39 protein-coding genes and 1 pseudogene are annotated in these 44235 nt (G+C 74.1%); 13 read left to right on the forward strand and 27 right to left on the reverse strand.

Going from position 1 to position 44235, the window contains the following annotated elements; genetic code table 11:
- Positions 1 to 420 precede the first annotated feature (420 nt).
- Positions 421 to 1425, reverse strand: coding sequence for a stage II sporulation protein M (locus ACIPLC_RS34945; protein ID WP_400477078.1), 1005 nt, complete (start codon positions 1423 to 1425; stop codon positions 421 to 423).
- A 294-nt stretch (positions 1426 to 1719) separates the two neighbouring features.
- On the opposite strand from ACIPLC_RS34945, the gene ACIPLC_RS34950 reads away from it, so the two are divergent.
- On the forward strand, positions 1720 to 2721 hold the full coding sequence (locus ACIPLC_RS34950; protein WP_400477079.1) for an RDD family protein: 1002 nt from the start codon (positions 1720 to 1722) through the stop codon (positions 2719 to 2721).
- Positions 2722 to 2755: 34 nt separating this feature from the next.
- Here ACIPLC_RS34950 and ACIPLC_RS34955 read toward each other — a convergent pair whose 3' ends face one another.
- On the reverse strand, positions 2756 to 3391 hold the full coding sequence (locus ACIPLC_RS34955; protein ID WP_400477080.1) for a hypothetical protein: 636 nt from the start codon (positions 3389 to 3391) through the stop codon (positions 2756 to 2758).
- Between ACIPLC_RS34955 and ACIPLC_RS34960 the strand changes: the two are divergent.
- Positions 3390 to 3734: pseudogene (locus tag ACIPLC_RS34960) on the forward strand (sigma factor); the annotation flags it as partial. The gene ACIPLC_RS34955 and the pseudogene ACIPLC_RS34960 sit on opposite strands and share 2 nt — an antisense overlap.
- Before the next feature lie 262 nt (positions 3735 to 3996).
- On the opposite strand, the gene ahcY reads toward ACIPLC_RS34960, so the two are convergent.
- From ahcY to ACIPLC_RS34990, 6 genes are all read right to left on the reverse strand, one after another.
- Entirely contained in the window at positions 3997 to 5445 is a 1449-nt protein-coding gene (gene ahcY, locus ACIPLC_RS34965) for an adenosylhomocysteinase (RefSeq protein WP_400477081.1), read from the reverse strand.
- A gap of 384 nt (positions 5446 to 5829) precedes the next feature.
- On the reverse strand, positions 5830 to 6807 hold the full coding sequence (locus ACIPLC_RS34970; RefSeq protein ID WP_400477082.1) for a cation diffusion facilitator family transporter: 978 nt from the start codon (positions 6805 to 6807) through the stop codon (positions 5830 to 5832).
- A 76-nt stretch (positions 6808 to 6883) separates the two neighbouring features.
- A complete protein-coding gene (locus tag ACIPLC_RS34975) occupies positions 6884 to 8182 on the reverse strand; it encodes an SIS domain-containing protein (RefSeq protein WP_400477083.1) in 1299 nt (432 codons plus the stop codon).
- Between the two features lie 66 nt (positions 8183 to 8248).
- The gene (locus ACIPLC_RS34980; protein ID WP_280686052.1) at positions 8249 to 8431 is read right to left on the reverse strand and encodes a Trm112 family protein; all 183 of its coding nucleotides are present in this window, start codon (positions 8429 to 8431) and stop codon (positions 8249 to 8251) included.
- Between the two features lie 83 nt (positions 8432 to 8514).
- Complete coding sequence (locus tag ACIPLC_RS34985; protein ID WP_400477084.1) at positions 8515 to 9900, reverse strand: phosphomannomutase/phosphoglucomutase; 1386 nt, start codon at positions 9898 to 9900, stop codon at positions 8515 to 8517.
- A 190-nt stretch (positions 9901 to 10090) separates the two neighbouring features.
- Positions 10091 to 10534: a DUF3499 domain-containing protein gene (locus ACIPLC_RS34990; protein WP_400477085.1), complete on the reverse strand. Its 444-nt coding sequence runs from the start codon at positions 10532 to 10534 to the stop codon at positions 10091 to 10093.
- Between the two features lie 85 nt (positions 10535 to 10619).
- Between ACIPLC_RS34990 and ACIPLC_RS34995 the strand changes: the two genes are divergently transcribed.
- On the forward strand, positions 10620 to 11072 hold the full coding sequence (locus ACIPLC_RS34995; RefSeq protein ID WP_400477086.1) for a metallopeptidase family protein: 453 nt from the start codon (positions 10620 to 10622) through the stop codon (positions 11070 to 11072).
- A gap of 51 nt (positions 11073 to 11123) precedes the next feature.
- On the opposite strand, the gene ACIPLC_RS35000 is transcribed toward ACIPLC_RS34995, so the two are convergent.
- The 3 genes from ACIPLC_RS35000 to ACIPLC_RS35010 all read right to left on the reverse strand — a co-directional run bounded on the left by ACIPLC_RS35000 (position 11124) and on the right by ACIPLC_RS35010 (position 17199).
- A complete protein-coding gene (locus ACIPLC_RS35000) occupies positions 11124 to 12833 on the reverse strand; it encodes a DUF5719 family protein (protein WP_400477087.1) in 1710 nt (569 codons plus the stop codon).
- Between the two features lie 6 nt (positions 12834 to 12839).
- Entirely contained in the window at positions 12840 to 16709 is a 3870-nt protein-coding gene (locus tag ACIPLC_RS35005; RefSeq protein ID WP_400477088.1) for a glycosyltransferase family 2 protein, read from the reverse strand.
- Positions 16710 to 16926: 217 nt separating this feature from the next.
- Positions 16927 to 17199, reverse strand: coding sequence for a WhiB family transcriptional regulator (locus tag ACIPLC_RS35010; RefSeq protein WP_030062195.1), 273 nt, complete (start codon positions 17197 to 17199; stop codon positions 16927 to 16929).
- Positions 17200 to 17823: 624 nt separating this feature from the next.
- Between ACIPLC_RS35010 and ACIPLC_RS35015 the strand changes: the two genes are divergently transcribed.
- The 3 genes from ACIPLC_RS35015 (at position 17824) to ACIPLC_RS35025 (ending at position 20796) form a co-directional block, all read left to right on the forward strand.
- Complete coding sequence (locus tag ACIPLC_RS35015; RefSeq protein ID WP_400477089.1) at positions 17824 to 18435, forward strand: cysteine dioxygenase; 612 nt, start codon at positions 17824 to 17826, stop codon at positions 18433 to 18435.
- An 80-nt stretch (positions 18436 to 18515) separates the two neighbouring features.
- The gene (cofD, locus tag ACIPLC_RS35020) at positions 18516 to 19475 is read left to right on the forward strand and encodes a 2-phospho-L-lactate transferase (protein ID WP_400477090.1); all 960 of its coding nucleotides are present in this window, start codon (positions 18516 to 18518) and stop codon (positions 19473 to 19475) included.
- Between the two features lie 28 nt (positions 19476 to 19503).
- Entirely contained in the window at positions 19504 to 20796 is a 1293-nt protein-coding gene (locus tag ACIPLC_RS35025) for a coenzyme F420-0:L-glutamate ligase (protein ID WP_400477091.1), read from the forward strand.
- A 3-nt stretch (positions 20797 to 20799) separates the two neighbouring features.
- Here the strand turns inward: ACIPLC_RS35025 and ACIPLC_RS35030 are convergent, their stop codons facing one another.
- Genes ACIPLC_RS35030 through ACIPLC_RS35040 form a run of 3 tightly spaced genes read right to left on the reverse strand, consistent with a single transcriptional unit; the run spans position 20800 to position 22488 of the window.
- Entirely contained in the window at positions 20800 to 21246 is a 447-nt protein-coding gene (locus tag ACIPLC_RS35030; RefSeq protein WP_400477092.1) for a PIN domain-containing protein, read from the reverse strand.
- The gene (locus ACIPLC_RS35035; RefSeq protein WP_400477093.1) at positions 21243 to 21497 is read right to left on the reverse strand and encodes a type II toxin-antitoxin system Phd/YefM family antitoxin; all 255 of its coding nucleotides are present in this window, start codon (positions 21495 to 21497) and stop codon (positions 21243 to 21245) included. The genes ACIPLC_RS35030 and ACIPLC_RS35035 overlap by 4 nt, the downstream gene beginning before the upstream one ends.
- 25 nt (positions 21498 to 21522) lie before the next feature.
- Positions 21523 to 22488 carry a DNA-3-methyladenine glycosylase family protein gene (locus ACIPLC_RS35040; protein ID WP_400477094.1) on the reverse strand — a complete coding sequence of 322 codons (966 nt, stop codon included), beginning with the start codon at positions 22486 to 22488 and terminating at the stop codon, positions 21523 to 21525.
- 6 nt (positions 22489 to 22494) lie between these two features.
- Here ACIPLC_RS35040 and ACIPLC_RS35045 point away from each other — a divergent pair, with 6 nt between their 5' ends.
- Positions 22495 to 22986 carry an SgcJ/EcaC family oxidoreductase gene (locus tag ACIPLC_RS35045; protein ID WP_400477095.1) on the forward strand — a complete coding sequence of 164 codons (492 nt, stop codon included), beginning with the start codon at positions 22495 to 22497 and terminating at the stop codon, positions 22984 to 22986.
- Positions 22987 to 23026: 40 nt separating this feature from the next.
- Here the strand turns inward: ACIPLC_RS35045 and ACIPLC_RS35050 are convergent, their stop codons facing one another.
- Positions 23027 to 24139, reverse strand: coding sequence for an N-acetylmuramoyl-L-alanine amidase (locus ACIPLC_RS35050; RefSeq protein WP_400477096.1), 1113 nt, complete (start codon positions 24137 to 24139; stop codon positions 23027 to 23029).
- Between the two features lie 104 nt (positions 24140 to 24243).
- Between ACIPLC_RS35050 and ACIPLC_RS35055 the strand changes: the two genes are divergently transcribed.
- From ACIPLC_RS35055 to ACIPLC_RS35065, 3 genes are all read left to right on the forward strand, one after another.
- On the forward strand, positions 24244 to 25035 hold the full coding sequence (locus ACIPLC_RS35055; protein WP_400477097.1) for a TIGR03089 family protein: 792 nt from the start codon (positions 24244 to 24246) through the stop codon (positions 25033 to 25035).
- Between the two features lie 36 nt (positions 25036 to 25071).
- Positions 25072 to 26382 carry an LCP family protein gene (locus ACIPLC_RS35060; RefSeq protein WP_400477098.1) on the forward strand — a complete coding sequence of 437 codons (1311 nt, stop codon included), beginning with the start codon at positions 25072 to 25074 and terminating at the stop codon, positions 26380 to 26382.
- Between the two features lie 194 nt (positions 26383 to 26576).
- On the forward strand, positions 26577 to 28259 hold the full coding sequence (locus ACIPLC_RS35065; protein ID WP_400477099.1) for an LCP family protein: 1683 nt from the start codon (positions 26577 to 26579) through the stop codon (positions 28257 to 28259).
- A 49-nt stretch (positions 28260 to 28308) separates the two neighbouring features.
- On the opposite strand, the gene ACIPLC_RS35070 is transcribed toward ACIPLC_RS35065, so the two are convergent.
- The 6 genes from ACIPLC_RS35070 to ssuE all read right to left on the reverse strand — a co-directional run bounded on the left by ACIPLC_RS35070 (position 28309) and on the right by ssuE (position 36698).
- On the reverse strand, positions 28309 to 28926 hold the full coding sequence (locus ACIPLC_RS35070) for a DapH/DapD/GlmU-related protein (protein ID WP_400477100.1): 618 nt from the start codon (positions 28924 to 28926) through the stop codon (positions 28309 to 28311).
- A gap of 95 nt (positions 28927 to 29021) precedes the next feature.
- Positions 29022 to 30062 carry a glycosyltransferase family 2 protein gene (locus tag ACIPLC_RS35075; RefSeq protein ID WP_400477101.1) on the reverse strand — a complete coding sequence of 347 codons (1041 nt, stop codon included), beginning with the start codon at positions 30060 to 30062 and terminating at the stop codon, positions 29022 to 29024.
- A gap of 245 nt (positions 30063 to 30307) precedes the next feature.
- Positions 30308 to 32308 carry a hypothetical protein gene (locus tag ACIPLC_RS35080; RefSeq protein ID WP_400477102.1) on the reverse strand — a complete coding sequence of 667 codons (2001 nt, stop codon included), beginning with the start codon at positions 32306 to 32308 and terminating at the stop codon, positions 30308 to 30310.
- 128 nt (positions 32309 to 32436) lie between these two features.
- A complete protein-coding gene (locus tag ACIPLC_RS35085) occupies positions 32437 to 35004 on the reverse strand; it encodes an ABC transporter permease (protein ID WP_400477103.1) in 2568 nt (855 codons plus the stop codon).
- Positions 35005 to 35023: 19 nt separating this feature from the next.
- Positions 35024 to 35812, reverse strand: coding sequence for an ABC transporter ATP-binding protein (locus tag ACIPLC_RS35090; protein ID WP_387818356.1), 789 nt, complete (start codon positions 35810 to 35812; stop codon positions 35024 to 35026).
- Positions 35813 to 36143: 331 nt separating this feature from the next.
- Complete coding sequence (gene ssuE / locus ACIPLC_RS35095; RefSeq protein ID WP_400477104.1) at positions 36144 to 36698, reverse strand: NADPH-dependent FMN reductase; 555 nt, start codon at positions 36696 to 36698, stop codon at positions 36144 to 36146.
- Positions 36699 to 37226: 528 nt separating this feature from the next.
- On the opposite strand from ssuE, the gene ACIPLC_RS35100 reads away from it, so the two are divergent.
- Entirely contained in the window at positions 37227 to 38579 is a 1353-nt protein-coding gene (locus ACIPLC_RS35100; protein WP_400477105.1) for an LCP family protein, read from the forward strand.
- 58 nt (positions 38580 to 38637) lie between these two features.
- Positions 38638 to 39093 carry a hypothetical protein gene (locus ACIPLC_RS35105; protein WP_400477106.1) on the forward strand — a complete coding sequence of 152 codons (456 nt, stop codon included), beginning with the start codon at positions 38638 to 38640 and terminating at the stop codon, positions 39091 to 39093.
- A 16-nt stretch (positions 39094 to 39109) separates the two neighbouring features.
- Here ACIPLC_RS35105 and ACIPLC_RS35110 read toward each other — a convergent pair whose 3' ends face one another.
- The 3 genes from ACIPLC_RS35110 to ACIPLC_RS35120 form a co-directional block, all read right to left on the reverse strand.
- The gene (locus ACIPLC_RS35110; RefSeq protein WP_400477107.1) at positions 39110 to 39409 is read right to left on the reverse strand and encodes a YciI family protein; all 300 of its coding nucleotides are present in this window, start codon (positions 39407 to 39409) and stop codon (positions 39110 to 39112) included.
- 17 nt (positions 39410 to 39426) lie between these two features.
- On the reverse strand, positions 39427 to 39984 hold the full coding sequence (locus tag ACIPLC_RS35115) for a hypothetical protein (protein ID WP_400477108.1): 558 nt from the start codon (positions 39982 to 39984) through the stop codon (positions 39427 to 39429).
- Positions 39985 to 40209: 225 nt separating this feature from the next.
- Complete coding sequence (locus ACIPLC_RS35120; protein WP_400477109.1) at positions 40210 to 40704, reverse strand: peptidylprolyl isomerase; 495 nt, start codon at positions 40702 to 40704, stop codon at positions 40210 to 40212.
- 153 nt (positions 40705 to 40857) lie between these two features.
- On the opposite strand from ACIPLC_RS35120, the gene ACIPLC_RS35125 reads away from it, so the two are divergent.
- A complete protein-coding gene (locus ACIPLC_RS35125; RefSeq protein WP_400477113.1) occupies positions 40858 to 41235 on the forward strand; it encodes a MerR family transcriptional regulator in 378 nt (125 codons plus the stop codon).
- 9 nt (positions 41236 to 41244) lie between these two features.
- Here the strand turns inward: ACIPLC_RS35125 and ACIPLC_RS35130 are convergent, their stop codons facing one another.
- From ACIPLC_RS35130 to ACIPLC_RS35140, 3 genes are all read right to left on the reverse strand, one after another.
- A complete protein-coding gene (locus ACIPLC_RS35130; RefSeq protein ID WP_400477110.1) occupies positions 41245 to 41694 on the reverse strand; it encodes a MarR family winged helix-turn-helix transcriptional regulator in 450 nt (149 codons plus the stop codon).
- Positions 41695 to 41757: 63 nt separating this feature from the next.
- Positions 41758 to 43350 (reverse strand): alpha/beta hydrolase, encoded by a 1593-nt coding sequence (locus ACIPLC_RS35135; protein WP_400477111.1) that lies wholly within the window; start codon positions 43348 to 43350, stop codon positions 41758 to 41760.
- 140 nt (positions 43351 to 43490) lie between these two features.
- Positions 43491 to 44144: a class I SAM-dependent DNA methyltransferase gene (locus ACIPLC_RS35140; RefSeq protein WP_400477112.1), complete on the reverse strand. Its 654-nt coding sequence runs from the start codon at positions 44142 to 44144 to the stop codon at positions 43491 to 43493.
- Positions 44145 to 44235: the final 91 nt, after the last annotated feature.

A 44235-nucleotide genomic window follows, 5' to 3' on the forward strand; every position in this document is an offset into this window, starting at 1 on the left:
GGCGTTGACTTTTGGCACGCTGTTGAGTTCTCAAGGAACGGACACTTCCTTCAGGCCGCCTTCCAGCGGGCCCTCCGGGCGCTTCGTTCTTTCGTTTTTCCAGCTTATCAGATCCTCGCGGCCGTTCTTACCGGCTTCGTTTCTCCGAATTCCCGCTGGCGGGATTTCCTTCGAACTTCGCTCCGAAGCTTATCAAAGCTTTCAGTGTGCTCAGTCCGCAGGATTTTGCTTCGTCAGAGGATGCGCATTCATAAAACGCGCTCACCTCGATTAGGCGGTGTCGTAGACACTAACGCCCGGGGCCGACCGTTGTCCAGTCAGTCCCAACCGTTCAAACCTACTAGCCCACCCTCACCACGTCAATGGTTTGGTCGGGATGCGAGAAGAGTACCAGGTCAGAGGCATGTGGATCACCTCGGCTCAGGCCGCGACGGGTTGCAGATCCGCCCGGTCGGCCGCGTCCAGATCGCCGACTTCGCCCGCCTCCGCGGCCTTCCGGCCCAACACCAGTGCGTAGAGGAGGAATGCCGCCTCGGCCAGCGCGCCGATCGAGATGCGCGCCCAGGTGGGCAGGCCGGACGGGGTGACGAACGCTTCGAGCACACCGGAAACGGCCAGCACCGTCGCGAGGCCGATGGACATGCCGATGATGGAGCGGCCCTGTTCGGCCAGGGCCGTTCCGCGGGTGCGCGGGCCGGGGTCGATGACCGTCCAGCCGAGGCGCAGTCCGAGGCCGCCGGCCACGAACACCGCGGTCAGCTCCAGCAGGCCGTGCGGGATGAGCAGGCCGAGGAAGACGTCGAGTCGCCCGGCGGAGGCCATCAGTCCGACGCCGACGCCGAGGTTGACCACGTTGGTCCACATCACCCAGAGCACCGGGAGTCCCAGCGCGATCCCGAACAGCAGGCACTGCACGGCGACCCAGGCGTTGTTCGTCCAGACCTGCGCGGCGAACGAACTCGCCGGGCGGTCCGAGTAGTACGACTCGTACTGCCCGCCGGGGCGGGTCATCTCCCGCAGGTTCTCCGGGGCGACCAGGCTGTTGCGGACCTCGGGGTGGGTGGCCATCCACCAGGCGAGCACCGCGGTGGCGAGCAGCGAGACGACCGCGACCGGCACCCACCAGCGGCGCGCGCGGTACAGCGCGGCCGGGAAGCTCACCGTGTAGTACCGGGCGACGTCGTGCCAGCCGCTGCTGCGCGATCCGGTCACCGCGCTGCGGGCCCGCGAGACCAGGCCGGTCAACCGGCTGAGCAGGGCCGGGTCCGGCGCGGCGGCCTGGACCTTGGCCAGGTGGCCGGTGGCGCGCTGGTACAGGGTGACCAGTTCGTCGGCCTCCTCCCCGCTGAGCCGGCGCCGTCGGGCGAGGGCGTCCAGCCGTGCCCACTCCCCCTGGTGGGTGGCGACGAAGACGTCCAGGTCCATTCGGCGGCTCCATGGTCGGCGGTGGGCGCGAGGGGCCCGGTCGCGGGCGGGCGGACGGGCGGGTACGTACGGACACGCGCGGCCCCAGCATGCCAGGAGCGGTGGGCACCCCGGCCGCCGGGATCTCACTTCCCGTGCGACCACCGGGCGCCGTATGTTTGCGGCTGCGGATCAGACTGCGGAGAGCAGGTCGCGGGGGCCGGCCCGGGCGACGTCCCTCCCCTGGCCGTGCCGCCGTCGGCGGCCTCCATGAGTGAGCTGTACGGGCTCCACGAACGTGAACGGACAGGTGTCTTGAGCGACCTGGTGACGGGTGAGGCGGTCGTCCTCGACCTGCAGACGGCGAAGCTTCCGAGCCGGGCGCTGGCGATCACGCTGGACCTGCTCGTGGAGTTCGCCGCCCTGTTCCTGGTCTCGCTCACCCTGAGCGTCGCCCTGATCGGCCTGGACGGTGCGGCGCTGGCGGCCACCCTGATCGGACTGCTGGTGTTCTTCCTGGTGGCCGTGCCGGTGATGGTCGAGACCTTCAGCCGCGGACGCTCGCTCGGCAAGGCCGCGCTCGGCCTGCGGGTGGTGCGCACCGACGGCGGCCCGGTGCGGTTCCGGCACTCGCTGGTGCGCGGGCTGGTCGGTTTCATGGAACTGGTCGCCATGACCGGCGTGCCGGCGGTGATCACCTCGGCCGTGAACGTGGACGGCAAGCGGCTGGGCGACATCTTCGCCGGGACGGTCGTCGTCCGCGAGCGCACCCCGGGCGGCGGAACGGCGTCCCCGCTGCCGCCCGTGCACCCGCAGCTACTCCAGGCGATGGGCCGGGAGCTGGTCGCGATGGACTTGTCCGCGGTGCCGGAGCCGCTCTGGCTGGCGATCCGCCAACTGCTGGGCCGGATAGGCCAGTTGGATCCAACGGTGGCGCTCCAGATGTCCACCCGGCTGGCCGGCGACCTGGCCGCCCGGACCGGCCACCCGGCGGCGCAGGGGCTGCACCCGGCGGCGTACCTGGGCGCGGTGCTCACCGAGCGCCAGCGCCGGGAGTGGACGCGGGCCCGGGCCCAGGCCCAGTGGCAGCGGACCGCGGCCCCCGCACCCGCCGTGCGGCCGGCACCCGTGCCCCAGCCGCCCACCGCGGACGGCGGGCCGCCGCGCGTTCTCGCCGCCCCGACGACGACCCCGGCCCCGGCCGTCCCCTCCTTCGAGAAGCCCGCCCCGCCCGCCGCCGGCCAGCCGTCCCCGGCACCTTCCCCGGCACCGGCACCGGCACCGGCACCCGGCACCGGCTTCGCGCCGCCCGCTTAGGGCCTGTCAGCCCGCCGGCCCGCGCAGGCCAGGCCTACTCCCCGAACTCCGCCGGCCAGGCGTTCGGCGGCGACGCCAGCTCCTCCAGTTCGATCCCATCCGCCGCCAGCACCACGTCCCCCGCCAGGTGCACGACCTGCTGCTCGCCGGTCTCCAGGTCCGCGACCTGGTACCGCTCGACCAGCAGCGGCCCGGAGTCGGTCCGGTGCGGGTCGACCCCCTCCAGCAGCCATCCCTGGTCGAAGGTGCGCGGCGCCAGCACCGGTTCGGTGAACGCGACCAGCCGCACCCGGGCACTCGCCCCCTCCCGCAACCGCAGCAGCCGGGCGGTGGCGACCAGGAAGGCCGGCGAGCGGCCGGTGAACCCGTGCGCCCGGTCGTGCCCCTCCACGGTGTGCTCGCCGCCCGGGTCCGCCGCGTCCGTCCGGACCCAGGCGACGCCGTCCACCGCACCGCCGCGCACCTGCCAGCCGCCGGCCTTCAGCTCCATCCGCAGCGGGCGGGCCCGCGAGTCCAGGGTGAGGTCGACGCCGCCGATCACCCGCCCGTCCGGCGCGTAGGTCTTGGAGACGTACCGCCAGCCGGCCGCCCCGGGGGCGCAGCTGAAGCGCTCCTCGCCGAGCAGCACGTGGTCGTGGGTGTCATGGAGCGAGTACCGGCCGTTGGGCATGCCCGAAAGCCTACGTGCGCGCTCCGCGTGCAACGTTCGGGGCGGGTGCCCGCATCAGGGGGGTGGACGGCGCGCACGAGCGCCGTCGGTTAAGAGGGAGAAGGGGGCACAGCTGGCGAAGCAGGCACGCGACGAGGAGTTCACGGAGTACGTGACCTCCAGGGGCGGCTGGCTGCGCAAGGTCGCCCGTCTGCTGTGCGGGGACTGGCACCGCGCGGACGACCTGGTCCAGGAGACCATCACCAAGCTGTACGTGAACGGGTCGCGGGCAGGCCGCATGGAGAACCTGGACGGCTACGCCCGCAGGGTGCTGGTCAACACCTTCCTGGCCGAGCAGCGCACCTCCTGGTGGCGGCGGACCAGCCGACCGGGCACCGACCTCGACCCCGGGCGGCATCGACCCGCTGACCGCCGAGGTCCACTTCGGCTGGCTGCCCGGCTGGGTGGGCGGCGAGCGGCACATCGTCCCCTGAACCGCCGAAGGTCCGCCGAAGGTCCGCCGAAGGTCCGCCGAAGGTCCGCCGAACGCGCCGGTGGCCGGCACCCCTGCGCAGGGGTGCCGGCCACCGGCGTACGTCTCACCGCGTCAGCCGCGGTTCACCGCATCAGTAGCGGTACTGCTCCGCCTTGTACGGGCCCTCGACCGGGACGCCGATGTAGTCGGCCTGCTCCTGGGTCAGGGTGGTCAGCTTCACGCCGAGCGCGTCGAGGTGCAGCCGGGCGACCTTCTCGTCCAGGTGCTTGGGCAGCACGTAGACGCCGATCGGGTACTGCTCGGTCTTCGTGAACAGCTCGATCTGGGCGATCGTCTGGTTCGCGAAGGAGTTGGACATCACGAACGACGGGTGGCCGGTCGCGTTGCCCAGGTTCAGCAGGCGGCCCTCGGAGAGGACGATGATGGTGCGGCCGTCGGCCTTGCGCCACTCGTGGACCTGCGGCTTGACCTCGGTCTTCACCACGCCGGGCAGCTGCGCCAGGCCGGCCATGTCGATCTCGTTGTCGAAGTGGCCGATGTTGCCGACGATGGCCTGGTGCTTCATCCGGGCCATGTGGGAGGCCATGATGATGTCCTTGTTGCCCGTGGTGGTGATGAAGATGTCGGCCGTCTCGACGACGTCCTCCAGGGGGGCGACCTGGTAGCCGTCCATCGCCGCCTGGAGCGCGCAGATCGGGTCGATCTCGGTGACGATGACGCGGGCGCCCTGGCCGCGCAGCGACTCGGCGCAGCCCTTGCCGACGTCGCCGTAGCCGCAGACGACGGCGACCTTGCCGCCGATCAGGACGTCGGTGGCGCGGTTGATGCCGTCGATGAGCGAGTGGCGGCAGCCGTACTTGTTGTCGAACTTCGACTTGGTGACCGAGTCGTTGACGTTGATCGCCGGGAACAGCAGCTGGCCGTCACGGTGCATCTCGTACAGGCGGTGGACGCCGGTGGTGGTCTCCTCGGTCACGCCCTTGATGGTGGCGGCGACCTCGGTCCACTTGTTCGGGGTGTCCTTGAGGGTGCGGTTGAGCAGCTCCAGGATGATCCGGAACTCGTCGTTGTCCGCGGTGGACGGGTCCGGCGCGGCACCGGCCTTCTCGAACTCGACGCCCTTGTGGATCAGCAGGGTGGCGTCGCCGCCGTCGTCCAGGATCATGTTCGGGGTCTTGCCGCCGGGCCAGGTCAGGGCCTGCTCGGTGCACCACCAGTACTCGTCCAGGGTCTCGCCCTTCCAGGCGAAGACCGGCACGCCCTGCGGGTTCTCCGGGGTGCCCTCCGGGCCGACCGCGATGGCGGCGGCCGCGTGGTCCTGGGTGGAGAAGATGTTGCAGGAGCACCAGCGGACCTCGGCGCCCAGGGCGGTCAGGGTCTCGATGAGGACGGCGGTCTGCACGGTCATGTGCAGCGAGCCGGTGATGCGGGCGCCGGCCAGCGGCTTCGACTCGGCGAACTCGGCGCGGATCGACATCAGGCCGGGCATCTCGTGCTCGGCCAGCTGGATCTCCTTGCGGCCGAACGGCGCCAGGGAAAGGTCGGCGACCTTGAAGTCACCGGTGGTGTCGGTCGACATGCGTCTGCTCCTCGCTGATGGGGTGGGCGTGGCCAAGGTCCTGTGTGTGCGGTCGCAGCGCGGCGGGGCCGTACGGGTGCACGGCTACGCCGGGGTGGCCGGATCCGTGGTGGTGGACCGGTTCCCTGCTGCGCAGCACAAACCGTCGGAGGACCTCTCTCCCTCGACCGGGGCACGCCCTACGGGGGCGGACCGCCGATCGACCGCCATCAGCAGCGACGTTCTGGCTCTGGTGACGAATCTACACCGGCGGCCCCACCGGCCGTCCGCCGATGAGTGTTTTCGGCCTCGGACCCGATGGGTCCTCAAGCGGATCCCAGCCGGTCCCGGTCGGCCCTCGGCCGGCTCCTGTCGGCCCCGGGCCGGGTCGGTGCGCGGCGCCGGTCAGTGCGCGGCGCCGGGCCCGGGCCCGCCGGGGGTGGCCGCCGGGTCCTCGCCCGCGGCGGCCTTCTCGGCGCTGTAGACGTCGGGCTCCAGGTAGATCGCCCGCGCGATCGGGACGGCGGCCCGGACCCGCTCCTCCGCCGCGTCGATCGCCTGCGCGACGCGGGCGGCGCTGTCCTCCGCGTTGACGGCGATCTTGGCGGCGACCAGCAGTTCCTCCGGCCCCAGGTGCAGGGTGCGCATGTGGATCACGCCGGTGACCGCCTCGCCGTCCACCAGCGCCGCGCGGATGCGGCCCACCGACTCCCGGTCGGCGGACTCGCCGAGCAGCAGCGACTTGGTCTCCAGGGCGAGCACCACGGCGATCAGCACCAGCAGGACGCCGATGCCCAGGGTGCCGACGCCGTCCCAGACGCCGTCGCCGGTGATCACGGTGAGCGAGACGCCGAGCAGCGCGAGCACCAGGCCGATCAGCGCACCGGCGTCCTCCAGCAGCACCACCGGCAGCTCCGGGGCCTTGGCGGTGCGGATGAACTGCACCCAGCCCTGGCCGCCCTTGGCCTTCGCCGACTCGCGCATCGCGGTGAGGAAGGACCAGCCCTCCATCACGACGGCGAAGACCAGCACGCCGACCGCCCAGCCCCAGGAGTCCAGCTTCTCCGGGTGGCTGACCTTGTGCCAGCCCTCGTAGATCGCGAACAGGCCGCCGACGCTGAAGAGGACGATCGCCACCAGGAAGCCGTAGATGTAGCGCTCGCGGCCGTACCCGAACGGGTGCTCCTCGTCCGCCTCCCGGCGCGCCCGCTTGCCGCCGATCAGCAGCAGCACCTGGTTGCCCGAGTCGGCGACCGAGTGCACGCCCTCGGCCAGCATCGACGAGGAGCCGGTGAAGCCGAAGGCGGTGAACTTGCCCACCGCGATCGCCAGGTTCGCGGACAGTGCCGCGACCAGTGCCTTGGTACCGCCTTCTGTGCTCATGCTCCGGGTCCCTCCGCCGCAATGGCTGGTCGCGCTGCTCCGTCGAGCGCTCACCGTACCGGCCACCGGCGCCGGCTCAGGACTGCACGGCGGCGAGCCCGAGGTAGACGGCGGCGAAGTCGGTCAGCGCGACCAGGTCGGCGAGCGCGTGCAGCGGGTCCGGCCGGGTGGTCGCGTACTCGGTCAGCCGGACGTCGTGGGCGCCGGCCAGCCGGTGCGCGCGGGTGACGCCGAAGCTGCGCGGGCCCGCGTCGTCCTCCGGTACCTCGGCCGGCCCGTCCGCCTCGGCGGGCACGCCGCCGGGCTGGACCCCGGACTGGGCCCCGGACTGGGCCCCGGACTGGCCACCGGGCGGCCCCGGGACGTGCCGCAGCAGCAGGACCTGGAGGTGCAGCGGATCCGGCTCGTCGACCCGGTCGCGGAAGAAGTCGTCCGGGTCCGCGCCCGCGCCCAACTGGCCGGTGAACATGCCGCGGTGGGCGGTGAGCACCTGCGGCAGCGGCCCGGCCAGCGCCGGGCGGCCGGCCCGTTCGGCGAGCTGGGCGGCGAAGCGGGTGGCGGCGGCCCCGGCGATCGGGCCCTCGGCCCACAGCAGCGGGACCGTCCCGGCCAGCCGGGCGGCCAGGCCCTTCGCCGGGTTGGTGTACGCGGCGGCGTCGGGGCGGCAACGGACGGCGGTCGCGTCCAGCAGGTCGGCGACGGCCGGCAGGGCGTCGTACGGCAGCTGGGTGATGCCGATCTTCTGGGCGAGCGCGAGCAGCGGGGTGAGGTGGGACCACAGCGCGGCCGGGTCCTCGGCGGGGAGGTCCGGCTCGGCGGCCGGGCCGGCGGGCGCCTCGTCCTCGGGCAGCGCGGAGGTCACGTACGGCAGCGGCAGCGCGCGCACCTGCAGCGCGGCCTCGGCCAGCGGGCTGCCCGCCGGGGCGGTGACCGCGATCGCGCAGCCGCGCGCGTAGGCCTGCTCGGCGAGGCTGACCAGGCCCGGTTCGCCGCCGTCGGCGGAGCTGACCACCAGGAGGTCCAGCGGGCCTGCCCAGCCGGGCAGTTGCCAGCCGAGCCCGGCGGTGAAGGCGGGCGGCGCGCCGGCCCGGTCGGCACGCGGGGCGACCGCCTCGGTCGGCGGCAGCATGGTGATCAGGCCGGCGTTGCCGGCCAGCGCGGCCAGGATCTCGCCCGCCGCCAGGGCGCTGCCGTGGCCGGCGACCAGGACGGCGCGCGGGCGGCCGTCCGGGCGCAGCCGGTCCAGGCCGGCCGCGTCGGCCAGCCGCAGCGCGGTGCGGACCCGCGCACCGGCGCCGGCCAGGGCCAGCAGCGCGCGGTCGCGGTCGGCGCGCTGCAGGGCGGCCGGGTCGTCGAGCAGGGTGTCGTCGAGCATGCGGCGGGCCTCCGGCTGCTGTCCTGTGCGCGCTGGGCTGGCGGGGTGGGGGCGTCGCCCCAAGGATCAGGCCGGGCGACGGGCCTCGTCCACCAGCAGGACCGGAATGCCGTCCCGGACGGGGTACGCGAGCCCGCAGTCCGCGCCGGTGCAGACCAGCTCGGGCTGCTCCTCGGTGCCGCCCTCGGTGAGCGCGGCCCGGCACTGCGGGCAGACCAGGATCTCCAGCAGGAAGGATTCGAGCTTCATGGGGCTCTCCAAAAGTCGGGGGGTGGCACGGCGGTGCCCCGGCCGATAGGCAACCCTACCGGCCGGGGCACAGGAGGCCTTTGTCAGGCGCGGACGATGGCGAGCACGCCGTCGCGCAGCTCGGCCATCCTCGCCGGGTCCTTGGCCTCGGCGTTCAGGCGCAGCAGCGGCTCGGTGTTGGAGGCGCGCAGGTTGAACCACCAGTCCGGGCCGGCCACGGTGAGGCCGTCCAGCTCGTCGACGGTGGTGCCTTCCAGGCCGGCGTAGGCGGCGCGGACGGCGGCGGTGCTGGCGGCCTGGTCGGCGACGGTGCTGTTGATCTCGCCGGAGGCGGCGTAGCGGTCGTACTCGGCGGTGAGCGCGGACAGGGTGCCGGGCTGCCCGCCGAGCGCGGCCAGCACGTGCAGCGCGGCCAGCATGCCGGTGTCGGCGCGCCAGAAGTCGCGGAAGTAGTAGTGCGCGGAGTGCTCGCCGCCGAAGACGGCGTCGGTGACGGCCATCTCCTGCTTGATGAAGGAGTGGCCGACCCGGGTGCGCACCGGGTTGGCGCCGAGCTCGCGGACCACCTCGGGGACGGTCCAGGAGGTGATCAGGTTGTGGATGACGGTCGGCTCGGCCTCGCCGGCGGCCTGGGCGCGGGCGATCTCGCGGGCGGCGACCAGGGCGGTGATGGCGGACGGGGAGACCGGCTCGCCGCGCTCGTCGACGACGAAGCAGCGGTCGGCGTCGCCGTCGAAGGCCAGGCCGAGGTCGGCGCCGACCTCGCGGACCTTGGCCTGGAGGTCGACGATGTTCTTCGGGTCGAGCGGGTTGGCCTCGTGGTTGGGGAAGGTGCCGTCCAGCTCGAAGTACATCGGGACGAGCTCGATCGGCAGGCCGTCGAAGACGGTCGGCACGGTGTGGCCGCCCATGCCGTTGCCGGCGTCCACGACGACCTTGAGCGGGCGGATCGCGGTGAGGTCGACCAGGCCCAGCAGGTGGTCGGCGTAGCCGCGCAGGGTGTCCTGCCCGGACAGCGCGCCGGGCGTGACGTCCTTGGCCGGGACGGTGACGGTGTCGTCCTCGGCCGTCCAGGACTCGACCAGCTCGCGGATCTCGGCGAGGCCGGTGTCCTGGCCGACCGGAGCGGCGCCGGCCCGGCACAGCTTGATGCCGTTGTACTGGGCCGGGTTGTGGCTGGCGGTGAACATCGCGCCGGGCAGGTCGAGCTTGCCGCTGGCGTAGTAGAGCTGGTCGGTCGAGCAGAGGCCGATCTGGACCACGTCGGCGCCGTAGGCGGCGGCGCCCTCGGCGAAGGCCCGGCTGAGCGACGGGGAGGAGGGGCGCATGTCGTGGCCGACGACGATCGCGGACGCGCCGGTGACCTGCACGAACGCGGCGCCGAAGGCCCGGGACAGGTGCTCGTCCCACTGGTCCGGGACGACTCCTCGGACGTCGTACGCCTTCACGAGCTGCTTGAGGTCGCGCACTGCGGCTCCACCCTGGTCTCTGTACTGATCGGTGTACGTGTGATCGGCGGCTGGCCGCCCACGGTCACGATACGTCGGGGTCACCGCCCGTTCGGTCGACGGTCCGCGGTGACGGTAGACGGGCAGCGTACCCAAGTCGAACGAACGCCCGGTCCGGGCCCGGGCGGGGTGCGGCGTCGGTGGAGCGGCGTCAGTTGTCCGGCGAGCGGAGGACGCGCAGGTGACCGCGGCGGCCGCCCTCGGTGGACTCGCCCTCGGGCCCGCGGCCCTGACGGGGGGCCTGCGGCCGGGCGGCCTCGCGGACGGCGTTGGCGAGGGCCTCCAGGTCGTCGCTGCTGCGGCGCAGCGGCCCGGCCTCGGCGGCCAGCCGGACGACCTCCCAGCCGCGCGGGGCGGTGAGGCGCTCGGCGTGCTCGGCGCACAGGTCGTAGCAGTGCGGCTCGGCGTAGGTGGCGAGCGGGCCCAGGACGGCGGTGGAGTCCGCGTAGACGTACGTCAGCGTCGCGACGGCCGGCCGGCCGCACGCGGTCCGCGAACAACGACGTACAGAGCTCACGAGGGTGGACGGTACCGCACTCCTCGCCGGGGAGCGAAGACCGCCGGTCCGACGGGTGTGCCGTGTCGCGGTCCGCACGCCGGTCCGCACCTCCGCCACCCCGGGCGTTTCCCCGTCGGAGTAGTCCACTTCCGACCGTCCAAGGACTACCCTCGGCAGTGATATGGACAGCTCTGCACCTCAGTCATCGACGGGACCTTCGCGCCGTCCCCGGCACCGCGACCGGCACGGCAGGGGGCTGCGCGGCCCGCTGGCGCCGCCCCAGGTGCCGATCTCGCTCACCCGCTCCGAACTGTTCGACGACTACGTGCGCGAGTCGGTGGAGCGTCTTGAGCGGCGCTGGCCGCAGTTGATCGAGGTGGAGTTCGCCGTCCAGGAGGTGCCGCTGCACGAGCCCGACGCGGCCGACGGCGAGGACGGCGTGCCGCTGGGGCGGGTGTCGCCGGGCAAGCAGGGGCGCAAGAGCCAGATCGTGGTGTACCGGCGGCCGGTGGAGATCCGGGCGAAGACCCGGGAGGACCGCGCGGCGCTGGTGCACGAGATCCTGATCGAGCAGGTGGCGGAGCTGCTGGGGCTGTCCCCGGACGCCATCGACCCGCGCTACGACGAGGACTGAGCACGCGAACGGGGCGGTACCCGGGCCTCCGGGTACCGCCCCGTCGGCCGGTCAGCGCAGGACGACGCCCGGATCCTGCCCGGCCCGCGGGACCCTGACGGTGCTGTGGTCGTCGCGCAGCGCCTGGACGGTGAACATCGGCACGTCCTTGGCGGGCAGCGAGAGCATCCGGGCGGCCATCACCGGGCCGCCGGAGACGGTCTCGACGGTGAGCGCGAAGCTGCCGTTCAGCCCGCCGGGCTCGGGCGCCGGGAGGGCGACCGTGCCGCCGGCCGGCAGCTGGACGTCCTTGCTCACCGGGGTGCCGCCGCCGCTGCCGGCCGAGGCGGTGACCCGGACGGTGGCGGCGTCGCCGGCGGAGGTCAGGAACAGCGTGGACGCGCCGGCCCGGTTGTCGGCGACCGTGGCGCGGGCGCCGACCGGGCCGCTGCCAGTGAGCCAGGCCGCGTCGCTCTTGCCGCCGCCCCCGGCCCGGTCGACCCGCAGGCCGGCCACGACCGGGGTGGGGTGCTTGTCGTCGGTGGGCGACAGCCGCAGCCCGGCGACCTCGTCGCGGGTGACCTTGCCGAGGTCGACGGCGGCCACCATGCCCGCCTTGATGTGGATGGACTCGTTGCCGGCCGGGGTGAACCAGCCGTTCTTGCCGGAGAGCTGGATCTTCAGGTCGGCGTCGTCCTCCGGCGGCGCCCAGACCACCAGGTGGGCGGCCGCGGTGTCGGCGGGCAGGCCGGGCAGCACCTGGGTGGCCGCCGGTTCGGCCGAGGCCGGGATCCAGTCGGCGCCCTTGCTGCCGTCGGCGGCGTGCAGCGCGGCACCGACCCGCCCGCTGCGGGCGACCACGTGCACGGCGAGGTCGTTGACCGCGCCCTTGCTGACGGTCGGCAGCAGCACGGACTGGGAGCTGCCGGGGGCGACGGTGATGCCGTTGGCGGCGTCGTTCTCGATCAGGCCCTTGTCGCCGTACAGCTTGATGTCGACCACGGCGGCGGAGGACTCGGTGTTCACCAGGCTGACGTAGTCGACCCGGTCTCCGGCCGTGCTGGCCCCGGCGAACCAGAAGCTCGTCCCGGCGGGGGTGCAGGTGAGGCCGGACAGGCCGAGGCCGCGCTGCTCGGTGACCACGGTGGTCTGGGTGACGGTGAAGCCGGGGGCGAGGGCGCCGGTGGCGATGGCCCCGGTGCCGGGCGCGGCGTCGCCGTTGGCGGCCGGGCCGGTGGCCGGGGTGCCGGGCTTGGCCAGGGTCAGCCGGGCGTCGGCGGGCGGGCCGGCCTTGTCCGGGGCGGCCGGGGCCGTCGAGCCGGACGGCGCGGCGGGGGTGCTCGGCGCCGGGGCGGAGGGGGCGGCGGTCGGCGGGGTCGCGGGCGCGGCGGCGTCGGAGAGCCAGCCGACCCCGCCGGTGGCGCCGCCCGTCCCGGGCGGGGTGTAGGCGGTGAGCGTGGTCGAGCCGGTCAGGCCCTGGAGCGGCTGCGGGCAGACCGCCGCCGTCCGCTCGACCTGCGCGGTGGTCGGGGCGACGCCGCCGTCCGCCTTGGCGGGGGCGGCCGGCGGGCGCGCCTCGGCGATCCCGAACACCGCCGCGAGCACCACGGCCGCGGCCAGCAGGGACTGCGTGGTCCTGGTGCCCCCGGACCGCCCCCCCGAGCGGACGGACGCCTCCGCCGACGCCTCCGCCGGGGCGTGCCCGGGCTGCCCGGTCTCGGCGGCCGCCACGGGCTGGACGGCCTCGGGCGCGGACTTCTTCCTGAATGCGGGCTTCTTCATCGCGGGTCAGCTCCCCGATCCGTGCTGGTGCGGGTACCGGCCCGTGCCGTTGGGGTCGTTCGGGTCGTCGGGGTCGTAGTAGGGCTCGGCCTGCGACTGCCCCGGCACCCACGGCTGCTGGTGCTCCGTCTGCTGGTAGGGCTGCTGCTCGTAGCCGTACTGCTGCTCCTGCGGGTACGGCTGCTGCTCGTAGCCCTGCTGCGGGTACGCCTGCTGCTGGTAGCCCTCGTAGCCCTGGCCGTCGTACCCCTGGCCGTCGTACCCCTGGCCGCCGTACGGCGCGGCCGCCGGCTGCTGGGCCGCGTACTGGTCGTAGCTGTACGGGTCGGCCTGCTGGTACGTCTGGTACGGGTCGGCGTACGGCTCGGCCTCCTGGACGGCGGCGGCCGCCTGGACCGCCTCGGCCACCGGCTCGCCGGCCTGCTGCGGCGGGATCGCGCCCGGCCGGCCCTCGTACACCCCGCCCTCCTCGCCGCCCTCGCCGCGCTCGGCCATCCGGCGGGCCCGGCGGCTGCCGGGGGCGGGCGCCTGCGCCTGGGCCGCGGCGGCCAGCGCGGCGGCGGCCACCACCTCCTCGGGCAGGTCGTCGTCGTTGTGGTTGCGGCGACCGGGCAGGGCCAGCACCAGAATGGTCAGGCCGAGCAGCACCTGGGCCCAGATCCAGCCGGTGTGTCCGAAGCCGTCCTCCCGGGTGACGGTCAGTTTGCCGCCGCCGGCCGGGAGCTTGAAGCCCTGCGCCCAGCCGTCGACCGTGACGGACTCCAGCGTGGTGCCGCCCACGGTGGCCTTCCACTGTGGGGCGGCGGACTCGGCGAGCCGCAGCACCCGGCCGTCCGGGCCGGCCGGGACGGTGGCGGTGAGGTCGCGGGCCCCGGACGGGACGACCACCGGGGCGGCGCCCGGGGCGGTGATCACCGCGCGGACGGCGGGGGCGCCGGTGACCTGCCAGAGCGCGGAGTCGCCGTCCTGGTTGGCCTTGACCAGGCCGGGGGTGGTGTCCAGGACGTCCTTGTAGGTGCCGATCACCGGCTGTTGGACCAGCACGTAGGCGATGCCGTAGCCGGAGAGCGCACCGGCCTGGTCGGCGCCGGAACCGGCCAGCAGGCTGCCGACCATCTTGTTCAGGCCGTCCTGGGTGCCGGTCGCCGGGTCGACGGTGGACTCGGCCTGGCCGAGCGTCAGGCCCGCGCCGCGGACCACGGTGTAGCGGACCGCGCCGCCACCCGGGTCGCCGGTGACGACCAGGGTGCGGGACCGGTCGGTGGTGCCGGCCTCCTCGGCGATGAACGCGGGCACCTGGCCGGCCTGGGCCCGGTGCAGCGGCTTGCCGGCGCCGGTGAGCGCCCACCACAGGCCGGTGCCCAGCGGGGCCAGCACCGCGGCGGCCACCACCAGCGCGGCCACCGGCTGGCGCCAGCCGAAGGCGATCCCGGCCACCCGGGCGTTGGCGCCGTCGGCGCCGATCGCGGCGGCCGCCAGCAGGGCGATCCCGGCAATCAGCGAGGCCGGGCCCGCCCAGGCGGGCACCGCCGGGCCGCCGGAGGCCGGGGTGACGGAGGTGCCCGCCACCGCGACCGCGAAGACCAGGCCCGCACCGGCCGCGCCCCAGGCGGCCAGCACCGCGCGGCGGCGGTCGGCGCGCAGCAGCGCGGCGAGCGCGGCGAGCACCACGCCGGCCGACAGCCAGACCGGCGGCACCCCGGCGCCGCCCGGGTTGACCAGCAGCAGGCCGGCCGCGCTCGCACCGGCGCCGTGCAGGCCCGGCAGGCCGGCCTCCAGCAGCAGCCACTGCGGGTGCGCCAGCACCGCCAGCGACCACGGCGCCAGCACCAGGACGGGCAGCGCGAGGATCACCAGGACGCGCAGGCCGAGCAGGCGCAGCGCGGCACCGCCCGAGCCGAAGGCGCCGCCGCGGACCACCGCGACGACCAGCGTCGCCAGGCACAGCGGCAGGGCGAGGGCCCAGGTCAACGGCACGAAGGAGGTGGCCAGGGTGAGCAGCAGGACGGTCATCCAGACCGGCCGCCACCCCGGGCGGGCGCCCTTGGCGGCGCTCTCGTCGCGGATGCCGAGACCGGCCGCGATCGCGGCGGCCCGGGCCAGCGGCGGCAGCAGCACGGCGAGGACGGCGGTGCCGATCCGGCCCTGGGCGAGCGCCCCGGTCGCGGCGGGCAGCAGCGCGTAGGCGGCGCTGGCCCAGGCGCGGACCAGCTTGGAGTCCAGCAGCGGCCGGGACACCAGGTAGGCGCTGACCGCGGCCAGCGGCACGGTGAGCACGATCAGCAGGGTGAGCGCGAGGTCGGCGTGGTCGAACAGCACCCAGGACAGCACCGCGAGCACGCCGAGGTACGGCGGCGCGGCGGCGGTGGAGCCGGTGCCGACCGGGTGCCAGGCGTCCGCGTACATCGACCAGAGGCCGCCGGCGCCGTCGGAGGCCGGCAGCAGGGCGCCGCCGAACAGCTCGCCGCTGCCGAACAGGCCGCGGCAGGCGATCAGGGCGAACACCAGCAGGGCCGCGAACAGCACCGGCGCCGGGCGCCGGGCCAGCTTCTTGATCAGCGTGAACTGCTCGACGACCAGGTCCTCGTCGTCCTCGCCGCCCGGCCCGGCCTCGACCGAGCCGTGCCGGCCGCCGGTGTCGTCGCCTCCCCCTATGCCGAGGGAGCCGATCACGCCCTCGGCGGCGAGCCGGGCGGTGGCGCCGGGCGCCGGGAAGAGCGTGCGGTCGTCCAGGGCGTCGGCGGCCCGGGTGCGGGCGCGCTGCTTGCGCGCGGCCAGCAGCCGGGGGAAGCGGACGAGTTCGTGGCCGAGGCCGGTGAGTTCGTCGAAGGCCTGGCGCGGGTCCTTGCCGAGCAGGTTGGTGACGGCCCGCAGCAGGGTGCCGAGCACCAGCCGCAGCAGGACGTAGGGGAAGAGCGCGCCCTTGCAGTTGGCGAGCAGGGTGTAGACGGCGCCGGCCTTGTCCACCCGGTGCGGGTGGACGGGGCCGCAGTCGATGGCGCGGCGCTCGCGGCTGGCCGCCTCGGCGTGCCGCAGCACGGCGTCGGGGGCGACCACCACGCGGTGGCCGGCGGCGTTGACCCGCCAGCAGAAGTCGGTGTCGTCGCGCATCAGCGGCAGCGCCTTGTCGAAGCCGCCGAGCTCCTCGAAGACGTCGCGGCGCACCAGCATGCCGGCGCTGGAGACGGCGAGCACCGGGCGGACCTGGTCGTGTTGGCCCTGGTCCTGCTCGCGGCGGTCGAGGCCGGTCCAGCGGCGGCCGGAGCGGGCGATGGTGACGCCGACCTCCAGCAGCTGGCGGCGGTCGTACCAACTGCGCAGCTTGGGGCCGACCACGGCGGCGCTGGGGGTGGAGTCGGCGACCTGGAGCAGTCGGCGCAGCGCGTCGGTCTGCGGCTCGCAGTCGTCGTGCAGCAGCCAGAGCCATTCGACGGGCCGGGTCTCGCGCGGGCCGCCGCGGCCGAGGTCGTCCTCCTGGGCGAGCGGGTCGCCGAAGTCGTCCCAGCCGCCGGTGACCGGGTCGTAGCCGGAGGGGTCGAGCCGGTACGGCAGGTCCTCCGGGCGCAGCGGCGGGCTGCCGAAGACGGCCTCGGCGACGGCGGTGCCGAAGCCGGCCCGGCGGCCGAGGACCAGCGGGCCGCTCTCGGGCAGCCAGTCGGCGAGGGTGTCCGCGAGCAGTTGCGGGGAGTTGTCGGTGGAGCCGGTGTCGACCGCGAGCACCCGCTGGACCTGGCGGTCCTGGCCGAGCAGGCCGGCGAGGGCCTGCGGCAGCCAGCGGGCCCCGTCGTGCGAGACGATCACCGCGGTGACCAGGTGGCGCGGATAGGCGGGAGGCCTGGCAGCGGTGAAGCCGCTCTGGTGGCTGTAGACGGTCATCGAGTGCGCGGGCCCCAGTTCTCGGTGGACACAGCCGGTGAACGGCAACCGGATGGCGCACCACACTAACGGCTCCGGATGGCGGCTTCGTCCGCGGTGCCGGTGCGGGACCGGTGAAGAACGGGCCGGGAACACGAAAGCGCCCCACCACCGCGGTGAGGCGCCCGTACTGCCGTGTGGCTGTCGAAGGGTCAGCGGGGGTCGACGGCCGCCCCGGTCAGACCGCGCTCTTCTTGAGCCTGCGGCGCTCGCGCTCGGAGAGACCGCCCCAGATGCCGAACCGCTCGTCATTGGCGAGGGCGTACTCCAGGCATTCCGAACGGACCTCGCAGGCGAGGCAGACCTTCTTGGCCTCGCGAGTGGAGCCGCCCTTCTCGGGGAAGAAGGACTCCGGGTCGGTCTGGGCGCACAACGCGCGCTCCTGCCAACCGAGTTCCTCTTCGTCCTCCGCGATGCCGTCACCGATCAACAGCTCAAAGAGCTCGCTCATGTGGCGCGCCTCCTCTGCCCCTACTTTGGCGTCCCCGTGGTTGCCGTTGCCTCGTGCGGCCGACGACACGAGTGAAATTACAGTTGCGTCACTCTGGCTCAGTCAAGCCGAGCTCTGGTATTGGGGCCGGGATTCACTCCCTGGCACCAAGCCGTTACGAATAGTGTACATATTCGGACACATTGGACCTTCGATCCGAAAGCCCCGTACGGCGTCGAACCAGCCACAACCATTCGGCGCGTGACGCTCGGTCACCATCACAGGCCGGTCATCGCCCTGCCTTCCCGGCGATCTTCCCATCGAAACATAGAGCGTGATTTATCACCCCATCCGGGCAACTTCCTGGCGTAACCCCCGCGAATGCCGCATCCCTGTGTTTGACACCGGCCCCACGGATGCGGTCTCCTTTCCCCTATGTCAGAGTTCGCCAGCCCCCGGAGCGGTTCCACGCTCCGCCGTGCCGTGAACTCTTGTTGTCGCCTCTGTTCCTGCTGTATCTAGGCGCCCGCGTCCCACCGCGCGCCGCCCCCAGGAAGCACAGAGGCCGCCCGCGATTCCCGCCCCAGGACATCCCGGATCCGGCTGATCCCTGACGAACCAGCCGCCACTCCGAGGACGACTCCCGTGCGCATGACCCGCATCCGCAAGCGGAACCGCGACCGCAACAAACTCGCCCGCCGAAGCACCGCCCCCGCCGCCGTCCGGGGCTGGAGCGACGGCCTCAGTGACGTCTCCATCGCCGGCGACCCGCTCGCCTTCCCGCACCTGGCCCGCACCGACCTGCCCCGCCACCCCACCACCGTCGCCGGCCACGCCCGGCTGATCCGCGAGATCGCCGCCGACCGCGCCCGCTGGGAGCCCCTGGTCCGCTACGACGCGCTCACCCGCTGGTACGCCCGGCTGGAGACCGGCCCCGGCTACGAGGTCTGGCTGCTCAGCTGGCTGCCCGGCCAGAGCAGCGGATTCCACGACCACGGCGAGTCCTCCGGCGTGATGACCGTCGTCCAGGGCGAGCTGATCGAACGCTCCCTCACCCACGCCGGCGAAGGAGCGCGCACCCTGCGCCCCGGCGGGCAGCGGGTCTTCTCCTCCGGCTACCTGCACGAGGTGGTCAACGGCACGCTCGAACCCGCCGTTTCCATCCACCTCTACACCCCCGGCCTCACCGAGATGAACCAGTACGGCGGCACCGCCCTCCCCGAGCAGCACCCGCAGGCCCAGGCCGGGACGCACTGAGCACCCGCCCACGTCGGCCCCGCCGTCGCACCCGCCGTCGGCGAGGCTGACGGGCAGTCGGACCGTGGCAGGATGAACCCATGCGCATCGTGGCACTGGCAGGCGGAATCGGCGGAGCGCGCTTCCTGCGCGGGCTCCTCGCGGCGGTCGGACCGCAGGACGAGATCACCGTCATCGGCAACACCGGCGACGACATCCACCTCTACGGCCTCAAGGTCTGTCCCGACCTCGACACCGTGATGTACACCCTCGGCGGCGGCATCCACGAGGAGCAGGGCTGGGGCCGCACCGACGAGACCTGGTCGATCAAGGCCGAGATGAAGGAGTACGGCGTCGGCCCCGAGTGGTTCGGGCTCGGCGACCGCGACTTCGCCACCCACCTCGTCCGCAGCCAGATGCTCACCGCCGGATACAGCCTCAGCCAGGTCACCGAGGCGCTGTGCGTGCGCTGGAAGCCCGGCGTGCGGCTGCTGCCGATGAGCGACGACCGGGTCGAGACCCACGTGCGGATCACCGACGAGCAGGGCACCCGGGCGATCCACTTCCAGGAGTACTGGGTCAAGCTGCACGCCGCCGTCGACGCCGAGGCGATCATCCCGGTCGGCGCCGACACCGCCAAGCCCGCGCCCGGCGTCCTGGAGGCCCTCGCCGCCGCCGACGTCATCCTCTTCCCGCCGTCCAACCCGGTCGTCTCCATCGGCACCATCCTCGCTGTCCCCGGCATCCGGGAGGCCGTCGCCGCCGCCCCCGCCCCCGTCGTCGGGCTCTCCCCGATCATCGGCGGCGCCCCGGTGCGCGGCATGGCCGACAAGGTGCTCGCCGCCGTCGGCGTCGAGGCCACCGCGGAGGCCGTCGCGCTGAACTACGGCGCCGCGATGATCGACGGCTGGCTCGTCGACACCGCCGACCAGGCCTCGGTCGCCGCCGTCGAGGCCGCCGGGATCGCCTGCCGGGCCGTCCCGCTGCTGATGACCGACGTCGAGGCCACCGCCGAGATGGCCCGGGCCGCACTCGCCCTCGCCGAGCAGGTGCGGAAGTGAGCGGGCGCGAGCGCACCGAGGTGGGCGCATGAGCCTGCGCATCCTGCCGGTCGAAGGACTGCCGGAGATCGACGCCGGGGCCGACCTCGCCGCGCTGCTCGCCAAGGCCGGCGAGTACCGGGACGGCGACATCCTGCTCGTCACCTCGAAGATCGTCAGCAAGGCCGAGGGCCGACTGCTGCACGCCGCCGACCGCGAGGCCGCGATCGAGGCCGAGACCGTCCGGGTGGTCGCCCGGCGCGGCCCCGCCCGGATCGTCGAGAACCGCAACGGCTTCGTCATGGCCGCCGCCGGCGTCGACGCCTCCAACACCGCCCCCGGCACCGTCCTGCTGCTGCCCGAGGATCCGGACGCCTCCGCCCGCGCCCTGCGCGCCCGGCTCCAGCAGCTCACCGGCCGCCGGCTCGCCGTCGTCGTCACCGATACCTTCGGCCGGCCCTGGCGCAACGGCCTCACCGACGTCGCCATCGGCGCCGCCGGGCTGTCCGTGCTGGAGGACCACCGCGGGCGCGCCGACAGCCACGGCAACGAGCTGGCGCTCACCGTCACCGCCACCGCCGACGAACTCGCCGCCGCCGCCGACCTGGTGAAGGGCAAGACCAGCGGCGTGCCGGTCGCCGTCGTCCGCGGGCTCGACCACCTCGTCACCGCCGAGGACGGCGACGGCACCCGCCCGCTGGTCCGCCCCGCCGTCAACGACATGTTCCGGCTCGGCACCTCCGAGGCGCTGCGCCAGGCCGTCACCCTGCGGCGCACCGTCCGCTCCTTCACCGACGAACCGGTCGACCCCGGCGCCGTCCGCCGCGCCGTCGCCGCCGCCGTCACCGCGCCCGCCCCGCACCACACCACGCCGTGGCGGTTCGTCCTGCTGGAGACGGCGGAAATCCGCACCCGGCTGCTCGACGCGATGCTCGCCGCCTGGCAGCGCGACCTGCGCGGACTCGACGGCTGGGACGACGCCCGGATCGCCCGCCGCACCGCCCGCGGCGACGTCCTGCGCGACGCGCCCCACCTGGTGGTGCCCTGCCTCGTCATGGACGGCTCGCACCACTACCCCGACCAGCGGCGCGCCACCGCCGAACGGGAGATGTTCACCGTCGCCGTCGGGGCCGCCGTGCAGAACTTCCTGGTGGCCCTCACCGGCGAGGGCTACGGCTCCGCCTGGGTCTCGTCCACCATGTTCTGCCGCGACACCGTCCGCGCGGCCCTCGACCTCCCGGACGGCTGGGACCCGATGGGCGCCGTCGCCGTCGGCCGCCCCGCCGAACCCCCGCGCGAACGCCCCGAACGCGGCGCCGACGCCTTCATCGAGGTGCGGTAGGGGTCAGCCGTCGAGGTCGTCCGGCAGCAGCCGGAAGGCCTTGTGGTTGGTCAGTGGCCTGACCGCACGGAAGTGGCGACGGTCGACGGTCAGCACGGCGTCGGTCCTGAACTCCGCAGCCAGCGCGACGTTGATGGCGTCCGTCAGGCCGATGTTCAGGTCCGGGTACTGCCGCGTGACCGCCCGAGCGGTAGCAAGGTGCGCACCCACCTCGGGCACCTCGAAGCGGCCGATCGCACACCGGTCGATGATGTCGTCCAGAATGCGCATCGCCATCGCGGCTCCGAGCGTCCGGTGCGCGAGGTAGTCCAGCTCGGCCAGTACCAGGGGCGAGATGACCAGATGGCCGACCGTGCGCAAGGCCTTCAGACAGGCGTCATGGTCGGGTTCCTCACCGGCGTACGCGGCGAGCAGGGCACCGGTGTCACCGACCACCGCGACGTCGGTCACCTGCCGAATCCTTCCATGTGCTGGTCGAGGTCGGCCAGAATGCGGCCGCCGCCGCCAAAAATGACCGGCATGTCGTCGAGCTCGTCCCCCATCGGATCGGTCCGGAAGGGGTAGACGGGTGCGGCCAGGCTCGGCGGCAGGATGGTGGCCACATGCCGGCCGTCCTTGGTGACGGTGACCGTCTCGCCCCGCTCGACGGCTCCTATCACCCTGGCCGTCTGCTGGTTCAGCTCCCGCATGGTTGCTTCCATGCGAGGCAGTGTACTACGGCGTAGTTCATCGCCGCCGGTGGTCGTTGGGGGTGAGGCGGGGGCCGTAGCGGGGGGCGTGCGGGGTGGTGGCCAACAGGAGGCGGCAGACGCGGTGGCGGTGCGGGCGGTAGGGCTCCAGCAGGGCGAGCATCTGGGCGTCGTCGCTGCGGGGGCGGCCGGCCAGGGCCCAGCCGACCAGGTCGGGCAGGTGGAAGTCACCGACCGAGACCGCGTCCGGGTCGCCGTTGCTGCGTTGCAGGGTCTCGGCGGCCGTCCAGGGGCCGATGCCCGGGACGGCGGTGAGCCGGGCGAAGGCCTCGGCGTGGTCCATCGCGGCGGCCTCCTCCAGCCGGGGCGCCAGTCGGACGGCGCGCATGATCGTCGCCGAGCGCTTCGGATCCACCCCGGCGCGATGCCACTCCCAGCTCGGCACCAGCGCCCACTCCCGGGCCGACGGCGCCACCCGCATGCCCTCGGCCGGGCCCGGCGCCGCGGTGCCGAAGTCCCGTAGCAGGGTGCGCCAGGCCCGGTAGGCCTCGTCGGTGGTCACCTTCTGTTCCAGGATCGCCGGGACGAGGGATTCCAGGACCAGCCCGGTGCGGGTGAGGCGGACCGCGGCGGTGCGGCGCTGGGCGTCCCGCAGCGGGCCGGGCGGCAGCACCAGCGCCTCCGGGTCGTCCTGCGCGCCCAGCAGCGCCGGCAGCCGCTCCAGCAGCCACGGCGCACCCGGGCCCCAGGCGGTCGCCTCCACCTCGCCGACCGCCGGGCGCGCCAGCACCCGCAGCGTGCCGATCCCGGCCGGGGTCCGGGACGCCCGCCAGAGCGCACCGTCGCCGGTGGTGCGGTACGCCGGGTCGGCGGGGCCCCGGCGCAGCGGCAGCAGCGTCCGGGCGACGTCCAGCGGGAAGCCCGGCCGCCAGCGCCGTACCGACTCGCCCGTCACCGCCGTGCGCCTCCTCCGCTGTCCGGCTCCACCGCCTTCGTCGACCATGGGGGTATGAACGATACGCGGCTGCCGGAGCTGTCCTCCGGGGACGAGAGCGCGGTGCGGGCGCTGTACCACCGGGCGCTGGAGGGGTGGAACCAGCGGGACGGCTCGGCCTTCGCCGGGCCGTTCGCCGAGGACGGGGAGGTGATCGGCTTCGACGGCACCAGGCACCGCGGGCGGTCGGTGATCGCCGCCGAGCTGGGGCGGCTGTTCGCGGACCACGCGACGCCGGAGTACGTGGCCAGGGTGCGCCGGGTCCGCGCGCTGGGGGCCGGGGTGGCGCAGTTGGACGCCGTCGCGGGGCTGGTGCCGGACGGCGCGGAGGACCTCGACCCGGCGCTCAACGCGGTGCAGACGGTGATCGCGGTGAACGCCGGGGCGGGGTGGCGGATCGGGCTGCTGCAGAACACGCCGGCGCGTTACGACCTCCGGCCGGATCTGGCGGCGGCGTTGACGGCGGAGCTGCGGGGGCTGGTCGGGCGGGGGCCGGGGCCCGCGTAGGTCCGGTCCGGCCGGACCGGGCCTGGGGCGGGGCGGCGCGTCAGGGGGCCTGGAGGTGGGCCGCGGCCGTGCGGAGGGCGGGGAGCCTGGCGTAGAGGGCGTTGCCGGGGCATTCGGTGTTGAAGGCGTCGCGGTGGCCGGAGACGGCGTCGAGGTCGACGACGGTGCCCTTGGGGTAGCGGCTGGCGTCCGAGGCGGAGGTGAGCTTGGTGCGGCCGTCGGCGGGGTGGCCGGTGAGGCCGAGCTTCCAGGCGGCGATGGCGGTGAGGCCGTCCAGGAGCGGCTGGGACGGGGCGTCGCCGATGTAGGTGCCGATGGCGGCGACGCCGGCCGAGTCGGTGTTGAAGCCGAGGGTGTGGGCACCGTGCACGGGCTGGTCGACGCCGCCGGCGCGGCCCTCGTAGACGGTGCCGCAGCGGTCGACCAGGAAGTTGTAGCCGATGTCCCGCCAGCCGCTGCTCTGAACGTGGTACTGGTAGATCGACCTGATCACCCGGGCGGCGTCGGAGCAGGCGTAGTCGGTGGCGGTGGCGGTGTGGTGGATGAACACCTCGCGGACCGGGCCGGTGTACTCGAAGGTCTGGTCGCGCAGGGACTCGTCCGCGCCCCAGCCGGCCCGGGTGACGATGGCGGGGCGCGGGGCCTGGTGGGCGTCGGCGGGGCCGCGGGGCAGGACCCGGGCGGTGGGCGCGGACGCGCCCTGGCCGGGGTCGACCAGGTCGAGCCGCAGGCCGGGCGGGGGTCCGGCGGGGCCGGGGCGCACCTCGACGGCGACGCCGTCGCTGCGGCCGGTCCACAGGGGCGCGGTGGCGCCGTGCGGGGCGCTGTCGGGGCCGTCCTCGGTGTCGGCCTCCAGGTCGTGCCAGTCGCCCCAGCGGCCGGTGGCCGCGTCCCGGGTGCGGACCCGGACGGCGCCGCCGGCGAGCGCGTCCGCCGGGCCGTCCCAGCCGACGCCGAGGAGTTCGAACGGCCGGGTGGTGCGCGGGGCCAGGGCGGGGCCGGGGCCGAGCGGCAGCGAGGTGACCGACCCGCCGCCGGCGGAGCCGCGGCGCCGGGCGCCGTCGGGATCGGCCGGGCCGGCGGTGGCGGCGGGCTGGAGGAGCAGGGCGACGGTGCAGCCGGCGAGCAGGGCAGCCGGGAGGGAAAGGCGCATAAACCGGATGGTGGCGGCAAATCGGGCCGCCCGCCACGTCGCCTCGCGCCCGGTCCGCCACCCCTCCCGACGCCCCACTCGAAGGCCGTAGGCTGGGGCGCACCATGACTGCGCATTTCGCTGCCGATGCCCGCACCCCCGTCGAGCTGCTGCACGCATACCTGCGAGGCGGCACGCCCACGGTCGATCCCGCGGCCCCGCTGGTCACCTTCTACGACGACGCCACCGGCGAACGGGTGGAGCTGTCCGCCCGGACCTTCGACAACTGGGTGGCCAAGACGGCCAACCTCCTCCAGGACGAGTTGAACGCCGGCCCGGGCGACCGGGCCGTCCTGCTGCTCCCCGCCCACTGGCAGAGCGCCGTCTGGCTGCTGGCCTGCTGGTCGGTCGGGGTGACGGCGGTGCCCGGCGGCGACCCGGCCCCCGCCGACCTGGTGGTCAGCGGCCCGGACGGTCTGGCGGCCGCCCAGGCCTGCGAGGGCGAGCGGGTGGCCCTGGCCCTGCGCCCGCTCGGCGGACGCTTCCCGCAGCGCCCGGACGGCTTCCTCGACTACGCCGCCGAGGTGCCCGGCCAGGGCGACCGCTTCGCGCCGTACTCGCCCGTCGCCCCGGACGGCCACGCGCTGGAGACCGCCGTGGACGGGCTGCCGCTGAAGCTGACCGGCGAGCAGACCGTCGCGCTGGCCCGGGAAGGGGCCGTCCGGCTCGGGCTGAAGCCCGGCGACCGGGTGCTGTCCACCCTCTCGTTCGACGACTGGACCGGTCTGGAGGCCGGCCTGCTGGCGCCGCTGGCGGCCGGCGCCTCGGTGGTGCTGTGCCGCAACTCGCAGGGGCTCGAACCCGGGCAGTGGGAGAAGCGGACCGAATCCGAACGGGTGACACTGCGCCTCGGGTAACCCCCGGGTCGGACCGGGCGGGTAGGGATGCCTGCCATGGCCGAGGACGACACCGCGCACCCCCCGACCGACCCTCCCCCGACGGACGCGCACCCCTCCGAACCCGGACGCCCGCACCGGCGCCGGCGGTGGCTGATGATCACCGCCGGCGTCGTCGCGTTCCTGCTGGTCGCCACCGGGGCGCTGCTCTGGATCGCCTACCGCAAGCTCGACGGCAACATCCGCACCGACTCGGCCACCGACCAGCTGCTCGCCCGGCTGGAGGCCGAGCGGCCGAGCCGGACCGCCGGGGCCACGGGCTCCGAGAACATCCTGCTGATCGGCAGCGACGACCGCTCCGGCACCAACTCCTCGTACGGCGGCGAGCCGGGCACCCGGCGCTCCGACACCACGATCCTGCTGCACCTGGCCGCCGACCGGAAGCACGCGACGGCGGTCTCCCTCCCGCGCGACGTCATGGTCTCCGTCCCCGCCTGCGAGAAGCCGGACGGCACCCGCGGCAAGGCCGGGCTGATGCAGTTCAACTGGGCGTTCGAGCTGGGCGGGCCGGCCTGCTCGATCCGCACCGTCGAGCAGCTCAGCGGCATCCGGATCGACCACTACGTGATCCTCGACTTCAGCGGCTTCAAGACGATGGTGAACGCGATCGGCGGGGTCGAGGTGTGCGTCCCGCAGGCGATCCACGACAAGGACGCCAAACTCGACCTGGCCGCCGGACGGCAGACCCTGCACGGCGAGCAGGCGCTCGGTTACGTCCGGGCCCGGGAGAGCCTGGGCGACGGCAGCGACACCCAGCGGATGGGCCGTCAGCAGCAGTTCCTGGCCGCGCTGATCCGCAAGGTGCAGTCGCAGGGCGTGCTGCTGAACCCGGGGCGGCTGTGGCCGGTGCTGGACGCGGCGACCTCCTCGGTCGAGGCGGACGGCGGGCTGTCCTCGCTCGGGGCGCTGTACGACCTCACCCAGGACCTGCGGGACATCCCCTCGGCGGACGTGGTGTTCCTGACCGCGCCGCGCCGCCCGTACCGGTACGACTCGGACCGGGACGAGTTCGTGCAGCCGCAGACCACCCAGCTGTTCACCGCGCTGCGGGACGACCGGTCGGTCGCCGTCCGGCCGCCGGGCTCGGCGCCGTCGCCGAGCGTCGGGGCGGGCGTCGGGGCGGGCGTCGGGGCGGGCGCGAGTCCGAGCCCGAGCCCGGTGGCGGCGGGTCGGGGGTCGGACGGGGCTGCGGGGGCTGCGGGGGTGGCTGGGGCTGCGGGGGCACCGGCGAAGGCGTCACCTTCGGCGGACGCCTCGCCCACGTTCGAGGGACGCACGGCCGACGTGGACGCCTGCGCGCAGCACTGACCGCGGCTGCGCCGCAGGTCGGCGCGGGTTTTCCGGCAGAACCCGCGCACCCGGGGGCCTTTACCTTGCGATTACCTGAACATGGTGCAGATCACACCCGGAACGATTCCCCCGTTCGGCTCGTCTAGTGTGTCCGGATCGGCCCGCCGAACGGGCGGGCCGGAGCCGTGACCGGTCGGAGGCAGGGAACCCCCGTGCAGCAGGACAAACCGGAGGTCGATCCCGCCGACCAGTGGACGCGCGACCCGGAAACCGGCCAGTACCGCCTCGACCCGGCCGCCGGCGTCCCCGGGCAGCGCCGCCGGACGGACGGCCGGAGAGCCGCCGAGGCGACGCCGGCCACGGAGTCGGCCGAGGCCGGGACCGGGGCCGGGCGCGCCGTCGGGCAGGGCCGCCGCGACTCCCGGCGGCGGGCGGCCGCCGCCGCCAAGCGGACCCGGCGCCGCCGGGCGCTCAAGTGGACCGCCGGGGCCGGTGCCCTGGTGATGGTCGCGGGCTGCGGCGGGGCGTACTACCTGTACCAGCACTTCAACAGCAACCTGACCTCCGTCAAGGTCGAGCTGGGCAACGAGGAGGAACGGCCCAAGGCCGCCGGGGACGCGCTCAACATCCTGGTGCTGGGCACCGACAGCCGGGCGGGCCTCGGCCGCGAGTACGGCGACGAGGGCAGCGCCGGGCACGCCGACACCACGCTGCTGTTCCACATCTCCAAGGACCGCTCCAACGCGACCGCGATCAGCATCCCGCGCGACCTGATGGTGCCGATCCCGGAGTGCCAGAGCGCCAAGGGCAAGAAGATCCCCGGCTCCGCGCGGGACATGTTCAACAACAGCCTCGGCCAGGAGGGGCGCGATCCGGGCTGCACCTGGAAGACCGTCGAGAAGATCACCGGGATCCGGGTCGACCACTTCGTGCAGGTCAACTTCGAGGCCGTGAAGACGCTCTCCAGCGCCGTCGGCGGGGTCGAGGTCTGCGCGGCCAAGGACATCAACGACACGGACTCGCACCTGAAGATGAGCAAGGGCCGGCACGTGGTCCAGGGCGACGAGGCGCTGGCCTTCGTCCGCACCCGGCACGCCGTCGGCTTCGGCGGCGACCTCACCCGCATCCCGCTCCAGCAGCAGTTCATCAGCTCGATGATCCGCAAGATCAAGAGCGACGACACCCTGACCAGCCCGAGCAAGCTCTACAAGCTCGCCGACGCCGCCACCAAGGCGCTCACCGTGGACTCCGGGATCGGCAGCGTCGACAAGCTCAAGGACCTCGCGCTGGACCTCAGCAAGGTGGACACCAAGAACATCACCTTCGCCACCGTGCCGGTCCTGGACGACCCCAAGGACAAGGACCGGCTGGTGCTCAAACAGCCGGACGCCGGGCAGCTGTTCGCGATGATCGCGGGCGACCGCTCGCTGACCGAGACCGCCGCCCCGGCCTCCGCCGACACCACCACGGCCGCACCGGAGCCCGGACCGCCGACTCCGAGCGCCACCACCACGGCGGTGGACGCCAAGGACGTCCGGGTGACGGTGCGCAACGGCAGCGGGACGCGCGGGCAGTCGGGCCCCACCGTGGACAAGCTCCGCGCCAAGGGCTTCGCCAAGGCCGCGACCGCCTCCGACGCGCCCGTCACCGCGACCACCACGGTGTCCTACCCGGCCGGGCAGGACGCCGGGGCCGCCGCCGCCCTGGCCGCCGCGCTCGGGCTGCCGGGCGACGCCGTTCGGCCGGACCCGAAGGCGGATCCGAAGGGGCCCCTGGTGCTGGTGCTCGGCAAGGACGTCCTCGCCGCACCGGCCACCGCGGCGGCGCCCCCGACCGAGGCGCCGAAGGACCTCCAGCGGGTGCAGGCGGACGACACCGACGCGTGCGCCAAGTAAGACGGGCGCGGTGAGCAGGACGTGCGGTGAAGAGGACGGGTGCGGCGAGTCACCAGGCCGGCGCGAGCGTTCCGTCCGTCTCCCGGTAGTGCTCACCGGTGCGGGGGCAGCGCCAGCGGCCGTCGCCGACGGGCTCCAGCGGCTCGCCGGCGCGGCCGACCCAGCCGATCCGGCGGGCCGGGACGCCGGCGGCCAGGGCGAAGTCCGGGACGTCCCGGTGGACCACGGCGCCGGCCGCGACCAGCGCCCAGCGGCCGACCGTCACCCCGGCGACCAGGACCGCCCGGCCGCCGATCGAACAGCCCTGACGGAGCGTCACTCCTTCGGCGCGCCAGTCCTGTTGGCGCTTGGGCCGACCGTCGGGGGTCACCGCGCGGGGGTGGCGGTCGTTGGTGAGGACGGCGGCGGGGCCGATGAACACCCCGTCCTCGACCAGCGCGGGCTCGTACACCAGCGCGTGGTTCTGCAACTTGACCCGGCTCCCGATCCGGACGCCGGGGCCGACGTAGGCGCCGCGGCCGATCACGCACTCGGCGCCGATCACCGCGTCCTCGCGGACCTGGGCGAGGTGCCAGACCGTCGTCCCCGCACCGATGACGGCCCGTTCGTCGACGTCCGCGCTCGGCTCGATCCGGGCCGCGCCGGGCCCGCCCTCAACTGTCCCCATGCGCACCGACGATAGCGGCGCGGGCCGGGCCGGCGGGGCCGCTCCGACCCGCGCGCCCGGCGGGAACGGTCGGACCGGCCCGGGCCCGGCCGGCGTCAACTAGCCCTGGAGAGCACGTCCGTGGAGGCCGGGCCGACACTGCCTATCACCCGGCGGGCCAGCGAGCGGGGCGAGGTGAGGAAGCCGAAGCCCCAGCTGAGGTGCATGGTGGCGAGCGCCACCGGCAGCATCGCCCGGGCCTTGAAGGACAGGCCGCGGCCCCCGACCAGTCCGCCGCCGAGGATGCCCAGCAGGTACGCGCCGGGCACCGCGAGGAGGGCCGGGTGGACGGCGACGCCCAGCACCAGCCCGAGGGTGACGGCCAGCAGGGCGGTCGGCGGGGCCAGGTAGCGGAGGTTGACCGAGCCGCGGTGGTAGCGGGTGACCACCCGGCGCCAACGGCCGTAGTCCTTGTACTGCTTGGCCAGCGCCTTCACCGACGGCCTGGGCCGGTAGGTCACCTTGAGCTGCGGGGTGAACCAGACCAGCCCGCCGTCCTGGCGGATGCGGTAGTTGAGCTCCCAGTCCTGGGCGCGGATGAACTCCTCGTTGTAGCCGCCGAGCTTCTCCAGCACCTCGCGCCGGAACACCCCGAGGTAGACGGTGTCCGCCGGGCCGGCCAGGCCGCCGGTGTGGAAGGCGGCGTTGCCGACACCTATCTTGGAGGTCATCGCGGCGGCGACCGCGTTCTCCCACTCGGTCTCGCCCTCGGCGTGCATGATGCCGCCGACGTTGGCGGCGTCCATCTCGTCGAGCAGCCGGACCGCGGTGGTGATGTAGCCGGGGGTGAGCAGGCCGTGGCCGTCCACGCGTACCACTATCGGATGGTGCGAGCCGCGGATCGCGGCGTTCAGCCCTGCGGGGGTGCGGCCGGTGGGGTTCGCCACCGTCCGGACCCGGGGGTCCTCCGCCACCAGTTCGGCCGCGATCTCCGCGGTCCGGTCGGTGGACGGACCGAGGGCGATCACCACCTCCATCGGCCCGGGGTACTCCTGGTCCAGGATGCGCCGGACCGCCGTCCGCAGGTGTCGTTCCTCGTTGAGCACCGGCATGATCACGGAGACAGCCGGCAGCTCCTCAGCAGCCTTGGTGTTCATCGGGGCCAACCGTACCGGTGCGGACGCGTCTCCGTCTTGTCCCGGTCTGGGCGGCCGCACGCACCTCGCGGCGCCCGGGCAGTCCCTTGATCACGCCCACCGTACTCCGCTCCTCGTACGGGCCCGCAGCCGGGTCGGAACGGGGCGGTTTCCGGCGGGCGGGGCCGGGCCCGGGAGGGCCTTTCGCGGGCTCTCGGCGGGGTTCGACGGCCGCCGCGCGGGTTCGGTGCAGGTTCGGCGCAGGTTCAGAGCACGTGGTGAACGACGGTGAAGAGCGCGTAGCCGGCCAGCGACAACCGGTTCAGCAGGTGCTGCGGACCGCCCAGCCGGTCCGGCAGCGACCGGTGCGGGCGCAGGTCCGGGCGGTGGGCGGCGGTCGCGACGGCCCGGGCCAGCTCCACCGGGTCGTAGCGGTCCCCGAGGTGGCCGGCCAGCCAGGCGGCCGGGCGGCTGCCCACGATGATCTCCTGGCCCGAGCGCAGCTGGACGGTGAGCAGGTTGCGGTGGACCGCGGCCGCGTTGATCTCCTGCCACCGGAAGGTCCGGATGCGCAGCGCGGTGGCCATCCGCAGGCCGTCCCGGTCGACCACCATCTGCCAGGAGAGGGCTCGGCCGCAGGCGAGGATCACCACCGAACCGAGCCAGAGCGGGCGCACCAGCCCGTCCCACCAGCCGCTCCCGCCGAGCAGCACGACGAGGCCCGCGAGCAGCAGTGCGGGCACCGGACCGGCCGCCGCCCGCAGCGGCAGCGGCATCTCCCAGCGCCGGGCGGGCACCGGTTCGGCGTCCGGCCCGGCCGCGGGGGCGGCGGCCACCGTCTCGGCGGTCAGGGCGGCGACGGCGAGTTCCCGCTCCCGGTAGCCCTCGGTGCGCCGGCCCAGCCGCGGGGCCCGGGCGGCGGGGGCGACCACGGCCGCCACCCAGCGCGGGTCGTGGTCCAGCAGTCCGGGGCGGACCAGGAGCTGGTGCTCCGGCCCGTCGGGCCCCCGGTACAGCACGGCCGGCACGCTCCGGCCGGCGCGGGCGAGCCAGGCGGCGGCCTCCTCCGGGGTCAGCCGGTCGAAGACCTCTCCGAGCTCCTCCTCTTCCTCGTCGTAGGAGACCTCGTGGTCGAGGTAGTCGGCGTCGTCGTCCTCGGTCTCCAGGTGTTCGGGCACCCAGGCCGGGCCCTCGCCGTCCGGGGCGCCGTAGCGGGCCCAGCGGTAGCGGTCGCGCTCGACCAGCCGCCAGAGCGCGGGGCCGTCCGGCGGGCCGTCCAGCGGCTGCACCAGCAGGTCGCCCCGGGCGTCGGCCCGGACCCGGACGGCGAGGGCGGGCGCGGAGCCCGCGAAGCCGGGCCGGGCGCGGCGGGCGTTCGCGGTGGCGGCCGAGCCGAGCAGCAGCAGGCCGGGCAGGGCGAGCAGGCCGCCGGCGACCAGCGCGCCGGTGAGGTCGTAGTCGTCGCCGGCGGCGCGGACGGCGGCGCCGTCCACCAGCAGCGGGACGGGTTCACCGGGCTGCGGTGGCCGGGCCCACCAGACGTCCAGCCGGGCGGTGCGTTCCGGGCCGCCGCCGGGCGGGTGGAAACGGACGGTCAGGACGCCGTCCCGGTCGGTGTCGCCCGCGGTGCCGGTGACCTGGTCGGCCCGTTCGGCGCTCGCCTGCTGGCGGGCCTGCCCCCACAGGCCGTACAGCGGGAGCGCCAGGGCGACGGCGAGCAGCAGGCCGCCGAGCGCGCGGCGCAGCACCGGCGGGCCGTCGGGGTGGACGGGCGAGGGCGCGCCGGCGGCGGTCCAGGGGAAGGGGACGGGCGGGGCCATCAGTTCGTCGAGCTGCTGGCGGGCGCGGCGGCGGCCGAGTTCGGCGCCGATCAGCACGGCGGAGAGCAGCAGGTGCAGCAGCACGGCCGTCCAGCGGCAGAGCGGGGTGACCAGGCCGCCCGGGGCGTACCAGAGCACCGCGAGGACGGCTGGCGGGACCAGCGCCCGGCCGCGGAACCGGGCGGCCAGCAGGACCACTTCGGCCAGCACCGACCAGCCGGCCAGCGAGGAGCCCCAGGTGTCCCGGCAGACGCCCTGGAGGTTGCAGGCGCCGGCGCTCGGCTCCACCGAGGTGGCCAGGAGCACGAAGGCGGCCGGCAGCAGTGCCAGCCAGCGGCCGTCCAGGCGCCAGGCGGTGCGGGCGGCACGCCAGCGGGTGGCGGCGGCGGTGGTGAAGGGCGCGGCGCTGGGCAGCGGCGGGGCGTCCGGGGTATCCGGGGCGAACATCGGACGATCATCTCAGCCGGTCGGGGGCGGCCCGTGCCGCAGGGGCCGGGTGCTGCCCGCACCCGGCCCCTGCCCCCCGTTCCCCCCTCGGCGGCCCCCCACCGCCGGGTCTGGTGGCCCCCGCCCGGTCAGTCCGTCGCGATGGCCGCGAGGACGTTCATCCGCCCGGCCCGGAAGGCCGGGACGAGGGCGGCGGCCAGTCCGATCACCACCGAGGCGACCAGCGTCACCGCGAGCGTGGTGGTCGGGACGGAGAGCGTGGCCAGGCCCTGGTCGCGCAGCACCCGCTGGGCGGTGACGCCCCAGGCCAGCCCGAGCCCGGTGCCGAGGACCGCGCCGAACACCGCGATCACCACGGACTCCAGCCGGATCATCCGGCGCAGCTGGCGGCGGGAGAGCCCGATCGCCCGCAGCAGGCCGATCTCCCGGGTCCGCTCGACCACCGACAGCGCCAGGGTGTTGACCACGCCGAGCACGGCGACCGTGATGGAGAGGCCGACCAGGCCGTAGATCAGGTAGAGCAGGGTGTCGACCTGGGACTGCACGACCTTCTTGTAGCCGGCCTGGTCCTTGATGGTCAGCTGCGGGTACTCCTTGAGCGCGTCCTCCAGGGCGGTCAGCGTCTTCGCGACGTCGGCTCCGGAGGAGGCCTTGGCGAAGAACGTCCAGACCGGCGGCTGGTCGGCGGCCGGCACGGCCTTGGCCATGGTGTCGAAGTCGACGAAGGAGCCGTCGCCGAACAGCGAGCCCTTCGCGAACACGGCGCCCACCGGCAGCACCTGGGTGCGGCCCTTGCCGTAGCTGACGGTCAGCTGGTCGCCGACCCTCAGGTCGTGGTCCTTCGCGAAGGCCTCGCCGATCCCCAGCTCGCCCCGGCCGATCGCGTCCACCGAACCGGCGGTGACCGGGAGGTGGAAGTCGGTGCCGAAGAAGGCGGGCGGCGCGGCGGTGAGGTTCGTCCTCGCGCTCCGGCCGTCCGGCAGCTGGAGCTTGGGGCTGAAGAACTTCTGGGTGGTGATGTGGTCGATGCCCGGGGTCCGGCGGACCGCGTCCAGCATCTCGGGGGTGATCGAGGTGCGGCCGCCCGAGACGATGTAGTCCGCGCCCACCGACCGGTCGATCTGCGCGTTGGCCGAGGTGACCGTCGAGGCGCTGAACACCGAGGAGCCGATCACCAGCGCCAGTCCGATCATCAGCGCGGCGGCGGTGGCGCCGGTCCGGCGCGGGTTGCGCATCGCGTTGCGCTGGGCGAGCCGGCCGGACGGGCCGAACAGCGCCGGCAGCAGCGCGCCCAGCACCCGCACCACGGCGGTGGCCAGCAGCGGGCCGAGCACCACGAAGCCGATCAGGGTGAGCAGCACGCCGAGGCCCAGGTACTGACCGCCGGTGGCCGCCTTCTCCGCCTGCGCGGCCAGCACCAGCAGCCCGCCGCCGCCCGCCGTCAGGACGAGGCCGACCACCGTACGGACCAGGTTGGCGCGGCCCTCGGCCGGCGTGCCGTGGTCGCGCAGGGCGGCCATCGGCGCGATCCGGCTCGCCCGGCGGGCCGGGAACCAGGCCGCCACCAGGGTCACCACGATGCCCAGGGCGTACCCGGCGAGGAACACGGTCGGGCCGATCTGCAGGTCGCCCGCGTCGAGGTTCATGCCGATCGCGTTCATCAGCTTGATCAGGCCGACCGCGATGCCCAGACCGGCCGCGACCCCGAGGGTCGAGCCGAGCACGCCGAGGATCAGCGCCTCGACCAGGACGGAGCGGTTCACCTGCCGGCGGCTGCCGCCGATGGCGCGCAGCAGGCCGATCTCCCGGGTGCGCTGGGCGACCAGCATCGAGAAGGTGTTGATGATCAGGAAGCAGCCGACGAACGCCGAGATGAGCGAGAAGCCGAGCATCGCGTTCTTCATGAAGCCGAGGCCGCTGCCGATGCTCTTGGTGTTCTCGGCCTTCTGCTCGGCCGCGGTCTTGACCTGGTAGCCGGTGCCCAGCGCGGCCACGGCGTCGGCCTTGAGCCGGTCGTCGCCGCGGCTGCCGTCGCCGTACGCCTCGACCGAGGTGTACGCCTGCTCGCCGAGCAGCACCTGCTGGGCGGTCGGGGTGTCCAGGAAGGCCAGCGCCGCACCGGGGTTGGTGGTGGTGAAGGAGGCGATGCCGGAGATCGTGAACTCGTGCCGGCCGTCGGCGTTGTCCACCCGGAGCTTGTCGCCGAGGCCCAGCTCGGACTTCTTCGCGGTGTCCGCGTCCAGCACCAACTCGCCCGCGTTCCGCGGGACGTGGCCCTGGGTGAGGTGCACCGTGTTGCGCGGGGTGTCGGTCCAGTTGCCGACCAGGGTCGGCGCGCCGGAGGTCGGGCCGACCAGCTTGTTGGTGGCCGGGTCGACCAGGGCCGCGTTCTCGACCATGACCTGACCCACCGCCGACTTCACCCCCGGCACCGCGGCGACCTGCCGGGCCACCGCCACCGGGACGGTCCGCGGCTTGTCGGAGGCCTGCCGGTCGTCGTCCTCGGCCGGCTTGGGCGGCTGGACGGAGACGTCGGAGGCGGTCGCGGCGAACAGCTTGTCGAAGGTACTGGTCGCGGTGTCGGAGAAGACCAGGGTGCCGGAGACGAACGCGACCGACAGCATCACGGCGATCAGGGAGAGCGCCATCCGGCCCTTGTGGGCGAAGAAGCTCCGCAGAGCGGTCTTGAGCAGCATGTTGTGTCGTCCCGCCCGCTCAGCTGGTGCGCTTGCCGTCGAAACGGCGCATGCGTTCGAGGACGGAGTCGGCGGTGGGCGCGTGCATCTCGTCGACGATCACGCCGTCGGCGAGGAACAGCACGCGGTCCGCGTAGCCGGCGGCGACCGGGTCGTGGGTCACCATCACGATGGTCTGGCCCAGTTCGTCGACCGAGCGGCGCAGGAAGGTGAGCACCTCGGCGCCGGCCCGGGAGTCCAGGTTGCCGGTGGGCTCGTCGCCGAAGATGATCTCGGGCCGGGCGGCCAGCGCCCGGGCCACCGCGACGCGCTGCTGCTGGCCGCCGGAGAGCTGCGCCGGGCGGTGCTTGAGCCGGCCCGCCAGGCCGACGGTCTCCACCACCTGGTCCAGCCAGGCCTGGTCCGGCCGGCGGCCGGCGATGTCCATCGGCAGCGTGATGTTCTCCAGTGCGGACAGCGTCGGGAGCAGGTTGAACGCCTGGAAGATGAAGCCGATCTTGTCCCGGCGCAGCCTGGTCAGCTGCTTGTCCTTGAGGCCGGTGATCTCGGTGTCCCCGATCCAGATCCGCCCGCCGCTGACCGTGTCCAGGCCGGCCAGGCAGTGCATCAGGGTCGACTTCCCGGAGCCCGACGGGCCCATGATCGCGGTGAAGCGGCCACGCTGGATGTCGACGTCCACCGCGTCGAGCGCGGTGACCCTGGTCTCGCCCGCGCCGTACGCCTTGCTGACCTGACGGGCCGCGGCGGCGACGGCGGGCGCGCCGCCGGGAAGCTGGGGGTCGTACACGGCTGTGGCTGCCGTCGTCACTGGAGTCTCCTAAGAAGTGGGCCCGACCGTCGACCCCGGCCGGCCCTCCGTGCGCGGGCATGCCGCAGGACGCGGGCATGGCGCGGGAAGGGTCGTCGACCGGGAGTTGACCCCACCCACCGGGCCCGGCGGGCGCCGGTTCGGGGAGAACCTCGCCCCTCGTCGGCACGAGCGGGGACGTCCACAACGTTAGGAGGAACGGCGGGCGCTCTCGTCATCCGCCGGAATGAAGCCGTCCAACCAAGGATCTACGGGGCGCGGCACCCCCTCCCCCTAAGGGGTGCCGTGCCCCGTCTCGGGGACGCCCCGTACGGGGCCGGGCCGCGGGGCCTCAGCCGGTCAGCACCGGTGCGGCCAGCCGCTCCAGGGCCTGTGCGAAGCCCTCCACGACCGGGGCCAGCAGGGTGTCGGTCTCGCGCTCGACCAGGGTGGCCCCGTCCTCCCGGGCCGTGATGTGGCGGTCGAGCACGAACCAGCCCTGGGTGATGTGGCCGGCGCCCATCGAACTGAGCACCGGGCGCAACGCGTAGTCCACCGCCAGCACGTGCGCGGGCGAGCCGCCGGTGGCCAGCGGCAGGACGGCCTTGCCGGCCAGCGCGTACTGCGGGAGCACGTCCAGCAGGGCCTTCAACAGGCCCGAGTAGGCGGCCTTGTAGACGGGGGTGCCGATCACGACGCCGTCCGCCCGGGCGAACAGCTCCGTCACGGCGACGATCTCCGGGTGGTCGAAGTCGCCCGACAGCAGCGCGTGCGCGGGCAGGCTGCGCGCCTCGAACGGGACGACGTGGTGGCCGCGGGCCTCCAGCCGGGCGTCGACGTGGCGCAGCAGGCGGGTGGTGCGGGAGGTGGCGGACGGGGAGCCGGAAACGGACAGGACGGTGGCCATGGGTTCACCTTTGGCTGGAAGCGGGGGCGGCGCGACGCGGCCCAGGAGGACCGCTGCGGGTCGGAGCCCGGGAAGGTGTTTCGACGTGCTCGACGTGCTCGACGTGCTCGACGTGCTCGACGTGCTCGACGTGTGCGATGTGCTCGACGTGTGCGATGTGCTCGGCGTGGGTGGGGTGACGCCGAGGTGATCCGGTGGGCGCGCTTCAGCCGCGACAGAGCGAACAGGCCACACCACGCCGCAGGTCGACGTGCCGCCGACGCGTGAGTGCCCAACGCTGATCCATACCCGAAATGCAAACACGCTGTGTTCGAGCCGGTCAAGAATCGTTTCGCCAGTTGAACGGCGGGTGACCTGGCTCCCCGCGAACCGGCTTGAACCGGCGCCCGCACGGCCCGTCCCCGCCGTCGTACGGCCGCGCGGACGTTGCGGCGGAACGATCCGACCCGTGCATCAAAACTGCTACAAGCAGCCTGGCGGGGTACCCGGGGGGAGTCAGCACGGCCGGGGTCGGGCATCCTCGACGACATGAACACGTGGCAGGAGGGCCGCCCCGGAGGCGGCGGGAACCCGTACGACGGCGGGAACCCGTATGGGGGCGGCGGCAACGGCGGCGCGTACGGGCGCGGCGGGGGCGGCGCGGCGGCCGAGCCGCCGCTGCCGTCGTCGATGAACCCGCGCGGGCCGGGGGCGCCCGCGCCACGGCAGCCGGAGCCGTCCCGGGTCGGCGGCATCCCGCCGCAGGGGCCGGGCGGGCAGCCCGGCGGGCGTCCCGGCGGACCCGGGGGCCCCGGCGGACCCGGGGGCCCCGGCGGACCGAGCGGCCCCGGACGGCCGGGCGGGCCCGGGGGCCCGGGCGGCGCTCAGCCGGGCGGTATACAGGCGGCCAAGCGCTGGCCGCGGCGCCGGATCGTCAAGTGGTCGGTCTTCGGCGTCCTGATCGCCGTCATGGTCACCGCCGTCTCCACCTGGTTCTGGGCCGACTCCAAGCTCAACCACGAGAACGTGCTCGCCGGCTACCCCGGCCGCCCGCCGGCCGGCAAGGGCACCAACTGGCTGATCGTCGGCTCCGACAGCCGCCAGGGCCTCACCGACTCGGAACAGGACGACCTGCACACCGGTCACGACACCGAGGGCAAGCGCAGCGACTCGATGATGATCCTGCACGTCGGGGACAACGGGAACACCCTGATGAGCATCCCGCGCGACTCCTGGGTGCCGATACCCGAGTACAAGAACAGCAGCGGCAAGACCGTCAAGGGCACCACCTCGAAGATCAACTCGGCCTTCGGCAACGGCGGTGGCCGCCTCCTCGTCCAGACCGTCGAGCTCAACACCGGCATCCGCATCGACCACTACGCCGAGATCGGCTTCGCCGGCTTCGTCGGCATCGTCGACTCCATCGGCGGTGTCGAGATGAAGATCGACCAGGACGTCCACGACAAGGACTCCGGCCTCGACCTCAAGGCCGGCGACCAGACCCTCAACGGCAAGCAGGCCCTCGCCTTCGTCCGCCAGCGCCACCAGATGGCCGACCAGGACCTCGGCCGGATGCGCAACCAGCAGAAGTTCCTCGGCGCCCTCGCCCACCAGGCCGCCTCCCCCGGCACCGTGCTGAACCCGTTCACCTTCTACCCGCTGGTCGACTCCGCCCTCGGCACCCTGATCGTCGACGACGACGCCGGCCTCACCGACCTCGGCTCGCTCTTCCTCGCCATGAAGGACGTCAACGGCGGCGGCGGCAAGACCCTGACCGTCCCGATCGGCAACCCGGACTACCGGACCAAGACCGGGGAGTCGGCGGTCCTGTGGGACGCCGCCAAGTCCAAGCAGGTCTTCGACGCCTTCAAGAACGACACCGCGGTCCCGGACATCAAGTAAGCCCGGACATCACGCGGCCGTTTGCGACTTTGCGTAGTCGCGGCGCCACAATGGGTGGATGTCGCTCGTCACCGCGCTCGTCTACCGCCGCCGCCACCGCCTCCTGGGCCGCCTGGTCCAGGAGGCGCTCGCGCTCTACGGCATGGAGGTGCCCGCCGCCTGCGAGATCGGGCCCGGGCTCGTCGTGTTCCACCGCGGCTTCGGCACGGTGCTCCACCCGTACACCACCCTCGGCGCCGGCGTGACGCTCTACAACGGGGTCACCATCGGCCGGGCCGACCCGTGGGTGCCGCAGGAGCGCAGCGCCATGCGGCGGGTGGTGGTCGAGGACGGCGCGGTGCTGTGCGCGGGCGCCAAGGTGGTGTGCAAGGAGGGCGTGCTGACCGTCGGCGCCGGCACCGTCGTCGGCGCCAACGCCGTCCTCACCCGCTCCACCGGGCCCGGCGAGATCTGGGCCGGCGCTCCCGCCCGCAAAGTCGGCCTGCGGGAAGGGGTTCGGGCGGCGGTGGCCTGACCCCGCACCCTGGGGATCAGCCCTGGAGGTGCGGGAGCAGGAAGCCGGAGACCGGCGTCCACTCGGTGATGCGCGCCCCCGCGATCACACCCGCTCCGTCGGCCGAGTAGGGGTCCAGCTCCATGATGCGCTCCACCGCGGCCCGGTCCTCGGCGCGGTAGACCAGCAGGCCGCCGGTGTCGTCGGCCCAGGGGCCGGACAGGACGAGCGAGCCCGCCCCGGTCAGCTCGGCGAGGTACTCGCGGTGCCTGGGGCGGATCGCCAAGCGGCGCTCGGTGTCCGCGGTGAAGACGAACTCGACGACGAAGTAGGCCATGCCGGCGCTCCCCCTGTCTAGCCGGCCTGCGGGAGCAGGCCGGTGCCGCACTCCGGGAAGCGGACCAGCCACTCCCCCTCGCCACCCGCCGCCTCGGTGGCGCCCGCGTAGCCGTAGTGGATCAGCCGCCCCTCACCGCCCGCCAGCCAGCGGGCGCCGGTCAGGTGCACGGTCAGGGCCGCCGGGCGGTGCGGGTCGGGCCGCTCCAGCACGAGTTCGTGCTCGGCCTCGCCCGGCCGGAAGGCCACCGCGGTCTCCGTGGTCGGCCGGCGCGGGCTGCCGCCGTCCTGGTACGTCCAGTACGCGGCCACCGTCACGGTGAGCGCGCCGTCCACGCCGCCGGTGCCCGGCCGCACGTACTCCTCCTCCGACACCCAGCGGGAGTGGTGGCGGATCTCCTCCGGGCCCCAGCGCTCGTCCCAGCGCACCCAGTAGCCCGCCACCCGCTTGACCGTCATGGCCTCGCAGGCGACCCGCACCGCGATCCGGGCCGGGTTGACCGGCTCGCAGGAGGCGAGGGACACCACCGTCACCTGCTCGTACGTCACCGCGCCGTCGTCGGCGTCCTGTTCCATCGGTGAACCACCTTGCCGGAGAGTCTGGTTGGGCGCGGCTCCGACCGCGTACGGAGAGCCTAGAGCGACCGGGCGGGCACCGGAGCGATTGGGCGGTTCCGGCCCGCGCCGATCGGTTACCCCGTTACCCTGCCCCCGGACACGCCACCGCCCCGGAGTGGGAAGTCGGCTGATCGGACTTCCCCGGCCGGGGCGGTGTGCGGTTTCGAACTGATGAACCGGTGACTACTCGACGATGCCGGACTTGGCGATGGTGACCTTCGCCGAGGTGCGGCCGCTCTGCGAGCCGAGCTTCTCGACCGCCGTCACGACGTCCATGCCCTCGAGGACCTCGCCGAAGACGACGTGCTTGCCGTCCAGCCAGTCGGTCACGATGGTGGTGATGAAGAACTGCGAGCCGTTGGTGTTGCGGCCGGCGTTGGCCATCGACAGCAGGCCCGGGCGGGTGTGCTTGAGCTTGAAGTTCTCGTCGGCGAACTTCTCGCCGTAGATGCTCTTGCCACCGGTGCCGTTGTGGTTGGTGAAGTCACCGCCCTGCAGCATGAACTGCGGGATCACGCGGTGGAAGCCGGAGCCCTCGTAGCCGAAGCCGTTCTGGCCGGTCGCGAGCTCGCGGAAGTTCTGGGCGGTCTTGGGGACGACGTCGTCGTACAGCTTGAAGACGATGCGGCCCGACGGAACGCCGTCGATCTCGATGTCGAAGAAAACGTTGGAAGCCATGCAGGGATCATGGCATGACCCGTCCGCCGACGCGCGTCACCCCCGGTCCGGCGCCAGGTGGCGGCCCCGTGTTATCCGGCCGGCGCGAGGACCGTGGAAGCTAACATCGGCGTCAGGTTCAAGCGTTTCGGTCACGGCGACGGGGTGGACGGCATGCGGATCGGTGAACTGGCCGGGCGGACGGGCGTGAGCGAGCGCTCGCTGCGCTACTACGAGCAGCAGGGCCTGCTGGCCGCCGACCGGACGGCGGGCGGGCACCGGGACTACCCGGAGCGGGCCGTGGACCGGGTCGTCCTGATCCAGGAGCTGTTCGCGGCCGGACTGCACAGCCGCAAGATCTACGAGATCCTGCCCTGCATGCGCGACTCCGACGGCGGCCCGAACGAGGTCGCCACCCCGCTGCTGGTCGAGGAGCTGGCCGCCGAGCGGGACCGGATCGACCGGATGATCGGCGATCTGGTCCGCTCCCGCGACGTCCTGGACGAGGTGATCGCGACCGCCTCCGGCCGACCGCGGGCCGAAGCGGCGTAGGCCCGCGCCTCAAGCCTTCAGCTTGCGCCAGACCGCCTCCAGGGCCGCGATGTCGCCCTCGTCGAGCCGGTCGGTGAAGACCGGTGCGAGGACGGCCCGCCGGGTGGCGTCGGCCTCGGCGAAGGCGGCGCGGCCCTGCTCGGTCAGTTCGATCCGCACCGACCGGGCGTCGGAGGCGGAGGGCGTGCGGGCCACCAGGCCGCGTGCGGCCAGGGCGTCGACCACCCGGGAGACCTGGCTGCGGCTGAGCATCGTCTTCGCACCCAGGTCGGAGGCGGCGACCGGCTCCCGCTGCCCGGCGAGCCAGAGCATCACCTCGAACCAGGACAGCGACAGCCCGTGCACCCGGGTGAGCTCGCGGTCCACCTGGGCGGCGAGGGTGGTGCCGGCCCAGACCAGGCCGTAGAAGGCGTGGTCCCGCTCGGACAGCGGGCCCAGGGTGAGGTCGGCACGGTTCATGACGTTCATCGTACCGAGGTGCGTGCGCGCGCACGGAGTTCCGCGCACGCGCACGGCACGCCGCTAGAACGCCTGGTGGTCCGGCTCGCACACCGTGCCGGGCGGCGGGAGCTCACCGCTGACCAGGTACCGCTGCTCGCGGTCCCAGGCGCAGGCGCTCGGGTTGCCCAGAGCGGTGTGGCCGTAGCCGTGGACGGTCAGCAGGCGGCCGCGGGCGAGGGTGTCGGCCAGCGCGCGGGAGCCCTCGTAGGGCCAGGCCGGGTCACCGGTGAGGGCCACGACGAGGATCGGCGCGGAGGTCGGACGGTCCCACGGGCCGGTGTAGCGGTCCCGGGCGGCCTCGGCCGGCCAGCCGGCGCAGCGCTGGTTCTGCCAGACCCAGTACGGGCCGGTGGCGCCCGACCGGGCCCGGGCGAGGGCGGACAGCGCCGGGTACGTGCTGTCGGCGGCCGGGTCGGCACTGGAGACGGCCGGGTTGACGGTGTCGGCGCAGAGCGCGCCGAGGGTCTGCGCCTGCTTGGGCTGGCCGCCGGTCGGCAGCGGCGCCGAGGCGTCCGGGGCGGCGGTCCACAGCTGCTGGAGGAGTCCGCCCAGCGCCGGCCAGCCGGTGCCGGGGGCGCCCGGCACCGGGGCTGCCGCGAAGAGCATCGGCAGGACGGTGGAGGCGGTGGAGGCCCGGTCGAAGGTGACCGCCGCCGGCGGGGTGCCGAGCGTCACCGGCGTCCCGCCGAGCCGGTCGAGCAGCTCTCCGAACTTCGCGCGGGTGGCGTCCCGGCTCTCCGCCGCGAAGGCGCAGGCGGCCGGTCCGGCATCGGCGCACTGGTCGAGGAAGGCGTCGAGGGTGCGGGCCCCGGCGAGGTCGCTGCCGGTGCGCAGGAACGGCGGCAGGGCGCGCTGCTGCGGCGAGCGCCCGGAGGACCAGGCGACCGGGTCGGGGGCGCTGTCCAGCACCATCGCGCGCACCCGGGTCGGGAAGAGGTTGGCGTAGGTGGTGCCCAGGTAGCTGCCGTACGAGGCACCGAGGTAGCTCAGTCGGCGGTCGCCGACGGCGGCGCGCAGCAGGTCCAGGTCGCGGGCCGTGTCGGCGGTGGACAGGTGGGCGAGCAGGCCGGTCCGCTCGTTGTCGGCGCACTGGCGGCCGAAGCGCGCGTACGTCGTCGCCCAGGTCGACTCCTGGGCGGCGCCGACCGGGTAGCCGGCCGGCAGCCCCGCGAGCAGGCCCTGCTCGGCCGCCGCGTCCGGGAAGCACTGCGGCAGGGTGGAGTCGCCGACGCCGCGCGGGTCGAAGCTGACCAGGTCGAACCGCTCCCGCAACTGCGCCGGGAGCATCCCGTACACGGCGGGCAGCGCCTGGGTGCCGGGCACGCCCGGGCCGCCGGGGTTGAAGAACAGCGAGCCGATCCGGTGCGCCGGGTCGGTCGCGGGGTGCCGGATGACGGCCAGCTCGACGGTGCGCCCGGCTGGGTCGCGGTAGTCCATCGGCACCGTGGCGCGGGCGCAGTCGAAGTCCGGCACGCAGGACCGCCAGTCCAGCCGGGGCACCGGCGCCGCGGGGGCGGCGGCCGCCGAGGCGGCCGGGGCGAGGCCGGCCAGCAGCAGCCCGGCGGCCGCGGCGGCGCCGGTTCTGAGGGCGGAGGTGAGGCGGGGTCGGGGCATGGGCGGGCCTCCCTGTTCGGTGAGCTGAGTTGCTGTCACCAAGGTTCGGGGCGCCCGCCGTCAGGCCGCCCACACCCCACCGGCACCACTGTCATGCTGCTGCCACCGCCACCCCACACGGCTCAGGCGGCCCGCGCGACTCAGGCGGGCTTGCGGGCCAGCAGGTAGGCCTGCGGGGTCGGCTGCCCGCCCTCCTCCGGCTCGCGGAGCGTGCGGGAGGTGAGCCGCAGCCCGGCCTCGCGGACCAACTCCGCGATCCGGTCCGGCTGCTGGCGGCGGAAGTCCAACGCCACCGGGTGGCCGAAGGGCTGGTCGATCCGCAGGAGCTCGTCGCCGACCTGGAAGGCGAGCAGCAGGTGGCCGCCCGGGGCGAGCACCCGCGCGAACTCGGCGAACACCTCCGGCAGGCGCTCCGCCGGGGTGTGGATGATCGAGTACCAGGCGATCGCACCGGTCAACTCGCCGTCCCCCAGGGGGAGGTCGAACAGCGAGCCCTCGGTGAAGTCCAGCCCGGGGTACGTCGCACGGGCCAGCTCGACCATCCGCGGCGACAGGTCGATGCCGCGGATGTCGAGGCCGAGACCGTGCAGGTGGTGCGTCACCCGGCCGGGGCCGCAACCCAGTTCCGCCACCTTCGCGTCGGCGCGCTCGGCCCGGACCAGTTCCGCGAAGGTCGCGAGCAGCGCCCGGGACAGCGGCTCGCCGGCCAGTTCGTCGCGGAAGCGGTCGGCGTAGTCGGCGGCGATGGCGTCGTAGAACGCCCTGGTCGTGGCGAGGAATTCCGGCTCGGTCATTGGTAGTTGGAGGCGCAGTGCCCTCGCGGGCCTGGTTCCTCCGTCCCCTTTCAATCCGTGCGTGCGGTTTTCCCGCACACGGCTTACCGAT

It is taken from the genome of Kitasatospora sp. NPDC086801, assembly GCF_044745805.1.
Taxonomy (GTDB): Bacteria; Actinomycetota; Actinomycetes; order Streptomycetales; family Streptomycetaceae; genus Kitasatospora.

Coding starts and splice junctions, on each gene's coding strand:
- ACIPLC_RS34945 (WP_400477078.1), bottom strand. CDS start 1,425: ATGGACCTGGACGTCTTCGTCGCCACCCACCAGGGGGAGTGGGCACGG.
- ACIPLC_RS34955 (WP_400477080.1), bottom strand. CDS start 3,391: ATGCCCAACGGCCGGTACTCGCTCCATGACACCCACGACCACGTGCTG.
- ahcY (WP_400477081.1), bottom strand. CDS start 5,445: ATGTCGACCGACACCACCGGTGACTTCAAGGTCGCCGACCTTTCCCTG.
- ACIPLC_RS34970 (WP_400477082.1), bottom strand. CDS start 6,807: ATGAGCACAGAAGGCGGTACCAAGGCACTGGTCGCGGCACTGTCCGCG.
- ACIPLC_RS34975 (WP_400477083.1), bottom strand. CDS start 8,182: ATGCTCGACGACACCCTGCTCGACGACCCGGCCGCCCTGCAGCGCGCC.
- ACIPLC_RS34980 (WP_280686052.1), bottom strand. CDS start 8,431: ATGAAGCTCGAATCCTTCCTGCTGGAGATCCTGGTCTGCCCGCAGTGC.
- ACIPLC_RS34995 (WP_400477086.1), top strand. CDS start 10,620: ATGGACAGCTCTGCACCTCAGTCATCGACGGGACCTTCGCGCCGTCCC.
- ACIPLC_RS35000 (WP_400477087.1), bottom strand. CDS start 12,833: ATGAAGAAGCCCGCATTCAGGAAGAAGTCCGCGCCCGAGGCCGTCCAG.
- ACIPLC_RS35005 (WP_400477088.1), bottom strand. CDS start 16,709: ATGACCGTCTACAGCCACCAGAGCGGCTTCACCGCTGCCAGGCCTCCC.
- ACIPLC_RS35010 (WP_030062195.1), bottom strand. CDS start 17,199: ATGAGCGAGCTCTTTGAGCTGTTGATCGGTGACGGCATCGCGGAGGAC.
- cofD (WP_400477090.1), top strand. CDS start 18,516: ATGCGCATCGTGGCACTGGCAGGCGGAATCGGCGGAGCGCGCTTCCTG.
- ACIPLC_RS35025 (WP_400477091.1), top strand. CDS start 19,504: ATGAGCCTGCGCATCCTGCCGGTCGAAGGACTGCCGGAGATCGACGCC.
- ACIPLC_RS35035 (WP_400477093.1), bottom strand. CDS start 21,497: ATGGAAGCAACCATGCGGGAGCTGAACCAGCAGACGGCCAGGGTGATA.
- ACIPLC_RS35040 (WP_400477094.1), bottom strand. CDS start 22,488: ATGGTCGACGAAGGCGGTGGAGCCGGACAGCGGAGGAGGCGCACGGCG.
- ACIPLC_RS35045 (WP_400477095.1), top strand. CDS start 22,495: ATGAACGATACGCGGCTGCCGGAGCTGTCCTCCGGGGACGAGAGCGCG.
- ACIPLC_RS35050 (WP_400477096.1), bottom strand. CDS start 24,139: ATGCGCCTTTCCCTCCCGGCTGCCCTGCTCGCCGGCTGCACCGTCGCC.
- ACIPLC_RS35055 (WP_400477097.1), top strand. CDS start 24,244: ATGACTGCGCATTTCGCTGCCGATGCCCGCACCCCCGTCGAGCTGCTG.
- ACIPLC_RS35060 (WP_400477098.1), top strand. CDS start 25,072: ATGGCCGAGGACGACACCGCGCACCCCCCGACCGACCCTCCCCCGACG.
- ACIPLC_RS35070 (WP_400477100.1), bottom strand. CDS start 28,926: ATGGGGACAGTTGAGGGCGGGCCCGGCGCGGCCCGGATCGAGCCGAGC.
- ACIPLC_RS35075 (WP_400477101.1), bottom strand. CDS start 30,062: ATGAACACCAAGGCTGCTGAGGAGCTGCCGGCTGTCTCCGTGATCATG.
- ACIPLC_RS35080 (WP_400477102.1), bottom strand. CDS start 32,308: ATGTTCGCCCCGGATACCCCGGACGCCCCGCCGCTGCCCAGCGCCGCG.
- ACIPLC_RS35085 (WP_400477103.1), bottom strand. CDS start 35,004: ATGCTGCTCAAGACCGCTCTGCGGAGCTTCTTCGCCCACAAGGGCCGG.
- ssuE (WP_400477104.1), bottom strand. CDS start 36,698: ATGGCCACCGTCCTGTCCGTTTCCGGCTCCCCGTCCGCCACCTCCCGC.
- ACIPLC_RS35100 (WP_400477105.1), top strand. CDS start 37,227: ATGAACACGTGGCAGGAGGGCCGCCCCGGAGGCGGCGGGAACCCGTAC.
- ACIPLC_RS35105 (WP_400477106.1), top strand. CDS start 38,638: ATGTCGCTCGTCACCGCGCTCGTCTACCGCCGCCGCCACCGCCTCCTG.
- ACIPLC_RS35110 (WP_400477107.1), bottom strand. CDS start 39,409: ATGGCCTACTTCGTCGTCGAGTTCGTCTTCACCGCGGACACCGAGCGC.
- ACIPLC_RS35115 (WP_400477108.1), bottom strand. CDS start 39,984: ATGGAACAGGACGCCGACGACGGCGCGGTGACGTACGAGCAGGTGACG.
- ACIPLC_RS35120 (WP_400477109.1), bottom strand. CDS start 40,704: ATGGCTTCCAACGTTTTCTTCGACATCGAGATCGACGGCGTTCCGTCG.
- ACIPLC_RS35125 (WP_400477113.1), top strand. CDS start 40,858: ATGCGGATCGGTGAACTGGCCGGGCGGACGGGCGTGAGCGAGCGCTCG.
- ACIPLC_RS35130 (WP_400477110.1), bottom strand. CDS start 41,694: ATGAACCGTGCCGACCTCACCCTGGGCCCGCTGTCCGAGCGGGACCAC.
- ACIPLC_RS35135 (WP_400477111.1), bottom strand. CDS start 43,350: ATGCCCCGACCCCGCCTCACCTCCGCCCTCAGAACCGGCGCCGCCGCG.
- ACIPLC_RS35140 (WP_400477112.1), bottom strand. CDS start 44,144: ATGACCGAGCCGGAATTCCTCGCCACGACCAGGGCGTTCTACGACGCC.